Consider the following 53980-nt stretch of genomic DNA (forward strand, 5'->3'; position numbering starts at 1 on the left):
CCTACCGCGAGCTCTCCGCCATGCGGCTGACCTTCCTGGAGGAGTCCCGGCGCTGTCGCAACGACCGCGCCCGGCGCGAGCTGGGCTGGGCGCCGCGCCATCCCGACCTGGAGGCGGCGGTGCGGGTTCTCCTTGGGGAAGGAGGGCCGGGACCCTCGGGCTCCCGCGTCTGTTAGGGTAGGGCGCCTGTTCCGGCAACGGTGATTCCCAGGACCCATGAGCCAAGACCCTTCCCGTCAGACCCGTCCCGTCCGCAGCTACGTGCTGCGCAAGGGCCGCCTCACTAGGGGCCAGCAGCGCGCCCTGGAGGAGCTGCTGCCGCGCTACGGCATCCCCGATACCCCGCGGGAGCTGGATTGGTCCGCCCTCTTCGGGCGCGAGGCCCCGGTGGCGCTGGAGATCGGCATCGGCGGCGGGGAGGCCCTGCTGGGCATGGCGGAGCGCCACCCGGACTGGAACTGGGTGGGGCTCGATGTCTATCCGCCGGGGGTGGGCAAGCTGCTCCTGGGCCTGGAGGAATCGGGGCTGGACAACGTCCGGGCGGCCCAGGCCGACGCCGTGGACTTTCTCGCCGAGCGGGTGCCCCCCGCCAGCCTGTCCGCCTGCTACATCTTCTTCCCCGATCCCTGGCCCAAGGGGCGCCACAAGAAGCGCCGCCTGATCCAGGCCCCCTTCCTCGACCTGCTGGCGGAGCGCCTGGCCCCGGATGCGGACCTCTTCCTGGCCACCGACTGGGCCGACTACGCGGAGTGGATGGTGGAGGCCCTGGAGGCCCATCCACGCTTCACCAACGTCCACGGCCCCGGCGCCTTCGCCCCCCGCTGTCCCGACCGTCCGCCTACCAAATTCGAGGCGCGCGGGGAGCGTCGCGGCCATGAGGTCTACGACCTGCACTACCTGCGAACGGGCGGAGGGGCCTAGGCGCCGTTCGGGCGCCCCGTCTCCTTCCCTGGCGGCCACTCCCCACCGGGGAGCCCCGTGCCACCCAGCCGCCGCACCGGCTCCTCGTCCATGAAGTAGGCCTGCGCCCTTCCCAGGGGGATACCCTCAGGGCTGAAGGCGGGGACCTCCAGGCGCTGGTAGGTGTTGCACTCCGGTCGGCGGTCCGGGGCGTAGCCCTCGATGGCGTCTACTACCGGCAGGTATTCCGGGGGCAGGTGGAGGAGGCAGCCGTGGATCCAGCCCGGGCCCCGGACCGCGGCCGGGAAGCCCAGGGGCAAGTCGAAGAGCCGGCCCCGCACCCGGGCGGGCCGCCAATGCTCTACCCGGCCGCCCAAAGCGCGCTCCCAGTTGGCGTGGCCCGGCTTCAGGGTGCCGTACACGAAGATCCGCATCCGCGCTTCCTCCATCCCTCGGCCGACGCCCCTGGCGGATCAGTCGAGGAAGAGCTGCACCAGGTCGTTGAGGAAGGCCCGGCCGCGCGCCGTGGGGGCCAGGCGCTCCGGGTCCGGCTCCAGCAGGCCCAGCCGCTCCGCCTCGGCGCGGGGGCCGTCCAGGGTGGCCGCCGGCAGGCCGGTGCGCGCCTCGAAGAGGTGGGTGGATACGCCCACGGTCAGGCGCAGGACGTTCAGGGCGAACTCGCCGGGCAGGTCCACGGCCGCCAGGTCGTGGCGCTCGACGGCGGGATCCCCCTCGCCGGCGGCGCGCATGTAGGCCTCGGGACCGGCGTAGTTGCGGGTGCGCCCGATGCCGTCGTTGGTGGTGCGCTTGCCGTGGGCCCCGGCGCCCAGGCCCAGATAGTCGCCGAACTCCCAGTAGTTGCGGTTGTGGCGGCATTCGCGGCCGGGCAGGGCGTGGTTGGAGACCTCGTAGTGGCCGAAGCCCGCCGCCGCTAGGCGCTCCCGCAGGGCGGCCTCGGTGTCGGCCAAGAGGTCCCCGTCCGGCAGGACGGGGGGGCGGGCGGCGAACACGGTGTTGGGCTCGATTGTGAGCTGGTAGAGGGCCACGTGCTCCGGCTCCAGGACCAGCAGCCCCTCCAGGTCGGACACTGCTCCCTCGGGCACCTGCCCTGGCAGCCCGAACATAAGGTCCAGGTTGAGGTTGTCGAAGCCGGCCGCCCGAGCGGCGGCCACCGCCTCCCGCGCCTCCGCCGCCGAATGGACGCGGCCCAAACGGGCCAGGGAGTCGTTGTCCAGGGACTGCACCCCGATGCTCAGGCGGTTGACCCCCGCCTCCCGGTAGGCCGCGAAGCGCCCCGCCTCGCTCGCCCCCGGGTTGGCCTCGAGGGTTACCTCGCATTCGGCGGCCAAGCCTAGCTTCCGGTCCAGGTCCTCCAGCACGGCGGCGAAGAACCCCGCCCCGAACAGGGAGGGGGTGCCGCCGCCGAAGAACACGCTTCCGACCTCCCGCTCCTCTTCGCCGGTCCGGCGGGCCAGCTCCGCCCGGACCGCTGCCAGGTAGTCCGTCTCGGGGAGCGTCCCCTCCCGGGCATGGGAGTTGAAGTCGCAGTAGGGGCACTTCCGCAGGCAGTAGGGCACATGGACGTATACCGCCAGGGGGATTTCGCCCGGTGGGGGCGCGCTCAACCGCGGCCCTCCTCCTCCAGGCGCCGGCGCAGGGCCTGCATGGCCCGGCCGCGGTGGGAGAGGCGCGACTTCTCCGCCGGCTCCAGCTCCGCCGCCGTCACGCCCCGCTCGGGCACGAGGAAGACGGGGTCGTAGCCGAAGCCCCCCGCGCCGGCGGGCTCGCGGGCGATGCGGCCGGGCCAGCGGCCCTCGGCGATGATCGGACAGGGATCCTCGGCGCCGTGCAGGAGCACCAGGGCGCAGTGGAAGAAGGCCCCTCGCCGCTCCTCGGGGGTGTCGCCCAGGGCGTCCAGGAGCTTCTGGAGATTGTCGGCGTCCGTGGCGCCGGCGCCGGCGTAGCGGCTGGAATAGATGCCGGGGGCCCCGCCCAGGGTCTCCACCACCAGGCCCGAGTCGTCGGCCAGGGCGGGCAGGCCCGTGGCGCGCGCGGCGTGGCGGGCCTTGAGGAGGGCGTTCTCGACGAAGGTCAGGCCGGTTTCCTCCGCGCCCTCCACGCCGAAGTCGCCCTGGGCGCGGACCCGCCAGCCCAAAGGCTCCAGCAGCTCGTTGAGCTCGCGCAGCTTCCCGGCATTGCCGGTGGCCACCACCACTTCCTGCATGGGGATCCTCTCTCTCGGCCTTCGCTGGATGGTTCGCGGTGCTCCGCCCCTTGGACCGGAGCCGGCGGTCAGGATTCAGAGCCGTTCGGCTCCCCGGCGAGGCGTTTTCCGCTGGGCTCGTAGGTCCAGGCGGGCTGGAGCACGAACAGCCGGCCGCCGTCCTTCATGCGCCCCGCCAGCCATTCCCCCGGTACCCCTTGGCCGGTGAAGAGGTCCGCGCGCACGGGGCCCCGGATGGCGCCCCCGGTGTCCTGGGCGAAGGTCAGACGCCGGAAGAGGCGTTGGCCACCGCCGTGGTCGGGCTCCGGCAGCTTGGTGGTCATCCAGACCGGGTAGCCCAGGGGAATGTGGTCGGGATCCACGGCCAGGGAGCGGCGCGGCGTCAGGGGGGTGCCCAGGGAGCCCAGGGGGCCGTCCTGGTCCGGATCCCGCATCTCGAAGAACACATAGCTGGGGTTTTCGTTCAGCAGGGGGCGGATCTCGTCGGGATGCTCCCGCAGCCACTGGCGGATGGTGGGCAGGGAGACCTCCTCCCGGGGGAGCTCGCCGCGCTCGATCAGGATCCGGCCGATGGAGGTGTAGGGGTAGCCGTTCTGGTCGGCGTAGCCCACCTTGACCACCTCGCCGTCCGGCAGGCGCACCCGGCCGGAGCCCTGGATGTGGAGGAAGAACCGGTCGATGCGGCTGTCCACCCACAGCAGCTCGTTGCCCGCCAGGGGCTCGGCCGGGCTCTCGATCTGGGCCCGGTCGTAGTAGGGCACCACCTTGCGATCCCCGGTGAGCCGGCCGCGCACCCGTTTCCCGCTCAGGGTCCGGAATCGGGACTCCAGGGAGATGCGCAGGAGGTCGTCGGGCGGCCGGTAGATGGGATACTTGTAGCGGTCCGTGGGCTCCCGGCTGCCTTCCAGAAGGGGCACGTAGTAGCCGGTGAGCAGACCGCGGTTGTCCGGCTCGCCGTTCACCATCCGGCGGGGGAGGAAACGGGTCTGCATGAAGAAGCGGGCCTGGGCGTGGCTGGGCTCGGGGTGGACCTCCGCCTCGTTGCAGATGGCACGCCACTCGGGGGTGCTGCCGAGGCGCTGGCAGGTGCGCAGCAGGGCCTCCCAGGCCCCGCCCTGCGCGCCCCGCTCCCAGCCGGGCACCTCCGACCAGGAAACGGGCGGGCCCATGCCGGACTCCGGGGGCGGCTCCTCCCGGGGACCGAGCAGGGCACATCCCGTCAGGAGCAGGGACAGACCCGCCCCGACGAGGGAGCGGGCCACGATGCGGAGGCTGGAAACGGCGTTCAAGCTGCTGGCTCCTCTTCCGGCGTCCCGGGGGCTCCCTCCCGGGGCCGAGGGCCGGGAGAACGGTTGCGCAAGCGCCACGGCGGGCGCCCGTGCTGGCAATAGGGCGGTCCACTGCGGGTCCGGCCTTCGTCTGGGGCGTCGTAGCAGGTAGTATAGGGACCCCGGCCGCGGTGGCAACCGCCCCTCCGGATCTCGTTCAGAAGAGGTTTCCCGCATGATCCGCAGCATGACCGCCTTCGCCCGCAGTGAAGCGGACCTGGGGCCCCAGCAGGCCGTCTGGGAGCTGCGCACCGTAAACCACCGCTACCTGGAAGTGAATCCCCGTCTGCCGGAAGGCTACCGGGGCCTGGAGAGCCACCTCCGGGAGCGGGCGCGGGAGATGCTCCAGCGCGGCAAGCTGGACGCCACCCTGCGTCTCTCCGACAACGGCGGTGACGGCGGTAGCCTGCGCCTGGACCACGATCTGGTCCGTTCTTTGGTGGAGCTGGGCCGGGAATCGGCCCGGGAGCTGGGGACCACCGGCGAGCTGCCCACCGCCGAGCTGCTGAAGTGGCCGGGCGTGGTGGTTACCGCCACCCTGGACGCCGGCGAGGCGCAGCGCCGCCTCCAGGAGGCCTTCGACGCCGCCCTGCAGGAGCTGGTGGAGGCCCGGGGAAGGGAGGGCCAGGCCCTGGTGGCGGCCCTGGAGGAGCGCCTGGGCGGGGTGGAGGCCGGCCTAGCCCGGATCAAGGAGCGCCTTCCCGAGGTGCGGGAGGCCTTCCGCAACCGCCTCGAGGAGCGCCTGGGCGAGCTGCGCGAGCGTGTGGACCCCGACCGGCTGGAGCAGGAGGTGGTCCTGCTGGTGCAGCGCGCCGACGTGGACGAGGAGCTGGACCGGCTTGCCACCCACACCGCCGAGGTCCGCCGTGTGCTGCGGGAAGGGGGCGCGGTGGGCCGGCGCCTGGACTTCCTCATGCAGGAGATGAACCGGGAGGCCAACACCATCGGCTCCAAGTCGCCGGACACCGCCATCAGCCAGACGGTGGTGGACATCAAGGTGCTGGTGGAGCAGCTGCGCGAGCAGGCCCAGAACATCGAGTAAGTGCCAAGGGAGGCCGACATGCCCGAAGGACCCGCCGATCTCCCCCACCCGCCGGGGCTGCTGATCATCCTCTCCGCCCCCTCGGGCGCGGGGAAGACCTCCCTGTACCGGGCCCTGCTGGAGCGCCTGGACGGCGTGGAGGCCTCGGTGAGCCACACCACCCGGGCGCCGCGCCCGGGGGAGCGGGACGGGGTGGACTACCACTTCGTGGACGAAGCGGAGTTCGAGCGGCTGGTGGCGGAGGGGGCCTTCCTGGAGCACGCGCGGGTCTTCGACCGCTACTACGGCACCAGCCGGGCCGCCGTGGAGGCGGAACGGGCCGCGGGGCGGGACGTGGTCCTGGAGATCGACTGGCAGGGCGCGCGCCAGATCCGCGAGCGGGTGGCGGACTCCGTGAGCGTGTTCGTGCTGCCGCCCTCCCGGGAGGCGCTGCGCGAGCGCCTGGAGGGGCGCGGCCAGGACGACCCCGAGGTGATCGAGCGCCGCATGCGCGACGCCGAGGAGGAGATCAGCCACTACGCGGAGTACGACTACGTCATCGTCAACGACGATTTCGAGGAGGCCCTGGGGAGCCTGGTGGCGGTGGTGCGGGGCGAGCGCTGCCGGCTGGACCACCGCCGGGAGGCCCTGGCGGTGTTCGCCGACCGGCTGATGGGCAAAATTGACGAGGCCGGGGGTTGAGGGTAGGGTAATACGTTTCCCGTCAGATTCTTCCGAGGCTTCCGGGAGAGGGCAAGGAATCCATGGCGCGCATCACCGTTGAAGACTGTCTGGACCACATTCCCAACCGCAACCGCTTCCACCTGTCGCTGATCGCCGGCCGGCGCGCGCGGCAGCTGAGCCATGGCGCCACCCCGCTGGTGGACTCCCCCGAGGACGACACCACGGTGCTGGCCCTGCGGGAGATCGCCACCGGCCAGGTCACCATGGAGCTCCTGGACCGGGTGGATCAGGAGCTGGAGGGCGTCCACCTGCCCGACGGCGGCGAGGCCATGGGGGGCGAGTCCTCCGTGGCCGAGGCCGCCGAGGCCCTGGGTGCCGGCATGGCCACCGGCACCCGCCAGGAAGCCCCGGCCCCGGGCTCCGACGAGGCGGGCACCGAGGAAGCGGAAGCGGCCGGCGAAGGCGATGAGGTCCAGGAGGAGGCGGCCCCCGAGGAGCCCGGTCCGGCGGAGGAGGAGCCGGAGGGCGAGGAGGGCGCTGCCGGCGCCTCCTCCGACAAGGAGAGCCCCTAGATACCGCCCGCCCGGGGGAGCCCCGCCGGGGGCCTCCCCCTCCCGAACCGAGTGAAATCCGCCCGCCGTGCTGCGCATCAACGAGCTCATCGAGGCCGCCCAGGCCTACCTGCCCGCCGAAGACGTCGATCTCGTCCATCGCGCCTATCTGCTGGCCGCGGCCGTCCATGAGGGGCAGCAGCGGGCCTCCGGCGAGCCCTACATCACCCACCCCATCGAAGTGGGCCGCATCCTGGCGGGCTTCCACATGGACGGCGCCTGCCTGGCCGCCGCCGTGCTCCACGACGTCGTGGAGGACACCCCCGCCACCTTCGAGCAGGTCCAGCGCCAGTTCGGCGAGGAGGTGGCCATGCTGGTGGACGGCGTCACCAAGCTGGGCCAGGTGCACTTCGAGACCCACGAAGAGGCCCAGGCGGAGAACTTCCGCAAGATGCTCCTGGCCATGTCCCAGGACCTCCGGGTCATTATCATCAAGCTGGCCGACCGCCTGCACAACATGCGCACCCTCGACTACCTCGGGGAGAACAAGCGCCGCCGGGTGGGCCGGGAAACTCTGGAGATCTTCGCGCCCATCGCCAGCCGGCTGGGCCTGAACCGCATCAAGAACGAGCTCGAGGACCTCTCCTTCAAGCACCTGTACCCGGTGCGCTACCGGGTTTTGTGCGAGCAGGTGCGCAAGGAGCGCGGCAACCGCGCCCACATCACCGACCGCATCGAGGCTGCCATCGCCCGGGACCTGGAGGAGGCGGGCCTGGACGCCGACGTCATCGGCCGCGAGAAGCACCTCTACAGCATCTACCGCAAGATGCGCTCCAAGGGCCTGTCCTTCGAGGAGGTCCAGGACATCTACGCCTTCCGCATCCTGGTGGAGGACGTGCCCACCTGCTACCAGGTGATGGGGCGGGTGCATAACCTGTTCAAGCCCATTCCCGGGCGTTTCAAGGACTACATCGCCATTCCCAAGGCGAACGGCTACCAGTCCCTGCACACGGTGGTGGTGAACCCCTTCGGCGGAGTCATGGAGTTCCAGATCCGCACCCGGGAGATGCACGAGGTGGCCGAGGCGGGCGTGGCCGCCCACTGGAAGTACAAGGAGAAGGGCGTCACCTCCCCCGACCGACGCAAGCTGGAGCAGAGCTACGCCTGGCTCCAGCAGCTCCTCCAGATCCAGCAGGAGGCCGGCGACTCGGCGGAGTTCCTGGAGCACGTCAAGGTGGACCTGTTCCCCGACGAGGTCTACGTGTTCACCCACAAGGGCGAGATTCTGCGCCTGCCGCGGGGGGCCACGCCGGTGGACTTCGCCTACGCCGTGCACACCGAGATCGGCCACCAGTGCGTGGGCGCCCGGATCAACGGCCGCATCACCAGCCTGCGCACCCCGCTGCGCAACGGCGACCGCGTGGAGATCCTCACCGACCCGGACCACCAGCCCAACAGCTCCTGGCTCCACTTCGTGGTCACGGGCAAGGCGCGCTCCGCCATCCGCCATTTCCTCCAGACCCAGCAGCGCGAGAAGTCCGTGGCCCTGGGCCGCGGCATGCTGGAGCGCACCATGGAGGGGGTGGGGGTGCCCTTCGCCGAGGTCCCCGACAGCGCCCTGCGCGAGGCCGCCGAGCACTTCCACCTGCAGTCCCGCGAGGCCCTCTTCGAGGCCATCGGCCGGGGCACCGTGCTGGCCCCCGCCGTGGTCCAGCACCTGTTCCCGGGCTACCTGGACCGGGACCTGCGGGTGGCCGGCGCCCTGGGCGGGGAGGAGGCCGAGGCCTTGGACCGCGGCAACGGCAACGTGCTGGTGCGGGGTATGGAGGGGATCGTCGCCAACCTGGCCCGGTGCTGCTACCCTATACCGCGGGATGAGATCGTCGGTTTCATCTCCGTGGGTCGGGGCGTCATGGTGCACCGCAAGGACTGCCCCAACCTCCACGAGCTCGCCCACCATCCGGAGAAATGGGTGGACGTGGACTGGGCGCCGGAGACCAAGGGCGTGTTCCCGGTGGCCATCCAGGCCGTGGTGCAGAACACCAAGGGGGTGCTCGCCGGAATGGCCTCGGCCATCGCCGAGGACGGCGCCAATATCGACAACGTCCTGGTGGAGGATCGGGACGGGGTGTACAAGACCATCGCCCTGACCCTGGAAGTGGAGGGCCGCGACCACCTTGCCCGGATCATGCGGATCATGCGCGGATTGGGTGCGGTGGAGCGGATCGTGCGCAAGAAGGGCTGAGCTAGGGAAGAACGACCATGTATTTTCGGGAGAATTATCATACGGACGCCGCGCCCCAGGCCATCGGGCCCTACTCCCAGGCCGTGCGCGCGGGCGAGCTGGTGTTCATCTCCGGGCAGATCCCGCTGGACCCGGTGACCATGGAGCTGGTGGACGGCGACTTCCGCCGCCAGGTGGAGCAGGTGCTCACCAATATCGAGGCCGTGGCCAGTGCCGCTGGCGGCACCCTGTGCCAGGTGGTCAAGCTCACCGTCTACCTCACCGACCTCGCCAAGTTCGAGGTGGTCAACGAGGTGCTCGACGACTACTTCCTGGAGCCGTATCCCGCCCGCGCGGCCCTCGGGGTGGCCGCCCTGCCCAAGGGGGCGGAGGTGGAGATGGAGGCCATCATGCACGTGGAGCCCGGCGAGGCGGAATAGCCCACCCGGCCACGCAAAAAACGCCGACCCCCGCGGGGGTCGGCGTTTGCATGTGCGGTCCGCTCGGGATCGGGGGCTCAGGCCGGCTTCTGGACCTTGCCGCTCCGGATGCACTGGGCGCAGACGTTCAGGCGCTTGATCCCGCCTTCCGCCACGGCACGCACCTTGTGCAGGTTGGGCAGGTAGCGCCGCCGGGTCTTGTTGTGGGCATGGCTGACGTTATTGCCCGTGCCCGGCCCCTTCCCGCAGATCTCACAACGCTTCGCCATGGTGGCTCCCCACTTGCTTACGCCATAAAATAAAAAGTTTACCATATTTTTGCGTCTTCGCCACCGGGTGGGCCCGAATTGTCTACGCTCCTTGCGCACTCCGCCAGCCCGCGCCCCCGTCCCGCTCCCTGCGTCCGCGCGGTACCGGGGGGGCGCCGGCCGTGACCGGGCGCGGGGGCGGACGCCCGCTGACCGAGCTGTCGGGCCTCGGCCCGCGCATGGCCGAGCGTCTCGAGCGCCTCGGCGTCACCACCCAGGAAGCCCTGCTCTTCCACCTGCCGTACCGCTACCAGGACCGTACCCGCGTCATCGCCATCGGCGCCCTGGCCCCGGATCAGGAGGCGGGCTGCCAGGGGGTGGTGCGGGCCGCCGAGGTGGTCGGGCGGCGCCGGCCCATGTTCGTGGCGCGCATCGAGGACGGTACGGGCTTTCTGACCCTGCGCTTCTTCCAGGTGCGGGAGTACCTGAAGCGGAGCCTGCGCCCCGGCCGGGGGGTGTGGGCCTTCGGTACGGTGCGGGCGGGGCAGACGGGCCTGGAGATGGTGCACCCGGAGCTGGAGACCGACGCGGAGGAGCCGCCGGAGGCCCCCGCCCACCTCACGCCGGTGTACGCCGCCACCGAGGGGCTGACCCAGGGGCGGCTGCGGGCCTGGATCGGCCAGGCCCTCTCCCGGGCCGGGGCCCGGCTCCCCGAGCACCTGCCGGAGGAGGTGCGCAGGGAGCACGGCTGGCCGGCCCTGGCGGAGGCCCTGGAGACGGTCCACCGTCCCCCGGCGGACGCCGACGTGGAGGCCCTGACGGCGTTCCGGACCCCCGCCCAGCAGCGCCTGGCCTTCGAGGAGCTGCTCGCCCACCACCTCGCCCTGCGCAAGGTGGGCCAGGAGCGCCGCAGCGCCCGGGCGCCGGTCCTGGAGGGCACCGGGGAGCTCACCAACGCCCTGCTGGCCTCTTTGCCCTTCGCCCTCACCGGCGCCCAGGAGCGGGCCTGGGCGGAGGTGCGGGGGGACCTGCGGGGCCACCACCCCATGCAGCGCCTGATCCAGGGCGACGTGGGCTCCGGCAAGACCGTGGTGGCGGCGCTGGCCCTCCTGCAGGCGGTGGAGGCCGGCCATCAGGCCGCCCTCATGGCCCCCACCGAGATCCTGGCCGAGCAGCACGCCGCCACGCTGGCGGAATGGCTCCGGCCCCTGGGCCTGGAGGTGCACTGGCTGGCGGGCAGCCTCCCCGAGCGCGAGCGGCGCGCCCAGGCGGAGGCCATCGCCAACGGTGCGGCCCGGGTGGTGGTGGGCACCCACGCCCTGTTCCAAAAGGAGGTGCGCTTCGCCGAGCTGGGCCTCGTGGTCATCGACGAGCAGCACCGCTTCGGCGTCCACCAGCGCATGGCCCTCAAGGAGAAGGGCCCGGACCCGCACCTGCTGATCATGACCGCCACCCCCATCCCCCGCACCCTGGCCATGACCGCCTTCGCCGACCTGGAGGGCACGGTCATCGACGAGCTGCCGCCGGGACGGCAGCCCGTGGACACGGTGGGCATCTCCGACGCCCGCCGGGAGGAGGTGGAGGCCCGCATCCGCGATGCGGTGGCCGGCGGCCAGCAGGCCTACTGGGTGTGCCCCCTGGTGGACGAGAGCGAGATGCTGCAGCTGGAGGCCGCCACCGCCACCCACGAGCGCCTCCAGGCCGCCTTCCCGGAGCTGTCCGTGGGTCTGGTCCACGGCCGCATGACCCCGGAGGAGAAGGAGGCCGCCATGGGCGCCTTCAAGGAGGGGACCACCCACCTGCTGGTGGCGACCCCGGTGATCGAGGTGGGTGTGGACGTGCCCAACGCCACCCTCATGGTCATCGAGCACGCCGAGCGCATGGGCCTGGCCCAGCTCCACCAGCTGCGCGGCCGGGTGGGGCGGGGCAGCCGCAAGTCCGCCTGCGTGCTGCTCTACCACCCGCCCCTTGGCGAGAAGGCCAAGCGGCGCATCGCCGCCATGCGCGAGACCAACGACGGCTTCCGCATCGCCCAGGTGGATCTGGAACTGCGGGGGCCGGGGGAAGTCCTAGGGACAAGGCAGACGGGGCTGGAGCAGATGCGGATCGCCGATCTGGGCCGGGATCGGGACCTGATCGCCGCCCTGCCCGGGGCGGCGGACGCCCTGCTCCGGACGGACCCGGAGGCTGCCAATGCGCTGATCCGGCGGTGGGTGGGCGACCGGGCCGTGTATGGCGAGGTGGGGTAGGGCCCACCGGATCGCCGCCCCGCGGTTGACAGCGCCGCGAAATCGCCTAAATTCGCGGGCAGCCATTGACCCATCCAGGCCTCCGAGAGACGCAGAAGCACGACCATGGACCAGCAGCAACGCCGCTGGCTTCGCCCCTGGCGGGAAGTCAAAAGCGAAACCTATTATCCGAGCCCGGGCCTGATCCGGCTGCGGGGCCGCCACCAGCTGCGGACCCCCCGCCGACCCCTGGACGCGCGGGAGGCCGCCGCCCTGGTGCGCGAGGTCCAGGAGGTCCACGATCGCTTCCAGGACGAGCTGGACCGCTGCGTGGACCAGCTGCTCGAGCGCCTGTACGGTCCGGAGCCGCCCTCCGACGGCAACGGCTCCTCCTGACCCGCCCCTTTCCCGCCCGGACGGGCGGGGCGCCCGCACGGCCCCTTTATCCCTGGAAGTCCCCGATTTGGTATCCTGCCCGGCAGGTCGTCCCGCCCGGGACGATCCCGCGATAGGGAGTGATGCCCCATGCAGGTGCGCGTGCAGCAGGAAGCCTTCGACGTCGGCGCCGAGCTGGCCGCCCACCGCCCCAACGGCGCCGGTGCGGGGGCGGAGGTGCACTTCGTCGGCAACGTCCGGGACCTGAACGACGGCGAGGCGGTGGAGGTCATGGAGCTGGAGCACTATCCGGGCATGACCGAGCGCGAGCTGGAGCGGGTGGCCCGCGAGGCCGGGGAGCGGTGGGAGCTGCTGGAGACCCTGGTGATTCACCGCTTCGGGCGCCTCCACCCGGGGGAGCGCATCGTCCTCGTCTCCGTCTGGTCCGCCCACCGCGCGGACGCCTTCGACGCCTGCCGCTACATCATCGATACCCTGAAGACCGCGGTGCCGTTCTGGAAGAAGGAGGCCCTCCCCGAGGGCGGGCACCGGTGGGTGGCCCCCGGCGCCGGGGAGGGCGAGCCCGTCCGCTAGCGCGGACGCCCGGCTAGAACTGGTACAGCAGGCTGGTGGAGGTGAACACGTCGGTGCGTTCGGCCCCCTCGGGAGGCTGGCTGTCGTGCTCCACCGCCACGCTGGTCTTGAAGGCGAGACTCTCGTTCACCCGCAGGCTCAGGGATGTCTCGCTGGAGAGCAGGTACTCCTCGGCGTCCTCCACGGACTGGGTCCAGGTGATCTGCTCCCGGAAGGTGGAGCTCTCGGCGAAGGACCAGGCGAACTTGGTCCGTACGCGGGCATTGACGCTGTCCTCGTAGGTGTCGTCCACCAGCCAGTCCTGGCGCAGGGCGGGGCCGGCGTCCAGGCGCCATTCCAGGGTCTCGTGGTCCTGGAAGAAATGGCGGCCGAGGCCCAGGGTCTCGACGAGCTGGAGCTCATAGCCGGCGAAGCGGTCGTTGAGGGCGGACAGGGCGGCGAAGGCGTAGACGCTGCGGTTGAGGTCGTAGTCCAGCTGCGCGTCGCCCTGCAGGCGCTGGGTGGTGGACTCTCCCTCTTCCTCCGAGTAGCGTCCGCTGGTCTGGAGCAGGAGATGCGTGCGGCCCTCGTCGCGCTCCCCGGACACCGCTCCCCTGTAGGTGGTGCTCTCCGAATTGCCCGAGGCGGTGCTGATGCCCAGCTCGGCTTCGGAATCCCAGAGCCTGGGCTTCTCCTCGGCCGTTTCCTGGGCAGCCGCCGCATGGGGCCCGGCAGCAAGGGCCGCGGCCAGGGGCAGGAGGGAACGGCGTCCAAGGTGTGAATCTATGAACAAGCTTGTGTCTCCTGTCGCGGATGGTATGGGAGAATTGTCCGCTCCCCTCGGCTGCGGCGGGTGGGGGGTCACCGACTCCGCCCGCGGGGGGAGCGGCGGGGATCAGGTCTTCACCGTAACGGAGCCACCGGATTGAGTACATTTCAGCCGGACACGGTTGTCATCGGCGGGGGGGTCATCGGCCTGACCACGGCCCTGGCGCTGTCCGAGCGCGGACAGACGGTGACCGTGGTGGATCCGGGGCGGCGCGAGGGGATCAGCTCCTGGGCGGGGGGCGGGATCCTGTCGCCCCTGTACCCGTGGCGTCAGCACCCGGCCGTGAACGCGCTGGCCAAGCGCAGCCAGCAGGTCTACCCCGAGCTCTGCCGGCAGGTGCGGGACCGCACCGGCATCGATCCCGAGCTGCGCTCCCTGGGAATGCTCTATGCGGACTTCCCCAGCCACCCGCCTCTGGACCGCGAGAGCGCCCGCGACTGGGCGCGGGAGCAGGGCGTGGAGTTCCAGGAGCTGGGGGGCGACGAGCTGCCCGCCGCCGAGCCCGAGCTCAGCCCGGTGGCCGAGTACGGCCTGCGCCTGCCGGCCATCAGCTGGGTGCGCAATCCCCGCCTGATGCGGGGCTTGCGGAGCCTGGCGTTGGAGGACGGGGTGGAGATCCTGGACGGGGTCCTGGCCCTCCGGCTGCGGGAGCAGGACGGCGCCATCCAGGGGGTGGTGACCGACGCGGGCCCGGTGGACGCGGACCGCGTGGTGGTGGCGGCCGGGCCCTGGAGTACGCAGCTATTGGCCCAGGTGGGCTGGGAGCTGCCCGTTCGGCCCGTGAAGGGGACCATGCTCCTTCTGCAGGGCTGGCGGCCGGTGCTGGAGCAGGTGGTCATGACCGGGAGCCATTACCTCATCCCTCGGGCCGACAACCGGATCCTGGTGGGCTCCACCACCGAGGAGGCGGGCTTCGACCCCCGGACGGTGCTGGGCTCGGTGCGCGCCCTCTCTCAGGCGGCGGTGGAGATGGTCCCCGAGACCGCCAACCTGGAGCTGGAGACCTTCTGGTCCGGGCTGCGCCCGGGCAGCCCGGACGAACGGCCCTTCGTGGGCCCGGTGCCCGGCGTGAAGGGGCTCTACGTGAGCTCCGGGCACTACCGCAACGGGGTGGTGCACGCCCCGGCCTCCGCGGAGCTCCTGGCCGCCCAGATGACCGGCGCCGAGCCTCCGTTGGATCCGGAGCCCTTCGCCCCCGACCGTCCCCTCCCCGCAGGGGAGGGGTAGGGGCCGGCCGGGAAATCCCGATCGGGACGGTGGGGTTTTCGTCCCCAGGCAAGGATAGTACGTTTCCCGTAGAACCTCCGAAGGCGGCGCCCCGCCGGGGGCGGGGCGGCGGCGACGGGGTGCATCCCCCGGGTTGATCCGGGTCAAATCTTCCCGCGGGGAACAGGGTTAGGGTCCGTATATGGTCAAAGCGGGAAGCATTCTGTATAGTTGCAAGCGTTCAAATGGTCAGGTAAAGGCCCCATGAGCTTCCAGAGCAAGAACGAGATCGCCCGGGCCCTCCGGGAGCACCGGATCCAGCCGACGAGCCAGCGGGTGGAGATCGCCCATGTGCTCTTCGAGCGGGGCCTGGAGGCGGGAGCCGACCACCATATGAGCGCCGACGAGGTGCTGGAGCGGGTGAACGCCGACTACCACCGGGTCTCCAAGGCCACGGTCTACAACACCTTGCGCCTGTTCGAAGAGACCGGCCTGATCCGGGCCGTGGTGGTTTCCTCCAGCAAGGTGTTCTTCGACGCCAACACCGAGCCGCACCACCACCTCTACGACGAATCCACCGGCACCCTGCAGGATATCCCCGCCGAGGACATCGACACCGAGCAGCTCTTCCACAAGCTGCCCGAGGGAGTATCCGGGAACGACCTCGACATCGTGGTGCGGGTCCGCGGCCAGGCCTCCAGCGCCGGCTGAAACCGCTTCCCCCTTCTCGCCGGGCGGGCGCCCCAGCGGAGCGCCCGCCCGCGTGCCGTCCGCCCCCGCCGGTTGCCGCCCTCCCGGGGGCGGGATAGAATGTCCGCCGCATTGACGCCGCCGTAGCTCAGCTGGCAGAGCAATCGATTCGTAATCGATAGGTCGGGTGTTCGAATCACCCCGGCGGCACCATGAAAAGCAAAGGCTTACGCCGCCAGGCGTAAGCCTTTTTTTTGCCCGAATACCCCCCTTCGGCCCCTTCCCGCCTGCCGCCTTACCACCCCCAGGCAATCCGGTATCGCGCTGCAGTTGTCCATGATAGGCCTGGAATCCTGGGCATGGTACGGACGAAAAGGCAGGCCGGGGCCCGCGGCCCTGACGGGGGAACAAGATGAGCCAGGTAAATGTTGCCTTAACCGTGGTTGGGGGCCTGGTGCTAATTCTGGGGCTACTGAGCCGGCCGGTGGCACGTTCCTGGCTGTCAGCTCCCTTGCTGACGTTCATGGCTGGGGTGGCCCTGGGTCCGCTGGGTCTCGGCTGGCTGCATCCGGAAAGCTGGGGCCGGCCGGAATACCTACTGGAGGAGGCCGCCCGCCTGACCCTGGGCATCAGCCTGATGGGCATCGCCCTGCGCTTGCCGGCGCGCTACCCCCTGGTGAACTGGCGTCCCCTCCTGATCCTGCTATTGGTGGCCATGCCGGCAATGTTCCTTATAAGCGCCGGGCTGGCGGGCTGGCTGCTGGGCCTGCCCCTGTTGGTGGCCCTGCTGGTGGGGAGCAGTGTTTGTCCCACCGATCCGGTGGTCGCCTCCTCCATCGTTACCTCCAGCGTCGCCAAGGAGGAGCTTCCCGGGACCTTCCGGCATATGCTATCCACCGAGTCGGGGGCTAATGACGGCCTGGCCTACCTCCTGGTGCTGCTGCCGATACTGCTCGTGACCAAAAGCGGGCCCATGGCCTGGGAGGAGTGGCTCACCACGGTGCTCCTTTGGGAGGTTGGCGGCGCCATTGTCTGGGGGAGCTTGGTCGGGCTTGGGGGAGGGTGGGCCTTGAGCAAGGGGGAGGAAATGGGGCTGATCGAGCAGCCTTCCTTCCTTTCCCTGTCCCTTGCCTTGACCCTTCTGACGCTTGGCGCAGGCAAGCTGTTCGGGACCGATAGCATCCTGGCCGTCTTTGTCGCGGGGGTGGCTTTTGATCAGTTGGTGGGCGGGGAGGAACGCATGGAAGAGGACAATGTTCAGGAAGCGGTCAATGCGTTCTTCACCCTGCCGGTATTCCTGTTTTTCGGTCTCATGATTCCCTGGCATGCCTGGGTGGACCTGGGACTCCGCGGGGTGCTCCTGGCGTTGGCCATATTGGCCCTACGGCGCCTGCCGGTGATCCTGGCCCTGCGACCCTTCCTGGAGCCCTGGCGGGAGTGGCGGGTAACCCTGCTAGCCGGCTGGTTCGGGCCCATCGGCATATCCGCCCTGTACTACGCCATGCTGATTGCCCGCGAAACGGCCAACAAGGCGGCCTGGGAGGTGGGCAGCCTAGTGGTTGCTGCGTCCCTGGTGGCGCATGGCATGACCGCAGCGCCCCTAGCCAGGGCCTATGGCCGGTCACGGGCCTAAGGAGCCGCCCAGGACGGAGGCTTGCCCGGTAGGGGCGATCCTCCCTGGGGAAGGATGGAATGTCGCCGCCCCGTCGCCAAGGCGGAGGAGCGGCCCTTAACGGGCGGAAAAGCCACCGACACACCGGAAGGAAGCCGGGAAAGGGGAAAATGCGAAGGCTTACGGAGGTCCCCATAGGTTCGAGCCGGGCCATCGGTGTTTGTTAGTATGGGAACCCCTTATCGCCCCGGACCCTGAACCGATCGCGTGGCCGGCCCCGTCTTATTACCTATCCCGAATCGAATATTTGTACAGAGGAGCAGTCATGAGCCAGGAGGATTACACTCCCGCCGTCGAGACGGCGCGGGCGTACTACAACAGCGAGGACGCCGACACCTTCTACTTCACCATCTGGGGCGGCGAGGACCTCCACATCGGCATGTACGAGTCCGCTGACGAGCCCATCTTCGACGCCAGCGTCCGCACCGTGCACCGCATGGCCGACAAGGTGGACCAGACCATCGGCGCCGGCACCCGGGTCTGCGACATCGGCGGCGGCTACGGCGGCACTGCCCGCCACCTGGTGAAGCGCTTCGACTGCCACGTGGACGTCCTCAACCTCTCCGAGGTGGAGAACGAGCGCGACCGGCAGATGAACAAGGAGCAGGGCCTCGATCACAAGATCGACGTCTACGACGGCAGCTTCGACAGCACCCCCTTCGAGGCGGAGAGCTTCGACCTGGTGTGGTGCCAGGATTCCATCCTCCACGCCGACGACCGGGCGGCGGTGCTGAAAGAGGTGGACCGGATCCTCAAACCGGGCGGAGAGTTCATCTTCACCGACCCCATGCAGACCGACAACGCGCCGGAGGGCGTGCTCGATCCCATCCTGGCGCGCATCCACCTGCCCAGCCTCGGCTCCGTCTCCTTCTACCAGGATACCGCCCGGAAGCTGGGCTGGGAGGATCTGGGCTTCGAGGACCACACCGATCAGCTGCCCCGCCACTACGGGCGGGTGCTGGAGGAGCTGGAGCGCCGCGAGGGCGAGCTCAAGGGCAAGGTCAGCGAGGAGTACATCGCCAACATGAAGAAGGGGCTGCGCCACTGGGTAGACGGCGGCAACAGCGGCTACCTCCAGTGGGGCATCCTCCACTTCCGCAAGCCGCAAAGCTGAGCCCAGCCCGTCCCGCCACCGGGCGGGGCCCAAAAGGAGAGCCCGCCGGGCGTGCCCGGCGGGCTCTCCTGCGTTGAACGGGTCGGCCCGGCGGCAGGCGGGGTCAGTGGATGCGCACCAGGCCCTCCTCCACCTTGTCGCGGGTCTCTTCGCCGACGAGCATCTCCACCAGCTTGAGGCCGAAGTCCATGGAGGTGCCGGGGCCGCGGGAGGTGATCACCGAGCCGTCCACCACCACCGGATCCTCCACGTAGTCCACATCACCGATGTTCACCTGGTTCATGAACTTGGGATTGCTGGTGGCCTGGCGGCCCTCCAGGTGGCCGTGCGCGGCCAGGATGGACGGCGCGGCGCAGATGGCCGAGGTGAATTTGCCCCCGCTCTGATAGCGCTCGATCAGCTTTTGGACCCGCTCGTCCCGCTTCAGATGGTCCACGCCGGGCATGCCCCCGGGCAGGGTGATCATGTCGAAGTCCCGGTCCATGACCTCGTCCAGGGGGGCGTCGGGCACCACCCGGGTTTCCCGCGAGCCGGTGACCGGCTCCGTGCCGCTCAGGCCCGCCAGGACCACCTCGATGCCCCCGCGGCGCAGCACATCAACGATGGTAACCGCCTCCAGCTCCTCAAAACCCTCCGCCAGAGGCATCAGGACGCTCGCCATCGGTTCTCTCTCCTATCGCTTCCACCGACTCCGGCCGGGCCGGCCGGAGTGCGGCCCTTTTCATCAATGGGATATCCCCGGGATGCTGCCATTGTTGCCTCAGGCCGACAACAAAGCCAAGCGGGCCCGTTCGAGGGCCGGGGCGGCTCAATACTGCAGGTAGGCGTGGCCCTCCTCCTGCAGCCGGACGATCTCCGCCTCGGCCATGGGCACCAGGGTGACGAAACCGTGGATGTCCTCGGGACCGTAGTCCATGGCGGCGGCGGCTTCCTTGCACATGCGGAACTCGATCACGTCGCCCATGGTGAGGTTCTGGGCACGGGTCATTAGGTCCTCGTACTCGTCGTAGTTCTCGATGGCGAAGAAGGGGATCTCCTCGCCGTGGAGCACGAGCACGATGGAGGTATCGAAGGGGTTGGCGCCGTTGAGCTCGCTGATGTAGCTGGCGCGGTCGAGCACGGAGTTCATGCGCTCCACGCTGTCCACGGTGACGTCCATGACCACCTTCTGGCCGCTGTACTCCACGTCTTCGGTCTCGGCGTGGCCCCAGGGGGCGTTGGCCTCCTCCTGCGCCTGGGCGGGGCCCGCCGCCAGGAAGGGGAGCAGGAGGGCGAATGCGAGGATGCGATGCATGCTGGTTCCTCCCAGTTGGGGAATGGGGATGAATGTCTGTAACCCTTGGAAACGTACCCTCTTTGTTCTGTCCTGAAAATCGGTTCCTTTCGACGGCTGGAATCCAGGGCACGGGATCGGGTCTAAATCCTAAGGATAAAGTCGGAAATCTCCCGTGGGCGTCCGCGTGCGGAGGCCTATCCATACATTTACGGCAGAGGAGGCGAGCCATGTCCCTAGCGACCGGTTCCATCCAGAAGAACGGCAAGGTCCTGGTGGACCACGTGCGGGTATGGGTGAACGCCGAGGAGGACGGCTCCGGACACCGCACCTACTGGGGCTACCTCAACCCCGAATGGGAGACCCCCATCGGCCGCCTGGATCCGGACGGCGAGCCGGATCCCCGTTACGAGCTGGACCTGGAGGGCGGGGAGCACATCCCGATCCGGTTGGAGGACCACCGCGACGAGGCCTTCATCCAGGTGAACCAGAACGGCTACCGGACCCTCCATTTCCGGAGCGTGCAGTAAGGGGAGGGACTGATACACTGGCCCCATGACGGAGCCCGGTCCGCCCGCCCTTCCCGACTGCGTCCCCGCTCGCGGGAGCCGCCCGTGACCCGCCAGGCCCGGCTGCCGGGGACCCTCCCCGGAATCGGCTGGCGGGAATGGGTGGCCCTGCCCGAGCTCGGTGTCGACGCCATCAAGGCCAAGGTGGACACCGGGGCCCGCAGCTCCGCCCTGCACGCCTTCTTCGTGGAGCCCTATACCCTCCGCGGGGTGCGGATGGTACGGTTCGGGCTCCACCCCGGGCAGGAGGAGCACGCCGAGGTGATCGCCCGCGCCCCCGCGGTGGACCGCCGATGGGTGCGGGATTCCGGCGGGCACGGCGAGCGGCGCTATGTGATCGAGACCCTCGTGGTGCTGGGGACCACTGCCTGGCGGGTGGAGATGACCATCACCAACCGGGACACCATGCGGTTCCGCATGCTGCTCGGGCGGACGGCCCTGCGCGGGCGCTACACCGTGGACCCCGACCGCTCCTTCCTGAGCGGCCGTCCGGACCCGGCCGCCGCCCACCACGAGGGGTAGGGATGAAGCTGGCCGTCCTGTCGCGCAACCGCCGGCTCTATTCCACCCGCCGCCTGGCCGAAGCGGCGGTGCAGCGGGGACACGAAGTCCACATCATCGACCCCCTGCGCTGCACCATCGACATCGCCTCCCAGCGCCCCAGCATCCAGTTCAAGAAGCAGAGCCTCACCGGCTTCGACGCCGTGGTGCCGCGCATCGGCGCCTCCATCACCTTCTACGGCCTGGCGGTGGTGCGCCAGTTCGAGATGATGGGGGTCTACCCCCTCAACGAATCGGTGGCCATCGGCCGCTCCCGCGACAAGCTGCGCTCGCTGCAGCTCCTCGCCCGAGCCGGTGTGGGGCTGCCGCTCACCGGCTTCGCCCACTCGGTGGACGACACCGAGGCCTTGGTGGAAATGGTGGGCGGCCCGCCGCTGGTGGTGAAGCTCCTGGAGGGCACCCAGGGCCGGGGGGTGGTGCTGGCCGAGACCCAGAAGGCGGCGGAGAGCGTCATCGACGCCTTCCGCGAGCTGGACGCCAACTTCCTGGTGCAGGAGTTCATCGGCGAGGCCGCCGGGGCGGACATGCGCTGTTTCGTCATCGGCGACAAGGTGGTGGCCTCCATGAAGCGCCAGGCCAAGGAGGGGGAATTCCGCTCCAACCTGCACCGGGGCGGCGCCGCCACCCTCACCCGGCTCACCCCCGAGGAGCGCTCCACCGCCCTGCGCGCGGCCAAGACCATGGGCCTGAACGTGGCCGGCGTGGACATCCTGCGCTCCAACCACGGCCCGGTGGTCATGGAGGTGAACTCCTCCCCGGGGCTGGAGGGCATCGAGGCCGCCACCGGCAAGGACGTGGCCGCCATGCTGGTGCAGTTCATGGAGAAGAACGCCAAGCCCAACCACACCCGCACCCGGGGCAAGGGCTAGCGTCCCCATGCCCCAGCCCTTCACCATCCACGGCCAGGCCATCCGCCCCGGCACCCGGACCACGGTGGACCTGCCGGTGGCCCAGCTGCACACCCACACCCCCGTGAACATGCCGGTGCAGGTGGTGCGCGGCCGCGGCGACGGCCCCCGCGTGTTCGTCAGCGCCGCCATCCACGGCGACGAGCTCAACGGCGTGGAGATCATCCGGCGGGTGCTGCGCCACAAGGCCCTCAAGCGGCTGCGCGGCACCCTCGTGGCGGTGCCCATCGTCAACGTCCACGGCGTGCTCCACCACTCCCGCTACCTGCCCGACCGCCGCGACCTCAACCGCTCCTTTCCCGGCTCGGAGCGGGGCTCCCTGGCGGCCCGGCTGGCCCACCTGTTCATGACCGAGGTGGTGGGCAACTGCGACTACGGCATCGACCTGCACACCGGCGCCATCCACCGCGGCAACCTGCCGCAGATCCGCGCCGACCTGGACGACCCCGAGGCGGACCGCCTGGCCAAGCTGTTCGGCGTCCCGGTGCTGCTCAACTCCGCCCTGCGCGACGGCTCCCTGCGCCAGGCCGCCGGCGACCGCGGGGTGCCGGTGCTCCTCTACGAGGCCGGGGAGGCGCTGCGCTTCGACGAGTTCTCCATCCGCGTGGGGGTGCGCGGCGTGCTCAACGTGCTGCGGGCCCTGGGCATGCTGCGCCCCAGCCGGCGCAAGCGGCCCCTGCCCGAGCCCTACGTGGCCCGCTCCAGCAACTGGGTGCGGGCGCCGCAGAGCGGCTTCCTGCGTACCACCGTCGAGCTGGGCGCCCTGGTGAAGAAGGGCGACCGCCTGGGCGTGGTCTCCGATCCCTTCGGCGAGCAGGAGGAGACGGTGAAGGCCCTGGGGGAGGGCATCGTGGTTGGCCGCACCAACCTGCCCCTGGTAAACGAGGGGGACGGCCTGTTCCATATCGCCCGCTTCAAGGCCGCCGACGAGGTGGCCGCCGAGCTGGAGGCCTTCCAGTCCGAGGAGGAGGCCTTCTCCACCAACGAGCGGGGCGAGGAGGCGGACTAGGGGCTGCACCCTGGGGCCGGGACCGGACGGGCCGCCCGCGGGTGCAGCAATCCATTCCCGAAAGGAGGTATGCATGCGAGCGTCCGGCCGCGGACCGTCCTTTTCCCCTCGTAGGCTGTCCATGACTCCCCGGGACTGATCCCGTGGCGGGCGGCCCGTCGCAACGGCTGCTGGGGCTCCTGAACCGCTGGGTGGGGGTCCGGGAAGGGGAGGTGTGGGCCCTGGTCTGGGCCTTCCTGTACTTCTTCAGCCTCCTGGCGGCCTACTACGTGGTCCGGCCGCTGCGCGACGAGATGGGCATCGAGGGCGGGGTGGAGAACCTGCCCTGGATGTTCACCGCCACCTTCCTCGCCATGCTGGCCGCCGTCCCCCTCTACGGCGCCGCCTCGGCGCGCTTTCCCCGCCGACGGCTGGTGCCGGGGGTCTACCTGTTCTTCCTGGCCAACCTGCTGGCCTTCTACGCCGCCTTCCGCATGGCCGCGGACCCCGCCTGGGTGGCGCGGGTGTTCTTCGTCTGGGTGAGCGTGTTCAACCTGTTCGTGGTGTCGGTGTTCTGGACCTTCATGGCCGACCTGTTCACCAATGAGCAGGGGCGCCGGCTGTTCGGGGCGGTGGCCGCCGGGGGCAGCGCCGGGGCGGTGGCCGGTCCGGCGCTCGCCACCGGGCTCGTGCAGGTCCTCGGCACCCACGAGCTAATCCTCGTCTCCGCCGCCCTGCTCGCCTTCACCCTGGTGTGCATCGCCCGGCTCCTGACCCAGGCCCCCCGGCTGCGGGCGGAAGGGGAGGCGGAGGAGGAGGCCGGGGAGGACGCCGGGCCGGAGGAGACGGAGGGCGGCCTGGGGGGCGGCGCCTGGGCCGGGGTGCGGCTGCTGGCGCGCAGCCCCTACCTGCTCGGGGTGGCCGGCTACATCCTGCTGTACACCGCCACCTCCACCTTCCTCTACTTTCTGCAGGCCCACATCGTCGAGGACCATCTCGCCGATGCCGATGCCCGAACGGCGCTGTTCGCCGCCATGGACCTGGCGGTCAACATCCTCACGGTGGGCACCCAGCTCTTCGTCACCGGCCGGATCCTGTCCCGGCTGGGGGTGGGCGTGGGTCTGGCCCTGCTGCCGGGGCTCGTGGCCGCCGGCTTCGCCGTCCTGGCCTTCGCGCCCCTGCTGGGGGTGCTGGTGGTCTTCCAGGTGCTGCGCCGGGCGGCCAACTACGCCGTGGCGCGGCCCGCCCGCGAGGTGCTGTTCACGGTGGTGGGCCGGGAGGCGCGCTACAAGGCCAAGAACGTCATTGATACCGTGGTCTACAGGGGTGGCGATGCCGTCACCGGCTGGGCCTTCGCCGGGCTCACGGGCCTCGGCCTGGGCCTGGCGGGGGTGGCGGCGGTGGCCGTGCCCCTGGCGCTGGCCTGGCTGGGCCTCGGCCTGGCCTTGGGGCGGCGCCAGGAGGCCCGCGCAGCGAATCCCATCCGGTGACGGAGCAAGGAGGGCAGGGATGACCAGCACCATAGCCGGCGTGAGCCGGCGCGCGGTCCTGAAGATGATGGCCGCCGCGGGCGGACTGGCCGTCACCGGGGTGCCCCCGGTGGCGGCCCGGGAGGACATGCGGAGCCGAGCGATCCCCTCCAGCGGGGAGGAGGTCCCCGTGGTGGGCCTGGGCACGGCGCGCACCTTCAACCTGGACCCCGGCGAGGAGCGCGCGCCCCTGCGCGGGGTGCTGCGGGAATTCTTCGCCGCCGGCGGGCGGGTCATCGACACCTCGCCCATGTACGGTACCGCCGAGACGGTGATCGGCGACCTGCTGGGGGACATGGACCACCCGCAGGTCTTCTACGCCACCAAGGTCTGGACCCGGGGGCAGGAGGCGGGCATCCAGCAGATGGAGGCCTCCGCCGAGCGCATGGGCACCGACGTCATCGATCTGATCCAGGTGCACAATCTGGTGGACTGGCGGACCCAGCTGGAGACCCTGCGGCGCTGGAAGGAGGAGGGGCGCATCCGCTACCTGGGCATCACCCACCACCAGGTCTCCGCCTTCGACGACCTGGAGCGCATCATGCGCGACGAGGACCTGGACTGGGTGCAGCTGCCCCTGTCCCTGGCCACCCCCGAGGCCGCCGACCGCCTGCTGCCCCTGGCCGCCGACCGCGGCGTCGCCGTGCTGGTCAACCGGCCCTTCGAGAACGGCGGGCTGTTCCGCGCCGTCCGTGGCCGGGAGCTGCCGGAGTGGGCGGACGAATTCGGCGCCGGGAGCTGGGCCCAGCTGTTCCTGAAGTACGTCCTGGCCCACTCGGAGGTGACCTGCGTCATCCCCGCCACCAGCGACCCGGAGCACGCCGCCGACAACATGCGCGCCGGCATGGGCCCGCTCCCCGACGCCGGGCAGCGCAAGCGCATGCGGGAGCTGTGGGAGTCCCTGGCCTAGCCCGGGGGGTCAGGGGCCGACCAGGGCCTCGGGGGTATCCTCCGGCCCGGCGGCGGTCACCTCCAGGTCGCGCAGCAGGCCGTCGTTCAGGGCGTAGATCCAGCCGTGGACCTGCAGGGGCTGGCCGCGCCCCCAGGCCTCGCGCACCACCTGGGAGCGGCAGACGTTGGCCACCTGGTGGACAACGTTGAGCTCGCAGAGCCGGCTCACCCGCTCCTCCTCGTCGAGGCCGTCCAGCTCCTCCCGATGCCGGTCCGCCACGTCCCGGATCATCTCCAGCCAGCCGGTGATGAAGCCGGAGCCCCCGCCCTTCAGGGCCGCCCGGATGCCGCCGCAGCCGTAGTGGCCGGTAACGATCACATGGTGCACCTTCAGCACCTCCACGGCGTATTGGAGCACGGAGAGGTAGTTGAAGTCGTTGTGGGGGGCGAGGTTGGCGATATTGCGGTGGACGAACACCTCGCCGGGGGGGAGATTGACGATCTGGTTGGCCGGCACCCGGCTGTCGGCGCAGCCGATCCACAGGTAGTCCGGTGCCTGCTGGTGGGCGAGCTGGGGGAAGAACTCGGGGTGCTCCTCCTGGATCCCCTCCGCCCAGCGGCGGTTGTTGTCGAGCAAGCTGCGGATGTCACCCATCGAAAACGCTCCCGTGGAGGGTTTCAGGCCCGCCCGGTTCCCCAGGGTGGGCGGTAGGGGGCGGCCGGTCCATGACCTGCCTCAAGGCCTTCGCCGCATCCCGTCCCCCGGGCCGGGGGAAGGCGGTTGGTCGGGCCGGACCAAGGCTACCACCGGTGGGGCCCACAGGGGAGGGTGGAGCGCCGCGCGCCCCGTTACCTAGCGCCTTCACCGCGGGTATAATTCCCCGCAAACTGGCGGGGCCGCCGGGGGCGGCCCATCCAACCGGGAGTGAGCGATGCAACCGCTGGTAGGCCTGATCATGGGCTCGGCCTCCGACTGGGAGACCCTGCAGCATGCCGCGGAGACGCTGGAGCGTCTCGGCGTGCCCCACGAGGTGCGCGTGGTCTCCGCCCACCGAACTCCGGACCTGCTGTTCGAGTACGCCGGGGAGGCGGAGGAGCGCGGCCTGGAGGTGCTCATCGCCGGCGCCGGCGGAGCCGCCCACCTGCCCGGCATGGCCGCCGCCAAGACCGCCCTCCCCGTGCTCGGCGTGCCGGTCCAGTCCAAGGCCCTGAACGGCGTGGACTCCCTGCTCTCCATCGTGCAGATGCCCGCCGGGGTGCCCACCGGCACCCTGGCCATCGGCCGGTCCGGGGCCGTCAACGCGGCCCTCCTGGCGGCGAGCATCCTCGGCAACAAGCACCCCGGGATCCGCCAGGCCCTGCACGACTACCGGCGGGAGCAGGCCGAGGAAGTCCTGGCGCGGCCCGATCCGCGCGAGGAGGGCTGAGGTGCGCATCGGCATCCTGGGCGGCGGGCAGCTCGGCCGCATGCTGGCCCTGGCCGGGCACCCCCTGGACCTGGAGACCACCGTCCTCGACCCGGGGGAGGCGCCCTGCGGGGCGGCGGTGGCCGGCCACATCCGGGGGGACTTCGACGATTCCGGGGCCCTGGGACGGCTGGCGGACTGGGCCGATGTGGTCACCTACGAGTTCGAGCAGGTGCCGGAGGCCGCCCCCGCGGAGCTGGCGGGTCGGGTGCCCGTCCATCCCGCCCCGCAGGCCCTGGCCACGGGCCGCGACCGCCTCAACGAGAAGACCCTGTTCCGGGAGCTGGGCATCCCCACCGCCCGCTTCGCCGCCGTGGATTCCCGGGCGGACCTGGAGGCGGCCGTGGCCGACCTCGGCCTGCCCGCGGTGCTCAAGACCCGCACCCTGGGCTACGACGGCAAGGGTCAGGCGGTGCTGCGCGAGCCCGGCGACGTGGAGGCCGCCTGGGACGGGATCGGTGGGGTGCCGCTGATCCTGGAGGAGGTGGTGGCCTTCCAGCGTGAGGTGTCCCTGATCGCCGTCCGCGGGGGCGACGGCGGGCAGCGTTTCTACCCCCTTTCCGAGAACCACCACGAGCAGGGCATCCTGCGCGCGTCCCGGCCCCGGCCGGGCGACCCCCGCGAGGCGGAGGCCATGGACTACGCCGCCCGCCTGCTGGAGCGCCTGGACTACGTGGGCACCGTGGCCCTGGAGCTGTTCGACGACGGGGACCGGCTGCTCGCCAACGAGATGGCCCCCCGCGTCCACAACTCCGGCCACTGGACCATCGAGGGCGCCGAGACCAGCCAGTTCGAGAACCACCTGCGCGCCGTCTGCGGCCTGCCCCTGGGCGCCACCGACCCGGTGGGGCACAGCGCCATGCTCAACCTGATCGGCGCCCTGCCCGAGCGCGCCGACGTCCTTGCCGTCCCCGGCGCCCACCTCCACTTCTACGGCAAGGACTCCCGGCCCGGCCGCAAGGTGGGGCACATCACCGTGCGTGCCGACTCCGCGGCGGAGCTGGAAGAGCGGCTGGAGCGGGTGCGGCGCCTGCTCCCGGCCGGTTAAGCCGGCGACGGGGCAGGCAATCCCCCCTCGGCTCTCACCGGGGGATCTCCGGCAGCCTGGAGCGCCTTGGGAAGCGGGCCGGGGATCTGGACGGCCTCACACCCAGACTCCTGAAGACGGCGGTGGTTACTGCCGCCAATTACGGCCCGTGCCGCCCCCTGGCCTCTTCAAGCGGCTGCACTCCCGTGTCCAGCCGTCCCCCCAGCCCTTCATGGTGGAGGAGGGCATCCGCTCCCTCCTCCCGAGCCGGTCCCGGGGGTGCACCCCTCATCATCCATAGACGAAGCTCAATGGTCAGCTTCAAAAAACTCGAATTTTCCAAATTCGGCTTGGCCGGCAGTCTTTCCCTACCAGAGAGGGTAAGGTGGGACTTCAGTACCCTTGACCGCCAGTAGTGGGGAGACCAATGGACAGCATTCTCAGTACTGACTTCCGTCCGATGCAAAGGAGGGGGGCGGCCACGGTACTGGAGCGGATCGGGAACACGCCCTTGGCCCATCTTGAGGAGGTGTGGTGCAAGCTGGAGTTCCTGAATCCGTCCGGCTCGATCAAAGCGCGCATCGCGAAGCACATTATCGAGCGGGCCGAGGAGGCGGGTCACCTGCGCCCGGGCGATACCATCGTGGAGGCCTCCAGCGGCAATACCGGCAACGCTTTGGCCATGGTGGCGGCCGTGAAGGGATACCGCATGCTGGTGGTTCAGCCCGCGGGGATCAGCTCGGAGCGCCTGGCCCTTTCCCGGGCACTCGGGGCGGAGGTGATGGAAGTGGGGGACTTCCATGTCAACGAGGCCCTGGCCCGTGCGCAGGAGCTGGGCGAGATCGAGGGCTACTTCTGTCCCCGCCAGTTCGCCTCCGCATGGAACGTGGAGGAGAACCGGACGTGGCTGGGCCCGGAGATCCTGCACCAGCTCCCCGAGGGCGCCGTGCCCGATGCCGTGGTGGCCGGGATCGGTACCGGCGGCACCCTGGTGGGTCTGGGGCAGGCCTTTCGGGCCGTCAATCCGGATTGCCTGGTGGTGGGGGTGGAGCCGACGGAGTCCCGCACCATCGCCACCGGAACGGTGGGCCGCCACCAGATCGAGGGGATCTCCGACGGCTTTGTGCCACAGATCCTCCAGGACCATCGGGACGAGGTGGATTGCCTGGAGGCCGTTTCCAGTGCCGAGGCGGTGAGCGAGATGCGGCGGATTGCCCAGCAGCACGGCTGCTTCGTGGGGCCCAGCTCGGGGGCCCACTTGCTTGCGGCCAAGAAGCTCCAACGGGATCGGCCCGAGCTGAATACCGTGGTCACCCTGTTCTGCGACGGTGGGGAGAAATACTTCTCGGAGCATTTCCATCCGGGGGCGGTCCAGGGCGGGGAGTCGAGGGGATAAACCGCGGTTGAATCCATCAATCCCCCGCAACCACGAGGCGCTCGATGACATCGTCTGGAACGGTTATAGCGGCTTGGCCAACATGGCCGCTGAGGAGGTCGCCTGAGCGGCAAGGCCCACCACCCGGAAAGCCTCCCTGGGACACCAGGGGGGCGCTATCCATTCCTCGGAGAACCCATGGCGGAGGACGGATCGGCCGAACCGGCCTGCCCTGTTTCTACTGGTCTCCCTGGTGGGGCTGACCGGCCTGCTCGCCTTCGGCTGCCGGTTCGGCGGCCTCCAGGGCTGGCCCGGCGCGGCGAGGCACGCATGAACCGTTCCCGTCTCCTGGTGAGCGCCCTGTCCCTGGGGCTCGGCCCCGCCTGGCCGGTTGGGTGAGGGTCGGCCATGGGCTTCCGGGAGATCGTCAATGCCCTGGTTCAGATCCTGGAAGGGGCGGGGATCGCGGTCATCCTGGGCGGGTTCATCGTGGCCACCGCCGTCTATCTGGTCCGTCTGCGCCACCGGTCCTCCCATCAGGCCTACCAGGACTACCGCCAGCGCAGCGTGCGCGGCCTGATCCTGGGGCTGGAGTTCCTGGTGGCCGCCGACATCATCAAGACCGTAGCCATCGACTACACCCTGAACAGCGTCCTCATGCTCGCTTTGATCATCCTGATCCGGACTTTCCTCGTCCTGGCCCTGCACCTGGAGATCGAGGGGAGGCTGCCCTGGGCGAGCCGGGAACAGGGCGAGGCCGGCGCCCGGGGATTCCATGACCGCGAGTAGGTCCCGTCCCGTTTCCGGTGCCGCCGCGAAGGGACGAAATGGCCCTCCCGCGAGCGGGCCATCCTCGCGGTTGACCCTTCACCGGAGCCCCCTTAGGCTATCGGGAATCCCCGGGTCCTAGGCCGGGGATGCCAACCGATCCGCTCCAGGTTCCCCAGGGCCTTTGGCCCGGGGTGAAACGGGAAGTCCGGACGGCCCTCTGAGCCGAACCGGCGCTGCCCCCGCAACGGTAAGCGAGTGTTGGGCGGTCATTTGCCACTGTGCCTGCGGGCGCGGGAAGGCGAATCGCCCGGCGGCCTTCCGCCAGCTCGTCAGCCCGGAGACCGGCCTGGAGCACCGATCCGACGGCGTCGCGGGGCGCGACGTGCGGAGGCCGGCCCAACGCGCCGCTGCCCTTCCACCGGCTTCCCCCGCGCTGCCCGGAATTGCACGACCCTGAAACCGGTGCAGCGGAGGCTTCATGTCCCCTCAGTGTGCGGCTCACCGCGCCGCCCTCAAGTCGTTCCTCGGCCTGGCCCTGGGGCTTATCGCCCTGCTAACGGCCGGCCCAGGACAAGCCGCCAAATTGGTGGGCGTGGTCTCGGAGCGCTCGGCGGAGGTGGCCGCCGCCGGGGCCCACCGCCATCTGGAGGAGCACCCCGACCACGAGGTGGTGCTGAGAACCCCGGCCCAGCTCTCGGAGCTCTCCGACGCCGAGGTCGCCGAACTGTGGTCCGGGGCCGATGCCGTGTTCATGGCGGGGGTGTTTGACGAGGCCGCCGCGCGCCTGGAGCGGCTTCTGCGTCAATCCCCGCCGCCGGATGAGGCGCCGGTACTGATCGTCAGCAGCACCCGCTCCCTGGTGCGTGCCTCGCGGCTCGACGGGGAGCACCCCCTGGCCGAACTGTCCGGAGAGGGGCTGGAGGTGATCAGCGCCGACCCCGAGGCGGACGACGACCCCCTGGAGTTCACCCAAGACCTGGCTGCCAAGCATCCGGAGCAGGCCGGTTGGCTGCGGGGCCGGGCCTACTGGCGGGGACGCGGGGCGGACAACACCGCCGAGATGATGGCCTGGCTACTCTCCGAAGGCGGGGTGGATGTGGAGGCAGCGCCGCCGGCCCCGGCGGAGCCCCTGCGCTACTACCGGGACGGCCAGGTGGTGGCCGCCGACGAGCTGGACCTGCCCGAGGGCGAGCCGGCGGTGGCCGTGCTGGCCTACGACGACGGCGATCAGGCGGGCAGCCGTGCGCTGCTGGATAGCCTGTGCGGGGCCGTGGAAGAGCGGGGTCCGGCCTGCTTCGCCGTTCTGGCGCGCTGGGGTGAGGCCAGCAAGCAGGCCGTGGAGCGTCTGGAGGAGGTCAGCGCCCCTGCGGAGCTGGGGGCGGTCATCAGCCTGCAGGACTTCGTGGTGGGTGGGAGCGATGGCCGCGAGGCGGTTACCGAGACCCTTAACGGGCTGGACGTTCCCGTGCTCAAGGGCATCCGCCTCACCGACCGCACCCGCCAGGAGTGGCGGATCTCCGCGGACGGTCTGCCCCAGGACTCCATCCACTACCGCGTGGGCATGCCGGAGCTGCAGGGCGTCGGCCAGCCGTTGGTCCTCGCCGCGGCCCGGCCCGCCCACACCGATTCGCGTACCGGCCTGCGCTTCGCCACCACCCGTCCCGTGGACCGGGAGGTGGCCGCCATGGCGGAGCGGGCGACCCGCTGGGTCCACCTGCGGCGCACCGATAACGCCGACAAGCGCATTGGCGTCCTCTACTACAACCACCCGCCGGGCCGCCACAACATCGGCGCCGACAATCTGGACGTGCCGCGCTCCCTGCTGCGCATCCTGCGCAACCTCAAAAAGGCCGGCTATACCACCGGCCCGCTTCCCGAATCACATGAGGACCTGCTGGAGCGGATGCAGGAGCGCGGCGTGAACCTGCCCGAGGATCGCGAGGAGCTGGCGCGTCTGCACGGTGAGGTGCCCTCCCTCTCCGCCGCGGACTATGAGGAATGGTTCGCCGGACTTCCCGACGCCATTCGCGCCGAGATGCGCGATGGCCCCCTGGGGTATTTGCACGAGACACTGCGTGCCGCCGAGCGGGAGGGGCGCTTGGAGCTGGGCCGGGATCTCCTGGAGCGCATGCACGGTGATCTTCGCCATTTGCTGGAAGGGACGGACCACCGGGCCGCCGGGCGGGCCCGCGACCTGCTGGACCAGCTGCGCGCGGAGTATGAGGCGCTGCTGGATGAGCGGGAGGAGGCGAGCTGGGAGCGAGCGCAAGAGCTGGTGGCCGGACTGCGGGACACCGGTATCGAGGGCCTGCACGGCTGGGGCGAGGCCCCGGGCCGGGTCATGGTCCACGACAACGATATGCTCATTCCGGGGCTGCGCTTCGGCAACGTCTGGATCGGCCCCCAGCCACCCCGCGGCTGGGAGGTGAACGAGGAGCTGCTGCACGCCAACCTGGCCGTGCCGCCGCCGCACCAGTACCTGGGCTACTACCACTGGCTCAAGGAGGACTTCGGGGCCGATGCCCTGGTGCACCTGGGTCGGCACTCCACGTACGAGTTCCTGCCACGGCGTCGGGCCGGGCTCACCGAAACCGATTACTCGCGGCTCATCGCCGGGGATATCCCGGGTGTCTATCCCTACATCGTGGACGGGGTAGGGGAGGGCCTGCAGGCCAAGCGCCGTGGCCTGGCGGTGATGGTGGACCACCTGACGCCGCCGCTGTCCACCACGCCCCTGTACGACCAGCTCCTGGAGCTGCGGGGGCTGGTGGAAAGCTTCGAGTCGGCGGAAGGCCAGGGCAATACCCCGGCTCGCGAGCGAGCGCTGGATGGCATCCGTGACAAGATCGCCGAGCTGGATATGGTCTCGGAGCTGGAGTCGGAGCTGCGCGCCGAGCGGGACAACCCCGACCTGACCCTGGACGAGGTGGGTGGGGACCTCCTGGTGCACGAGGTGGGCCATCACCTCACGGAGATGCAGGAGGAATTCATGCCCCGGGGCCTCCACATCTTCGGTGCCGAGTGGAAGGCTGAGGAGCGCCGGATGATGCTGGAGTCCATGGCCGGGTCCGGGGAGATCAAGGACCAGTGGCGGGAGGGCCTGAAATCCTCCCCCGGACGGGAGGTGGACGGGCTTCTGGCCGGGCTGGACGGCCGCTTCATCGCTCCGGGCAAGGGCAACGACCCGGTCCGTACCCCCGAGGTGCTGCCCACCGGCCGCAACTTCTACGGTTTGAACGGCGACCTGCTGCCCAGCCGCGTGGGCTGGGAGATGGGCGAGCGCATGGCGGCCGATGCTCGCGAAGAAGGGAGGGACGAAGGACCGAGTGGTAGCGAGGCAGTGGTCCTGTGGGCCTCGGACACGGTGCGCGACGAGGGCGCCATGGTGGCCTTCGGCTTGGACATGCTGGGCATCAAGCCGGTGTGGAACAGCCGCGGCATCGTCGAGGACATCGAGCGCCAGCCCCTGGAGGAGGGCCGCTACCGCCGCGATGTGGTGTTCACCACCTCCGGGCTGTTCCGCGACCTGTACGGCAACCTCAACGCCTGGCTGGACAAGGCTGTGCGTCTGGCGCTTGACGGTGCCAGCCAGACCATCCGCGAAAAGCACCCGGAGCTTACCCCGGCCCTGGAAGCGGCCCTGAAGCCGCTGGGCGAGCTTCGCAGCGCCGGAACGGAGTCCCTGGAGCGCAACCAGGTGGCCGCCCACTGGGTGGCGGACGCACGGCGGGCGGTGAAGGAGGGCGCCGAGCCGGACGAAGCCGGCAATCAATCCATCCTGCGGGTCTACGGGGACGCCCCGGGCAGCTATGGCGCCGGGGTCAACCGCATGGCCGAGCGCTCCGGGTCCTGGGAGGAGCGCGATGAGGTGGCCGATGCCTACCTGCGCCGCATGGGCCACGCCTACGGCGCCGGTTCCGCCGGCGAGGCCGCCCACGGGGACTTCCGCCGCAACCTGGACCGGGTGGAGCGCACCTACCTTGGCCGGGCCTCCAATCTCTACGGCCTGCTGGACAACAACGACGCCTTCGACTACCTGGGTGGGCTGTCCATGGCGGTGGAGCAGGTTACCGGGGAGGCACCGGCCAGCCGCATCATCGACCATTCAAACCCGGAAAAGCCGAGCATGCAGAACCTTGAGGCCGCCCTCCTGGGGGAGCTCCGCGGCCGTTTCCTCAATCCGGCCTGGCTCAAGGCCCAGATGCAGCATGGCTACAGCGGCGCCCGCACCATGGGCTCCAAGTTCATGGAGCACCTGTGGGGCTGGCAGGTTACCAGCCCGGAGGTCGTCGACGACTGGGTCTGGGAGGAGGTGAAGTCGGTCTACTTCGACGACAAGCACGACCTCGACCTGGACGGGTTCCTGGCCGAGGGCAATCGCGCCCAGGTGCGCACCAACATGCTCGCCATCATGAACGTGGCCATCGCCAAGGGCTTCTGGGAGGCCCCGCAGGAAACCCGGCGGGAGCTGGCGGAGGAGCTGGCCCGGGCGGTGGTGGAGCACGGCCTGCCCGGCTCCGGCCACACCCGGCCCAAGCACCCCGTCTTCGAGCACGTGAAGGGGCAGATCGACGAGGAGCTTGCCCAGGACCTGGAGAGCAAGCTCCAGGCCGCCGGCGGCAAGCAGCCCCAGGGGGAGGAGGCGGCGGTGCGCTCGGTGACCGAGGTGGAACAGTCCCCGGAAGCCCTGTCGGAGGATGCAGAAGAGGCCGTCCCGGAGGCGACCGAAGAGGGTGCCGAGCCCGAGCAGGCCAGCCAGCCGGAGCAGGCCGGGGAGGAGCAGGCCGCCCAGGAAACCAGCCGACAGGCCCGCGACGGCGAAAGCCGATCCCAGGACCGGGAGATGCCCTGGTTCCTGTGGGCCGCGGGGGCCCTAGCCCTGATCCTGCTCATCGGCGGCTTCACCAACGGATTACGCAGCGGAGGAAGGCATGTTTGACGGGGTGCTGGTGCAGTGGATCCATGCCGGCGTGAGCTGGCTGCTGGAGCCGGTGCTCGCGGCCCTGGCGGTGCTGGTGGCCCTGGCCGTATGGGAGATGGGGCAGGCCCTGGGCGAGGGCTTCGGCGGCCTGGCCCGCCTGCGCCGCACCGGGGACCGGGAGCGGGCGGGCCGGGTGGGCCGGCGCCGAATCGAGCGGGCCGATCTCATCGCCCGCGTGGGCCCCATGCTCGGCCTCATGGGTACCCTCATCCCGCTGGGCCCGGGCCTGGCCGCCCTGGGACGCGGCGAGCTGGAGACCCTGGCCCGGGCGGTGACGGTGGCCTTCGATACCACCGTCATGGGCCTGCTGGTGGGCATCGTCGGCTTCATCCTCGGCCGGGTGCGCCGCCGCTGGTACGATTCCCTGCTCGACGCCCTGGAGGCCGGCGATGTCCGGGCGTGACTGGTCGCGGGGGCGCTTCGACGAGGCCGACGCCGAGCCCATGGGGCCCATGGCCAACCTGGTGGACATCATGCTGGTGTTCGCCGTGGGCCTGATCGCCGCCCTGGCCGCCAGCCAGGGCGGCAAGGATGCGCCCCTGAAGGAGCTGTCGCAGCAGGAGGTCACCCAGGGCCGCGAGCTGCCCGAGGTCCCCGAGGGCGTGGGCGGCTCCGGCTCCGGCTACGAGCCCATGGGCGAGGTCTACCGCGACCCGGAGAGCGGCAAGCTGATTATGGTCCAGGGCAGCGGGAGCGAGGAATGACCGCCTTCTCCCGGCCCGAGATCGACGCCGTCTACCGGGCCATCGAGCAGCGCCGGGACATGCGTCACTTCCGTCCGGACCCGGTGGACCCCGCGGTGCTCCGGCGGCTGCTGACCGCCGCGCACCGGGCGCCCAGCGTGGGCTTCATGCAGCCCTGGCGGTTCATCCGGGTTGCCGATCCGGAACTGCGCGAGGCCATCGCCGGGCTGGTGGAAGAGGAGCGCCAGCGCACCGCCGAGGCCATGGACGGGCGCAAGCAGGAGTTCCTGCGCCTGAAAGTGGAGGGGGTGCGCGAGGCGGGCGAGCTGCTGGTGGCGGCCCTGGCCGACGGCCGCGAGCGGTTCGTGTTCGGCCGTCGTACCCTCCCCGAAATGGACCTGGCCTCGGTGGCCTGTGCCATCCAGAACCTGTGGCTGGCGGCCCGCGCCGAGGGGCTGGGCATGGGCTGGGTGTCCTTCTTCGACCCGGAGGCCCTGGCCCGTCTCCTGGCCCTGCCCGAGGGCGGCCACCCCGTTGCGGTGCTGTGCCTGGGCCATGTGGAGGCCTTCTACGACGAGCCCATGCTGCAGCAGGAGGGCTGGGCCGGGCGCGAGCTCCTGGAGGAGCTGGTCTACGCCGATAGCTGGGGCAATTCGGGCGGCCTACCGGATTCCACGAACGAGATTGAGCAAGGAAACCATAAATGAGCGAAGGCCAGAGCGACGCCCGCTACCGCGAGCGCATGCAGAAGAAAAAAGAGATCATGGACGCCCGCATCGGCCAGGCCAGCGACGAGCGCGGCGTGATCATCGTCAATACCGGCACCGGCAAGGGCAAGAGCAGCGCCGGCTTCGGCATGGTGGCCCGGGCCCTGGGGCACGGCCAGCGGGTGGGGGTGGTGCAGTTCATCAAGGGCAAGTTCGCCACCGGCGAGGAGGCCTTCTTCCGCCAGTTCGACGGCGTGACCTACCACGTCATGGGAGAGGGCTACACCTGGGAGACCCAGGACCGGGAGCGGGACACGGAGATGGCCGAGGCCGCCTGGGAGAAGGCGCGGGCGCTTCTGCGGGACGAGTCCGTCAGCCTGGTGGTCCTCGACGAGCTGAATATCGCCCTCAAGAAGGAATACCTCGACCTGCCCACGGTGATCGAGGATCTGGCCGGGCGCCCGCCCATGCAGCACGTGGTGATCACCGGCCGCGGCGCGCCCCAAGACCTCATGGAGGTGGCCGACACGGTCACCGACATGCGCAAGGAAAAGCACGCCTTCGAGGCCGGGGTGAAGGCGCAGAAGGGGGTGGAGCTGTGAGCGCCACCTGCCCGGCGGTGCTCATCGGCGCGCCCGCCTCCGGGCAGGGCAAGACCACGGTCACCGCCGCCCTGGCGCGCTACCACCGCGACCAGGGCCGCACAGTGCGCGTGTTCAAGATGGGGCCCGATTTCCTCGACCCCATGATCCTGGAGCAGGCCTGTGGCCATCCGGTGGATCCGCTCCACCTGTGGATGGTGGGCGAGGACGACTGCCGGGCCATGCTGCACGCCGCCGCGCAGACGGCCGACCTGATCCTGGTGGAGGGCTCCATGGGGCTCTTCGACGGCGACCCCTCGGGCGCCGATCTGGCCGTGCGCTTCGGCCTGCCGGTGCTGGGCCTCATCGACGCCAGCGGCATGGCGCAGACCTTCGGGGCGGTGGTGAACGGCCTGGCCACCTGGCGTCCGGACCTGTCCTTCGCCGGCGTCATCGCCAACCGGGTGGGCAGCCCCGGGCACGGGCGCATGCTGGGCGAGGCCCTGCCCGATGGCATCCGCTACTTCGGCGCGGTGCCGCGCAATGAGGCGGTGGGCATTCCCGACCGCCACCTGGGCCTGGTGCAGGCCGAGGAGATCGACGATCTGGAGCAGCGCCTGGCCGCCGCCGCGAGCGCCGTGGCCGAGGCCGAGGTCACCGGGCTGCCCGACCCGGTGGACTTCGCGGCCGGCTCCCTGCCGGAGCCGGGGCCCGAGCTGGCCGGGGTGCGCGTGGCCGTCGCCCGGGACGCCGCCTTCGCCTTCATCTACCCGGCCAACCTGCGGCTGCTGGAGGCCATGGGCGCCGAGCTGACCTTCTTCTCGCCGCTGGCCGGCGAGGGCCTGCCGGCGGCGGACGCCGTCTGGCTGCCCGGGGGCTACCCGGAGCTGTACCTGGATCCCCTCGCCGCCAACGAGGCCCTGAAGGCCGACCTGCACGCCCACCACCAGGCAGGGCGGCCCATCCTGGCCGAGTGCGGCGGCTTCCTCTACCTGCTGGACACCCTGGCCGACGCCGCGGGCAACCGCGCCCCCATGGCCGGGCTGCTTCCGGGCGAGGCGCGGCTGGCGGAGCGGGTGCAGGGCATCGGCCTGCAGGCCGCGCCATTGCCCGAGGGAGAGATCCGCGGCCACACCTTCCACCACAGCCGCGCCGAGGTGGACCTGGAGCCGGTGGCGCACTGCATCCGGGCCCGGAATCGGGGCAGCACCGCGGAGGCCATCTATCGCCAGGGCCGGCTCACCGCCACCTACCTGCATGCCTGGTTCCCCTCCAATCCCGGCGCCGTGGCGGCGCTGTTCAGGCCATGAGCGGGCAGGATCCCCCCCTGAGCGAGCTCCTCTCCCGGGCGGTGCCCGGGGGCGGGGAAGACCCGGCCAGCCGGGTGGATCTGGTGGGAGCCGGGCCCGGCGATCCGGGCCTGCTCACCCTGCATGCGGTGGCCGCGCTGCAACGGGCGGAGGTGGTGCTCCACGACCGCCTGATCCCGCAGGAGGTGCTGGACCTGGCCAACCCGGACGCCGAGCGCGTCTACGTGGGCAAGGCGCGGGCGCGCCACCACTACAAGCAGGAGGAGCTCAACGCCCTGATGGTGGCCCGGGCGCGGGAGGGCCGCTACGTGGTGCGGCTCAAGGGCGGCGACCCCTTCGTCTTCGGGCGCGGCGGCGAGGAGGCGGAGGCCCTGGCCGCAGAAGGCATCCCGGTGCGGATCATCCCCGGCATCACCGCCGCGGGGGGCTGCGCCGCCTACGCCGGCATCCCGCTCACCCACCGCGACCACGCCTACCGCTGCCAGTTCGTCACCGCCCACCGCCGCAACGGCGGCACGGAGCTGGACTGGGCCGCCCTGGTGCAGCCGCAGCAGACCGTGGTGGTCTACATGGGGCTGCACGGCCTCGACAAGGTGTGCACCGAGATGGTGGAGGCCGGGGCACCGGCGACCATGCCCGCCGCCCTGGTGGAGCGGGGCACCCTGGCCGCGCAGCGGGTGGTGACCGGCACCCTCGGCGACCTCCCCGGCCGGGTGGCGGGCCTGGAGATCCAGTCGCCGGCCCTGCTCATCGTGGGCGAGGTGGTGCGGCTGCGGGAAGCCACCGAGGCCGGAGGAACAATGGATGCCGGGGCCTGAGAGAACCGTGCAGCCGGGCGGCATGCGCCCGGAAACCCCGGAAGGGGGCGGTGGCCTGCGCACCGGGCTCACCACGGGGGTCTGCGCCACCGCGGCGGCGGTGGCGGCCGCCCGCCTGGCCCTCGGGGGAGAGCCCGCGGACCCGGTCCCGGTGACCCTGCCCCGGGGCGAGCGGGTGACCCTGCCGCTCCGGGATTTTCAGGCGGTGCCGGGGGGCGCGGAGGCCGGTGTCATCAAGGACGGCGGCGACGATCCCGACGCCACCCACGGGGCACGGGTCTGGGTGCGGATCGAGCCGACTGCCGAAACGGGGGTGGCCTTCCGGGCGGGAGCCGGGGTGGGCACCGTCACCCGCTCCGGCCTGCCGGTGCCGCCGGGGGAGCCGGCCATCAACCCGGTGCCGCGGCGGATGATCACCGACCATTTGCAGGAGGTGGCCGCCGAGCTGGGCCACCCCGGAGGCTTCACCGTCACCGTGGGCGTGGACGGCGGCGAGCGCATCGCCCAGCGCACCATGAACCCGCGCCTGGGCATCGAAGGCGGCATCTCCATCCTGGGCACCACGGGGATCGTGCGGCCCTTTTCCTGCTCCGCCTACATCGCCTCCATCCATCAGGCCATCGACGTGGCCCGCGCCAACGGGCTGGACCGGGTGGCCTGCTGCACCGGGGGGACCAGCGAGGCCGCGGCGCAGGCCCGCTACGGCCTCGACGACATGGCGCTCATCGAGATGGGCGACCTGTTCGGCGCCGCCCTCAAGTACCTGCGCCAGCATCCCATTCCCGCCGTGGTCCTGATGGCGGGCTTCGGCAAGCTCAGCAAGTTCGCCGACGGCCACCTCGACACGCACAGCCGCAAGTGCGCCATCGACCTGGCCGGCCTGGCTGCCGAGGCGGAGCGGCTCGGCGCGGGGGCGGAGCTGGTGGCGCGGGTGGCCGGCGCCAATACCGCCATGGAGGCCCTGGCGGCCTGCCAGGAGGCCGGGGTCCCCCTGGCCGACCGGGTCTGCGCCCGCGCCTGGACCCAGGCCCGGCGCCTGCTGCCCGCCGCCATCGAGCTGGAGGTCTGCGCCGTGGACCGCCAGGGCCGGGTGGTGGGGCAGGCGGCCGGGGAGCCGGAGGCGCGGCCATGAGCGGGGCCGCCATTGCCCTGGAGGGCGTCGCCAAGAGCTATCCCGGCGGCCGGGTGGGCCTGGCCGGGGTGGACCTGACGGTGCCCGACGGCAGCTTCTTCGGCCTGCTCGGGCCCAACGGCGCCGGCAAGACCACCCTCATCGGCCTGCTCACCTCCCTGGTGCGGCCGGACAGCGGCCGGGTGCGGGTATTCGGCCACGACCTGGACGGCGAGGCGGTGGCGGCCAAGGAGTGCATGGGCGTGGTGCCGCAGGAGGTGAACTTCAACAGCTTCGAGCCGGTGGGGGAGATCGTGGAGACCCAGGCGGCCTACTACGGCCTGCCGCCGCGCCGGGCCCGGGAGCGGACCGGCGAGGTGCTGGCGCAGGTGGGCCTGGCCGAGCGCCGCGGGCAGACCGCCTGGGGGCTGTCGGGCGGGCTCAAGCGCCGCCTGATGATCGCCCGGGCCCTGGTGCACGAGCCCCGCCTGCTGATCCTCGACGAGCCCACCGCGGGCGTGGACCTGGAGGCCCGCCACGCCACCTGGGACCTGCTGCGCAGCCTGAACGCGGACGGCGTCACCATCCTGCTGACCACCCATTACCTGGAGGAGGCCGAGGCCCTGTGCGGGGAGCTGGCCATCCTCGACCAGGGCCGCATCCTGGCGCGGGGCGGGACCACGGACATGCTGCACGGCCTCGCCCACCAGACCCTGGTGCTGGAGCTGGCCGCGCCCGTGGAGGAGGTGCCCTGCCTGGACCCGGCCACGGTGCGCTGCCCGGATGCCTGGACCCTGGAGGTGGACCTCGCCGCCGACGAGGACATCACCGCGCTGTTCGGGCGGGTGGCCGCCGCCGGCCTGCAGGTGGCGGGGCTGCGCAACAAGCAGAACCGGCTGGAGTCGCTGTTCCTGGAGCTGGTGGGCAAGGGGGAGGCCCGGCCATGAGGACGCAGCGCTACTGGTACGCCTACCGCGGGATGGTGGTGAAGCAGACCCGCCGCTTCCTGCGCGCCTGGGTGCAGAACCTGCTGCCGTCGGTGGTCACCGCCGCGCTGTTCCTGACCATCTTCGGCCACCTGGTGGGGCGCGAGCTGAGCGGCATGGGCGGGGTGCCCTATGCGGACTTCCTCCTGCCCGGGCTGATCATCCTGGCGGTGGTCACCAATGCCTACAGCAACGTCACCCTGGCCTTCTACGGGGCGCGGCTCCAGCGCCACATCGAGGAGCTGCTGGTGGCGCCCCTGCCGGCCTGGCTGATCGTGGCGGGGTTCGCCACGGGCGGGGTGCTGCGCGGCCTGCTGGCGGGGGGGCTGGTGCTGCTGGTGGCGCTGCCCTTCACCTCGCTGCAGGTCCACTACCCGCTGGCCACACTGGGGATCGCCGTAACGAGCGCCCTGCTGTTCGCCCTGGCGGGGCTCATCAACGGCCTGTTCGCCCGCAGCTTCGACCACACCTCGGTGATCTCCACCTTCGTGCTGACCCCGCTCATCTATCTCGGCGGGCTGTTCTACCCGGTGGAGCGCCTCGATGAGCCGTGGCAGACGGTGGCGGCGGCGAACCCCATGCACTACATGATCGCCGGCTTCCGCCACGGGCTGCTGGGCACGGGCGGCTTCGACGGCACCGCCACCTTCGGCATCCTGGCGGCGGCCACTGCCGCGGTGGGCGGCCTGGCCTGGGGGCTGGTGGCGCGGGGCGTCCGCATCCGGGCGTAGGTTCAGGGTTAGTTTGCCGTTCTGGAAGCCGTATCATGAGCGGTATAACGCAAAGACTGGCTGGAGGGGCCCCTCGATGAGCATCGCGGACCGCATTTATGAGGAAGTACGGCGGCTCCCGGAGCCGCTTACCAAAGAGGTTCTTGATTTTATTGGCTACCTGGAGGCCAAGCATGGCTTGAATGAGCCGGGCCTTGAGGAGCTGAAAAAGTCCCAGGAACCAGCAATGCAGCATACCTGGGCCAATCCCGAAGACGAGGTTTGGGATGAGTGGTGAGCCTGGGGAGCTGGTTGCCATCCCTTTCCCTTACTCGGACCTGCATACCTCCAAGCGGCGGCCGGTGGTGATAATTACGCCACCCGACCGCCACGGAGACTTTTTCGGCCTTGCTGTAACCTCTGTGCCGACGCCTGAATATGGGCTAGCGATCACCTCGGATGACCTTTCTCAAGGCGAGCTCCCCAAGCTCAGTTGGGTCCGCTATGACAAGGTTTTCACATTGAGTGAAAGCACCATCGTCAAGCGGTACGGGCAGCTTAGGCCGGAGGTTTTGGGGAAAGCCCTTCAAGGTCTTTGCCAATACACCGGGTGCTAGATCCCCATGACACAAGGACGAGAGCACGGTCCCCGCGTGCGCGAGGCCTGCCCCGGGGTGGTCGCCCCCATGGCGACCGGCGACGGCCTGCTGCTGCGGCTGCGCCATCCCATCGGCGGCCTCGACCCCGAGCAGGCCCGCACCATCGCCCGGGTGGCCCGGCGGTACGGCTCCGGCGCTCTGGAGCTGACCAACCGGGCCAACCTCCAGCTGCGCGGTTTCACGGCGGAGACCCTGCCGGCCGCCCAGGAGGAGCTGGCGCGGACCGGCCTGACGGACGCGGATCCCGACCGGGAGGCGGTGCGCAATGTGGTGGCCTCTCCCGTAGCCGATGTGGACCCCGAGGCCGTGGCCGATGTCCGCCCCCTCGCCCGGGCGCTGGCGGAGGCCATCACCGCCAGCCCCGCCCTGCGCGAGCTGCCGCCCAAGGTGGGGGTGGTGGTGGACGGCGGCGGCCGGGCGCCCCTGGGTGACCTGCCCGCCGATGTGCGCCTGGAGGCGGTCGCCACGGCGGCCGGACTGCGCTACCGCCTGGCGGTGGGCGGCACCGCCCGCTCCGCCGCCGTGCTGGGCCGGGTCACCGTGGAGGGGGCCGTGCCGGCCGCGGTGGCGGTGCTGGAGCGTTTCCGCGCCCTCCGCCAGACCGCGGCCGAGCCGCCCCGGCGGTTGGCGGAGGCGGTGGACCGCTTCGGCACGGAGCCTTTCGAGGGAATGGCGGGGCTGGAGCCGGTATCCGGGGCGGAGCCGGTGGCCCGGCGCCCGGCCGCGGCCCCGGGCGATTTCCTCGGCCGCGCCCCCCAGGGCGCCTGGGTGGGCGCGGCCTTCCCCTTCGGCGCATTGAGCGCCGACCAGCTGGAAGGCCTGGCCGGGCTGGTGGAGGCCGGCTCCGGGGGCACGCTGCGCGTTACCCCCTGGCGGACGGTGCTGGTCATCGGGGCCGGTCCGGACGCCCTGCCAGCGCTGGAGGCCCTGGGCGCCATCAGCGACCCCGCCGATCCCCGGCTGAGGGTGAGCGCCTGCATCGGCGCCCCCGGCTGCGATGCGGCCGCCGCGGCTACGCGGACGGATGCGCCCACCCTGGCCGATGCGGCGGCCGATCTGCTGGAGCGGGGGGGGCGGCTCCACGTGAGCGGCTGTGAAAAGGGCTGCGGGGAGCCCGCCGCGGCCGCGGCGGTCCTGACCGCGGCCGCGGACGGCTACACCCTGAACGTGGCGGATGGCTCGGCGGAGCCGCTGCAAACGGGGCTGGCGCCGGAGGCGGCCTGGCGCTGGCTGGCCGCCCTCGGCCGGGTGGTGGCGAGCGAACAACGACAAGGAGAGCGTGTGGAGACAACCATGGAACGGTTGGGCAAGAGCACCTTGGCCGCCCGGGTCCGGTGGGAGGTGGGGCATGGCGGATAGCAGCCCCGCGGACTACATCCGCGACGGCCGGGCCATCTACGAGGAGTCCTTCGCCATCATCCGGGCGGAGGCGGACCTGGCCCGGTTCCCCGAGGACCTGGTGCCCGCGGTGGTGCGCATGATCCATGCCTGCGGCATGACCGATCTGCCCGGGGACATCGGCTTCTCCGCCGGGGTCGCGGCGTCGGCCCGGGCGGCGCTGGCCGCGGGCGCCCCCATCCTCTGCGACAGCGAGATGGTGGCTCACGGCATCACCCGCGCCCGCCTGCCGGCGGACAACTCGGTGGTCTGCACCCTGCGCGACGAGCGCGTTCCGGACCTGGCCGCCGAGCTGGGCAACACCCGCTCGGCCGCGGCGCTGGAGCTGTGGCGCCCGCAGCTGGAGGGCGCCGTGGTGGCCATCGGCAACGCCCCCACGGCGCTGTTCCGGCTGCTGGAGATCCTGGGCGAGGAATCGGCCCGCCCGGCCGCCGTGCTCGGCATCCCCGTGGGCTTCGTGGGAGCCGTGGAGAGCAAGGAGGCCCTGGCGGAAAGCCCGCTGGGGCTGGAGTACCTGACCGTGCGTGGGCGGCGCGGCGGCAGCGCCATCACCGCCGCCGCCGTCAACGCGCTCGCGAGTGACCGTATATGAGCAACGACCCAAGCGCTCGGCCGGGCACCCTGTACGGCATCGGCACCGGCCCCGGCGACCCGGAGCTGATTACCCTCAAGGCCGCCCGCCTCATCGGCGAATGCCCGGTGGTGGCCCACTTCTGCCGCCGCGGCGGCGCCGGCCAGGCGCGCCGGATCGCCGAGGCCCACCTGAAGGCCGACCAGGAGGAGCTGCCCCTGGTCTATCCGGTCACCACCGAGCTGCCCCACGGCTCCCCGGAGTACCGCGAGCGCATCGAGGCCTTCTTCGACGAGTCGGCGGAGCGGCTGGCCGAGCACCTGGCGGCCGGGCGCGACGTGGCCGTGCTCAACGAGGGCGACCCCTTCTTCTACGGTTCCTTCATGCACGCCTATCTGCGGTTGAAGGACCGCTTCCCCACCGAGGTGGTCCCCGGCGTGCCATCGCCCCTGGCCGCGGCGGCTCAGCTGCCCAAGCCGCTGACCATGCGCGATGACGTGCTGACGGTGATTCCCGGAACCCTGCCCGAGGCGGAGCTGCGCGCCGCCCTGAGCGGGGCGGATGCGGTGGTGATCATGAAGGTGGGGAGCCACCGCGACCGCATCGTCGCCCTCCTGGAGGAGCTGGGCCGCAGCGCGGAGGCCTGGTACGTGGCCCGGGCGAGCATGGCCGACGAGGCGGTCATGCCCCTGACCGAGGCCCCGGCGGAGGCGCCGTATTTCTCCCTGATCGTGCTGCCGGGCCGCGGGGTGCGCGCCGATGAGCGGTGAGGGCTGGGTGGCGGTGGTGGGCACCGGTCCCGCCGGGCCGGAATGGCTGACCCCGGAGACCGCCGGAATCCTGGAGCAGGCCACGGACCTGGTGGGCTACGGCCCCTATCTGGACCGGGTCGCCGCGGGCCACCAGCGCCGCCACGCCTCCGACAACCGGGAGGAGCTGGCCCGGGCCGGCCACGCCCTGGATCTGGCCGCCGAGGGGGCGAAGGTGGCGGTGGTCTCCGGCGGGGATCCCGGGGTCTTCGCCATGGGGGCGGCGGTGCTGGAGGCCGTGGACCGGGACACGGCGGGCCGCTGGCAGGATGTGGCCGTCACCGTGCACCCCGGGGTGTCGGCCATGCAGGCCGCCGCCGCCCGCCTGGGCGCACCGCTGGGGGCCGACTTTTGCGCCATCTCTCTGTCCGACAACCTCAAGCCCCTGGCGGTGGTGGAGCGCCGGGTGCGCCTGGCCGCCGAGGCGGGGCTGGTCATGGCCCTGTACAACCCCGCCTCCCGCGCCCGGCCCTGGCAGCTGGGCCGGGTCTTGGAGGTGCTCAGGGAGGTCCACCCGCCGGATACCCCGGTGATCTTCGCCACCGCCGCCGGCCGCGGCGACCAGGAGCGCCTCACCGTCACCACCCTGGGCGAGGCCGATCCGGCCCGCGCCGACATGCGCACCCTGGTGCTGGTGGGGATCCCCGCCACCCGGGTCCTGCAGGGGCCCGACGGCACGCTCCGGGTCTACACCCCGCGGTACTACGAGGAGGCGGAATGACCGCCGGCGGCGAGGTCTTCCAGCCACCGCAGGGCCGCGGCCGGGTCGTGGTGCAGCGGCACGCCCGCGGGGCGCTCCGGGCGCTCCACCATGACCACCGGGATGCCGCGCTCGCGGGCGGCGTCGAGCTTGCCGCGGGTGGCGTCGCCGCCGCTGTTCTTGGTCACCAGAACCTCGATGCCGTGCTCGGCCATGAGCGCCGCCTCGGCGTCCCGGTGGAAGGGGCCCCGGTCCTGGATGTAGACCGCGTCGGGCAGGGCGGGGGGCGGCTCCGGCGGGTCGATGGTGCGGATCACGTAGTGCTTGTCCGGGACCGCCTCGTAGGGGGCCAGCTCCTGGCGCCCGGTGGTCACCAGCACCCGCCGGCCCAGGGGGCGCAGCGCCTCCGCCGCGGCCCCCAGGTCGGCCACCGGGATCCAGTGGTCCCCGGCGGTGGGCTCCCAGGGCGGGCGCTCCAGCGCCGCCAGGGGCACGCCGGCCTGGCGCGCCGCGGCGGCCGCGTTGGCGGAGATGCGGGCGGCGAAGGGGTGGGTGGCGTCCACCATCGCTTCGAACCGGTTGGCCCGCAGGTAGTCCGCCAGCCCCGCTATCCCGCCGAAGCCGCCGCTGCGCTGGGGCAGATTGGAACGGGCCGGACGCGCCGTGCGCCCGGCCAGGGAAACGGTGCCGTCGAGCCGCGGATGGCCCTCCAGAAGCCGGGCCAGGGCCGTGGCCTCCGCGGTGCCCGCAAGGATCAATACCCGCATGGAAACGCTCCCGGATGGAGAGGGGGAGGGGACGATGCCACAGCCCGGTAATGATGGAAGCCCCGTCCGGGATGGGCAACCGTGGCTGACCCTGGTGGGTCTCGGGGAGGACGGCGCGGCGGGGCTGACCCCTGCCGCCCGGGCCGCCGTGGAGCGGGCGGAGACCGTGTTCGGCGGGGAGAGGCACCTGGACCTGGTGCCGGAGGTCCCCGGGCAGGAGCGCATCGCCTGGCCCTCGCCCCTCACCGACGCCCTGCCGTGGATCGAGGCGCGGCGCGGCCGGCCGGTGTGCGTCCTGGCCAGCGGCGATCCCTTCTGGCACGGCATCGGCGCCACCCTGGCCCGGCGCCTGCCGCCGGAGGAGATGGTGGCCCATCCGGCGCCCTCGGCTTTCAGCCTGGCCGCGGCGCGCCTGGGCTGGCCGCTGCAGGAGACCCGCTGCCTGTCCCTGCATGGCCGGGCCCTGGAGCGCGTGCACCCCCGGCTGCACGACGGGGCCCGCCTGCTGCTCCTCAGCTGGGACGGCACCACCCCCGCGGCCCTGGCCCGGCGGCTGGTGGAGCGCGGCTTCGGCGCCTCCACCCTGACCGTGCTGGAGCGCATGGGCGGGCCGGAGGAGCGGCGCCGGGAGGCCCGGGCCACCGACTGGGGGGAAGCGGCGGTGGCGGACCTGAACACCATCGCCCTGACCTGTCGGGCGGATCCCGAGGCCCGGCCGGTGGCCCGCGCGCCGGGCCGGCCGGAGGAGGCCTTCGCGCACGACGGCCAGATCACCAAACGGGAGGTGCGCGCCGTCACCCTGGCCCACCTGGCGCCGGGCGCCGGCGAGCTGCTGTGGGACATCGGTGCCGGCTCCGGCGCCATCGGCGTGGAGTGGATGCTGGCGGACCCGGCCAACCGCGCCGTGGCGGTGGAGCCGCGCCCGGAGCGGATCGCGAATATCGCCGCCAACGCCCGGGCGCTGGGGGTGCCGGACCTGCAAACCGTCGAGGGCAAGGCCCCCGAGGCCCTGGAGGGATTGCCGGGTCCCGACGCGGTCTTCATTGGCGGCGGCCTGACCACCCCCGGGCTCCTGGACCGCTGCCGGGAGGCCCTGCCCGCCGGCGGGCGCCTGGTGGCCAACAGCGTCACCGTGGAGGGGGACGCGGTGCTGGCGGAGGCGCGTCAGCGCCTGGGGGGGCAGCTCACCCGGCTGGCGGTGGACCGCGCCGAGCCCCTGGGCGGCTTCAGCGGCTGGAGCCCCCTGCGCCCGGTGACCATCTGGTCGCTGGTGGTGCGGTGATCGCGCTCGGTGTGGGGTTCAGCGCCCGGTGTACCGCGGCGGAGCTGGAGGCGCTCGCCGCCGGCGTCCTGGAAGCCGCTCCCGGCGACCCCGGTCCCCACCGCATCGCCACCCTGGAGCGCAAGCGTGCAAGCGGCCTCCTGGAGGCGGTGGCGGAGCGCCTGGACCTGACGCCGCTGTACCTGAGCCCCGAGGACCTGGCCCCGTTCCAGGAGGGGCTGGCCCATTCGGTGCGGGCCGGGGCCGCCGTGGGCCTGACCTCGGTGGCCGAGGCCGCGGCGCTGGCTGCCGCCGGGACGGACGCGCGCCTGGTGGTAGCCAAGACGGCCAGCCCCCGGGCCACCTGCGCAGCGGCCATAGGGCAGGGGACCGGATAAAGCCGCAGTTCGGCAGGACCGGTGCCCCCGGGTTTTGTAGGAGCCTGCTTCAGCAGGCGAGCCGTGGAACCGGCCCACCGCCCATCAACGATTCGCTTGCTAAAGCAAGCTCCTACGTGCGCTGTCACGGGTTCATGCTGCCCATTCCAACCTTGCTATCGGAGAGCGGTGACCCTTTCAGGAGGAAGCATGACCGTCCATTTCATCGGCGCCGGCCCCGGCGCCCCCGACCTGCTCACCCTGCGCGGCCGCGACCGCATCGCCGCCTGCCCGGTGTGCCTCTACGCCGGCTCCCTGGTCCCCGAGGAGGTTATCGCCCATGCCCCGGAGGGTGCCCGCGTGGTCAACACCGCCCCCATGACCCTCGACGAGATCATGGCGGAGATCGAGCAGGCCCAAGCGGCCGGCCAGGATGTGGCGCGGCTGCATTCCGGGGACCTCTCCGTCTACAGCGCCCTGAGCGAGCAGGTGCGGCGGCTGGAGGAAATGGGCATCGACTACACCATCACCCCCGGCGTCCCGGCCTTCTCCGCAGCGGCCGCCACCCTGGGGCGCGAGCTCACCGTGCCCGAGGTGGCGCAATCGGTGGTGCTGACCCGGACCCAGGGACGCGCCTCCTCCATGCCGTGCGGGGAGACCCTGGAGGCCTTTGCCGCCACCGGCGCCACGCTGGCCGTCCACCTGTCCCTGCACAACATCGAGGACGTGGCGGCCCGCCTGACCCCCTACTACGGCGCCGAGTGTCCCGCTGCCGTGGTGCTGCGGGCGAGCTGGCCCGACGAGACCGTTCTCACCGGCCGCCTGGACACCATCGCCGACCAGGCCGCGGAGCTGCCGCTGCGGCGAACCGCGCTGATCCTGGTGGGACCCGCCCTGGACCCCGGGGATTTCCGGAACAGCGCCCTCTATGACCCGAAGCACGTGCGTCGTTTCCGGGGCCAGAGGGGGGAGGGTGAAGAGCAGGGGGGCTAAGTTTCCGGAACCACCGCCTTCGGGCTCCGGGCAAGCTTGCGGTCGAAGGTGTAGAGGGTTTCGCATCCAGCCTCCTGGCTGGTAAACAGGATGCAGTAATCGGCGAAGTCGGCCGGCCCGGAGCGGTATGCCGCCAGGGCGCGCCAGGCCACTTCCTCCCTCTCCACCGTAAGCTCCGCCACGGTGAGAATGCGCTCCAGGACGCTGGCGATCTGTTCTTTGTCGTAGCCATAGGCCCCACGCAGAACCCAAACCAGCTCGCAGAGCACTACCTGAGCCACGAAGCCTGGCCGCTCGGGAGAGCATTCCTGCTCGAGGATGCGGGCCGCTGCTGCCGCCTGCTCCGGGTGATCTTCCGTCAGATAGCGGGCCAGGAGGTTGGTGTCGAGGGCAATCATCCGCCTGCACTGCCCTTCTCGATGGCCCGATCCATGTCCTCCAGGCTCACCGGCCGGGACGGCTTCGGCAGGCTTCCCCGAAGATCCCTGATGGAGAGGTGCTTGGGAATCAGCCGAACGGAGCCGTCCTCCTCCACCAGGAAGGTGACCCGGTCGCCGGTCTGGAGATGGAGCTGGTCCCGGAGATCCTTGGGCAGGGTGATCTGGCCCTTGCTGCTGATGGTCGCTTCCATGGCCTTACCTTGGGGAAAATTCCTTACTTTTCGGTAAGGAAAGCTTAGGAGCCGGTTGCGTCCAGGTCAATGCCCCGAGATTCCGGCTGCTGGCCGAAATCCGGTGCCCGATTTTGACGTCCCCGGGTGGCCCATGTAGGTTATTGGGCATCTTTTTGCCGGGGTGGCCCGGCAATGACAATCCAGAAAACCCGCCTCAGGTGTTCCGCGGCCCCGGCAGGGCCGCGGAATGAAACGGGAAGTCCGGTATGGCCCGCCTTGGGAGACCAGGGGAGCCAAAGCCGGCGCTGCCCCCGCAACGGTAGGCGAGTGACGGGACGGCCTTCATGCCACTGCGCAAAAGCGCGGGAAGGCGGCTGTCCCGGCGGTGTCCGAAGGGATCCGCCAGCTCGCCAGCCCGGAGACCGGCCTGGGGTTTCGGCTGCGGCGCTGCGGAGGGCGGTGCCGGGCGCGGACCTCCGCCTTCCCGTCCCGCCTGTGAAGTCCTCCGAGGTGCCCGGCCCGTGCGGGTGTGCACGTCTCAGGAGGACAACTTGCTTCATTCCCGTTTTCCGTACGCCGGAACCGTGCTGCTCGGCGCGGCCCTGCCCCTCGTTCCCGCCACCGCCGCGACCCCGCCCCAGCTGGAAGAGACCTTGGTGACCGCGAGCCGGACCCCCCAGGAACCCACCCGGACCCTGGCGGCCACCACGGTGATCGACCGGGACGACATCGCCAACAGCAACGCCCACGGTGTCCAGGACCTTCTGGAGCAGCGGGTCCCGGGCCTGCAGATGAGCAACAGCGGCGGGGCGGGAAAGGACTCCAGCGTCTTCCTGCGCGGCACCAACAGCGACCACGTGCTGGTGCTGGTGAACGGCATCAAGCAGAATTCGGCCACCACCGGCAAGGCGGCCTTCCAGCACCTGCCGGTGGAGCAGATCGAGCGCATCGAGGTGGTGCGCGGGCCCCGCTCCAGCCTGTATGGTGCCGAGGCCGTGGGCGGGGTGATCCAGATCTTCACCCGTCAGGGCGAGGAGGGGTTCCACCCCCATGCGGAAATCGGCTACGGCAGCCACGAGCACCGCGAGGCTAGCGCCGGGGTGCGGGGCGGCAGCGCCGACACCCGCTACAGCCTGGGCCTGGACCATGTGGCCACCGAGGGCATCGACGCCCTGGACGGAGGCAACCCCGACCATGACGGCTACGAGCGCACCGCCGCGTCGGCAAGCCTGGAGCAGGAGCTTTGGGCAGGGGGCGAGGTGGGGCTGGACTTCATGCGCGCCGAGGGAGTCACGGAATACGATAGCCCATCGGAGCCCGATGCCGATCAGGAGGACGAGATCGTCCAGCAGTCCGCCGCCGCGACCTTCCGCCAGTCCGTGGGGGCCGTCTGGGACACCCGGCTGCGGGTCGGGGAGAGCCGGGACGAGAGCGAGATCCTCAAGGACGGCGAACGGACCGACTTCCACGGGACCCGGCGGCAGGAGGCCTCGTGGAGCAACAGCCTCTATGTCACCGATTTCCAGGAGCTGGTGCTGGGAGCCGATTTCCGGGAGGACCGATTGGATTACGATTTGGAGTCCGGTGGCGAGTACGCCGAGGACAGCCGGTACAATCGGGCGGCGTTCGGCCAGTGGCTCGCCGACTGGCGCCCGGTGGAGGTCGGCCTCGGCCTTCGGCACGACGACAATGAGGCCTACGGCGCGCACACCACCGGCAACGCGAACCTGGGCTTCCGGCTTGCCGAGCGCTTGAAGCTGGTGGCCTCTTACGGCACGGCCTTCAAGGCTCCTACCTTTAATGACCTTTATTGGCCGGACGGCCGCTTTGGGTTTTTCGGTAACCCCGATCTGAAACCGGAGGAATCCCGCACCGCGGAGCTGGGCCTGGAGGGTCGGGCCGGCTGGGGGAGCTGGGAGCTGCGGGCCTTCGAGACCCGGGTGGAGGAGCTGATCGTCAACGTGGACACCAATAATGACGGCTGGGTGGATACCCCGGAGAATCTCGCCGAGGCCCGCATCCGCGGCGCCGAGCTCTCCGCGGACCTGCACAAGGGCGGCTGGCGCGTGCGTCCCTCGGTGACCTATCTGGAGCCCGAGGACGAGGAAACCGGCAACCAGCTGCCCCGTCGGGCCAAGGCCAGCGGCACCCTGGACGTTCAGAAGACCTGGACGGACCGGTGGGCCTTCGGCGGCACCGTGGAGGCCAAGGGCAAGCGCTACGACGGGGTGGAAAACACCGACGAGCAGGAGATGCCCGGCTACGCCCTCCTGCACCTGCGGGGCTCCCGCGCCCTGGGGGATGCCTGGCGCTTGGAGGTGGAGGCCAACAATGTCCTGGATAAGGACTACGAAAGGGTGCAGGGCTACAACACCCATGGCCGGGAATTCTTCGTGAGCCTGAGCTATGGGGCGCACTAGGCCCGCTTTCCAAGGGGGCGTCCGCAGGGCGCCCGTTCCCCTGTTCCTTCGGACCGTGGCGGCCCTGGCCGCCGCGGTCTTGCTGGGGATGCCGGCCGGCGTGGCGGGGGCCGCCGACCGGCCCACCGTGGTTTCCATCAACGCCTGCACCGACCAGCTGGTGCTGGGGCTCGCGGATCCGGAGCAGATCGCCTCTGTCTCCAACCGTGCGCGCAGTCCGGCCTTCTCCTATATGTCCGAGGAGGCCGCGGCATATTCGGTGAACCACGGCCACGCCGAGGAAGTGCTGGCCCAGGATCCGGACTTGGTGGTCTCCGGGCCCTACACCAAGCGGGAGACGCGGGAACGGCTGGATGATTTGGGGTACCGCGTGGTCACCCTGGACAGCCCCAAGGACTTCCCCGCCATCCGCGACAACATTCGGAGGATGGCCGAGCTCTTGGGCCACCCGGAGCGGGGGGAGCGGCTCGTGGCCGGAATGGACCGCACGCTGGAGGCGGTGTCCGAGCGCCTGCCGCCTCCGGAGGAGCGGCTGCGGACCCTGGCCGTGCGGCCCAACGGTGTGACCGTGGGTGAGGGCGCCCTGCTGGACACCCTTATTCAGGCGGCCGGGCTGCGCAATGTGGGGCGTGAGGTGGGGGCGGGCTCTTACAAGGAGTTCCCGCTGGAGCACCTGGTCAGCACCCGTCCGGACTTCCTGATCCTGGCAGGCTTCGCCGATGCGGAGCCCTCCCTGGCGCAGGGGGTGATGCAACACCCGGTTTTCGCTTCATTGGAGACGCGCCGGCCCCGCATGTGGCTCCCGGGCCGACTCTGGAACTGCGGTGGCTGGTTCAACGCCAAGGCAGTGGCCCGTCTGGCCGAGCATGCCTACGGGATCCAGGTCTCCGACCCCGGGAAGCTGGGACTTTGAGGAGAAAGGACAGGCATGGGTACCGATAGCGGGATGCGAGCCTCCGGGGGCGTACCCCCCGGCGGGATCCATGGGGGGACGGGACGCTGGCTGCTGACGCTGCTGGGGGCGGCGGTGCTCGCTCTGAGCGTGGCCAGCCTGGGGCTGGGCCCCGTGGCCCTTGCCCCCGGTCAGGTCTGGCAGGCCCTGTGGGCCCCGGATTCCACCGCCGAGGCCCTCATCGTCCAGGAGCTGCGCCTGCCCCGCACCCTGCTCGGCGTGGCCGTGGGGGCGAGCCTGGGCATCGCCGGGGCCGGGCTGCAGGGCCTGCTGCGCAACCCCCTGGCGGAGCCCGGGGTACTGGGCATCTCCAACACCGCCGCCCTGGGGGCCGTGGTCACCCTCTACACCGGCGTGGCCGCTGCCGTGCCCCTGGCCCTGCCGGCCGCCGCCATGGCCGGTGCCCTGCTGTCGCTGGTGCTGCTCTATGGCCTGGCCGGCCGGGAGGCCAACGTCCAGACCCTGATCCTGGCCGGGGTGGCCATCTCCAGCCTGGCCGGTGCGCTCATCTCCGTGGCCCTGAATCTGGCGCCCAGCCCCCACGCCACCACGGAGATCCTGTTCTGGCTGCTCGGCTCCCTGGCCGACCGCGGCATGGACCACGTGGCCTGGGGCCTGCCGTTCATGGCCGCGGGGGTGGCGCTGCTGCTTTCCGCCGGCCGTGCCCTGGACGCCCTGAGCATGGGCGAGGAGACCGCCCGAAGCCTGGGCTTCAACCTGAACGCCTTGCGGTTCCGCATCATCACCGGGGCCACCCTGGCGGTGGGCGCCGGGGTGGCGGTCTCAGGCAGCATCGGCTTCGTCGGCCTGGTGGTGCCGCACCTGCTGCGGCCGCTGGTGGGCTATCAGCCCGCCCGCCTGCTCCCCGCCAGCGCCCTGGGGGGCGCCATCCTGCTGCTGCTCGCCGA

The 53980-nt window shown here is 71.1% G+C and carries 57 protein-coding genes, 1 tRNA gene and 2 riboswitches (1 of these 60 cut by a window edge); of the genes, 46 read left to right on the plus strand and 12 right to left on the minus strand.

Going from position 1 to position 53980, the window contains the following annotated elements; translation table 11 throughout:
- Nucleotides 1-216: 216 nt before the first annotated feature.
- Nucleotides 217-921: a tRNA (guanosine(46)-N7)-methyltransferase TrmB gene (trmB, locus tag ACLFRB_RS04280; RefSeq protein ID WP_411067769.1), complete on the plus strand. Its 705-nt coding sequence runs from the start codon at nucleotides 217-219 to the stop codon at nucleotides 919-921.
- On the opposite strand, the gene ACLFRB_RS04285 is transcribed toward trmB, so the two are convergent.
- The 4 genes from ACLFRB_RS04285 to ACLFRB_RS04300 all read right to left on the minus strand — a co-directional run bounded on the left by ACLFRB_RS04285 (nucleotide 918) and on the right by ACLFRB_RS04300 (nucleotide 4413).
- Nucleotides 918-1334 carry a gamma-glutamylcyclotransferase gene (locus ACLFRB_RS04285; protein WP_411067770.1) on the minus strand — a complete coding sequence of 139 codons (417 nt, stop codon included), beginning with the start codon at nucleotides 1332-1334 and terminating at the stop codon, nucleotides 918-920. The genes trmB and ACLFRB_RS04285 overlap by 4 nt on opposite strands.
- A 39-nt stretch (nucleotides 1335-1373) precedes the next feature.
- The gene (hemW, locus tag ACLFRB_RS04290; RefSeq protein WP_411067771.1) at nucleotides 1374-2525 is read right to left on the minus strand and encodes a radical SAM family heme chaperone HemW; all 1152 of its coding nucleotides are present in this window, start codon (nucleotides 2523-2525) and stop codon (nucleotides 1374-1376) included.
- Entirely contained in the window at nucleotides 2522-3124 is a 603-nt protein-coding gene (rdgB, locus tag ACLFRB_RS04295) for an RdgB/HAM1 family non-canonical purine NTP pyrophosphatase (protein ID WP_411067772.1), read from the minus strand. Before rdgB ends, hemW begins: the two co-directional genes overlap by 4 nt.
- Nucleotides 3125-3192: 68 nt before the next feature.
- Nucleotides 3193-4413, minus strand: a complete 1221-nt coding sequence (locus tag ACLFRB_RS04300) for a murein transglycosylase A (protein WP_411067773.1) — start codon at nucleotides 4411-4413, stop codon at nucleotides 3193-3195.
- A gap of 214 nt (nucleotides 4414-4627) precedes the next feature.
- On the opposite strand from ACLFRB_RS04300, the gene ACLFRB_RS04305 reads away from it, so the two are divergent.
- The 5 genes from ACLFRB_RS04305 to ACLFRB_RS04325 all read left to right on the plus strand — a co-directional run bounded on the left by ACLFRB_RS04305 (nucleotide 4628) and on the right by ACLFRB_RS04325 (nucleotide 9372).
- Nucleotides 4628-5494 (plus strand): YicC/YloC family endoribonuclease, encoded by an 867-nt coding sequence (locus tag ACLFRB_RS04305; RefSeq protein ID WP_411067774.1) that lies wholly within the window; start codon nucleotides 4628-4630, stop codon nucleotides 5492-5494.
- Between the two features lie 18 nt (nucleotides 5495-5512).
- Nucleotides 5513-6175 carry a guanylate kinase gene (gene gmk, locus ACLFRB_RS04310; protein WP_411067775.1) on the plus strand — a complete coding sequence of 221 codons (663 nt, stop codon included), beginning with the start codon at nucleotides 5513-5515 and terminating at the stop codon, nucleotides 6173-6175.
- A 62-nt stretch (nucleotides 6176-6237) separates the two neighbouring features.
- A complete protein-coding gene (gene rpoZ, locus ACLFRB_RS04315) occupies nucleotides 6238-6729 on the plus strand; it encodes a DNA-directed RNA polymerase subunit omega (protein ID WP_411067776.1) in 492 nt (163 codons plus the stop codon).
- A 67-nt stretch (nucleotides 6730-6796) separates the two neighbouring features.
- Nucleotides 6797-8953: a RelA/SpoT family protein gene (locus ACLFRB_RS04320; protein WP_411067777.1), complete on the plus strand. Its 2157-nt coding sequence runs from the start codon at nucleotides 6797-6799 to the stop codon at nucleotides 8951-8953.
- Between the two features lie 17 nt (nucleotides 8954-8970).
- Entirely contained in the window at nucleotides 8971-9372 is a 402-nt protein-coding gene (locus ACLFRB_RS04325) for a RidA family protein (RefSeq protein ID WP_411067778.1), read from the plus strand.
- A gap of 77 nt (nucleotides 9373-9449) precedes the next feature.
- Here ACLFRB_RS04325 and rpmB read toward each other — a convergent pair whose 3' ends face one another.
- Nucleotides 9450-9641: a 50S ribosomal protein L28 gene (gene rpmB / locus ACLFRB_RS04330; RefSeq protein WP_054966927.1), complete on the minus strand. Its 192-nt coding sequence runs from the start codon at nucleotides 9639-9641 to the stop codon at nucleotides 9450-9452.
- A 161-nt stretch (nucleotides 9642-9802) separates the two neighbouring features.
- Between rpmB and recG the strand changes: the two genes are divergently transcribed.
- From recG to ACLFRB_RS04345, 3 genes are all read left to right on the plus strand, one after another.
- Nucleotides 9803-11869 (plus strand): ATP-dependent DNA helicase RecG, encoded by a 2067-nt coding sequence (gene recG / locus ACLFRB_RS04335; protein ID WP_411067779.1) that lies wholly within the window; start codon nucleotides 9803-9805, stop codon nucleotides 11867-11869.
- Nucleotides 11870-11974: 105 nt separating this feature from the next.
- Nucleotides 11975-12244, plus strand: a complete 270-nt coding sequence (locus tag ACLFRB_RS04340) for a hypothetical protein (RefSeq protein WP_411067780.1) — start codon at nucleotides 11975-11977, stop codon at nucleotides 12242-12244.
- A gap of 129 nt (nucleotides 12245-12373) precedes the next feature.
- On the plus strand, nucleotides 12374-12817 hold the full coding sequence (locus ACLFRB_RS04345) for a molybdenum cofactor biosynthesis protein MoaE (protein ID WP_411067781.1): 444 nt from the start codon (nucleotides 12374-12376) through the stop codon (nucleotides 12815-12817).
- Nucleotides 12818-12830: 13 nt separating this feature from the next.
- On the opposite strand, the gene ACLFRB_RS04350 is transcribed toward ACLFRB_RS04345, so the two are convergent.
- A complete protein-coding gene (locus ACLFRB_RS04350) occupies nucleotides 12831-13589 on the minus strand; it encodes a YdiY family protein (RefSeq protein WP_411067782.1) in 759 nt (252 codons plus the stop codon).
- 132 nt (nucleotides 13590-13721) lie between these two features.
- On the opposite strand from ACLFRB_RS04350, the gene thiO reads away from it, so the two are divergent.
- The 5 genes from thiO to ACLFRB_RS04375 all read left to right on the plus strand — a co-directional run bounded on the left by thiO (nucleotide 13722) and on the right by ACLFRB_RS04375 (nucleotide 18307).
- Nucleotides 13722-14852 (plus strand): glycine oxidase ThiO, encoded by a 1131-nt coding sequence (gene thiO / locus ACLFRB_RS04355; RefSeq protein ID WP_411067783.1) that lies wholly within the window; start codon nucleotides 13722-13724, stop codon nucleotides 14850-14852.
- A gap of 243 nt (nucleotides 14853-15095) precedes the next feature.
- The gene (locus ACLFRB_RS04360; RefSeq protein ID WP_411067784.1) at nucleotides 15096-15542 is read left to right on the plus strand and encodes a Fur family transcriptional regulator; all 447 of its coding nucleotides are present in this window, start codon (nucleotides 15096-15098) and stop codon (nucleotides 15540-15542) included.
- Between the two features lie 116 nt (nucleotides 15543-15658).
- Nucleotides 15659-15734 (plus strand) — tRNA-Thr (locus tag ACLFRB_RS04365).
- A 199-nt stretch (nucleotides 15735-15933) separates the two neighbouring features.
- A complete protein-coding gene (locus ACLFRB_RS04370; RefSeq protein ID WP_411067785.1) occupies nucleotides 15934-17154 on the plus strand; it encodes a cation:proton antiporter in 1221 nt (406 codons plus the stop codon).
- 304 nt (nucleotides 17155-17458) lie between these two features.
- On the plus strand, nucleotides 17459-18307 hold the full coding sequence (locus ACLFRB_RS04375; RefSeq protein ID WP_411067786.1) for an SAM-dependent methyltransferase: 849 nt from the start codon (nucleotides 17459-17461) through the stop codon (nucleotides 18305-18307).
- Between the two features lie 103 nt (nucleotides 18308-18410).
- Here the strand turns inward: ACLFRB_RS04375 and ACLFRB_RS04380 are convergent, their stop codons facing one another.
- Together ACLFRB_RS04380 and ACLFRB_RS04385 are read right to left on the minus strand one after the other, a co-directional pair.
- Nucleotides 18411-18968, minus strand: a complete 558-nt coding sequence (locus ACLFRB_RS04380; RefSeq protein WP_411067787.1) for a DJ-1 family glyoxalase III — start codon at nucleotides 18966-18968, stop codon at nucleotides 18411-18413.
- 147 nt (nucleotides 18969-19115) lie between these two features.
- Entirely contained in the window at nucleotides 19116-19601 is a 486-nt protein-coding gene (locus ACLFRB_RS04385; RefSeq protein WP_411067788.1) for a hypothetical protein, read from the minus strand.
- A gap of 209 nt (nucleotides 19602-19810) precedes the next feature.
- On the opposite strand from ACLFRB_RS04385, the gene ACLFRB_RS04390 reads away from it, so the two are divergent.
- The 6 genes from ACLFRB_RS04390 (at nucleotide 19811) to ACLFRB_RS04415 (ending at nucleotide 25045) form a co-directional block, all read left to right on the plus strand.
- Nucleotides 19811-20110, plus strand: coding sequence for a hypothetical protein (locus ACLFRB_RS04390; protein ID WP_411067789.1), 300 nt, complete (start codon nucleotides 19811-19813; stop codon nucleotides 20108-20110).
- Nucleotides 20111-20194: 84 nt separating this feature from the next.
- Nucleotides 20195-20671 (plus strand): ATP-dependent zinc protease, encoded by a 477-nt coding sequence (locus tag ACLFRB_RS04395; RefSeq protein WP_411067790.1) that lies wholly within the window; start codon nucleotides 20195-20197, stop codon nucleotides 20669-20671.
- 2 nt (nucleotides 20672-20673) lie between these two features.
- Nucleotides 20674-21579: a 30S ribosomal protein S6--L-glutamate ligase gene (gene rimK / locus ACLFRB_RS04400; RefSeq protein WP_411067791.1), complete on the plus strand. Its 906-nt coding sequence runs from the start codon at nucleotides 20674-20676 to the stop codon at nucleotides 21577-21579.
- 7 nt (nucleotides 21580-21586) lie between these two features.
- Nucleotides 21587-22627: a succinylglutamate desuccinylase/aspartoacylase family protein gene (locus ACLFRB_RS04405; RefSeq protein ID WP_411067792.1), complete on the plus strand. Its 1041-nt coding sequence runs from the start codon at nucleotides 21587-21589 to the stop codon at nucleotides 22625-22627.
- A 143-nt stretch (nucleotides 22628-22770) separates the two neighbouring features.
- Nucleotides 22771-24096, plus strand: coding sequence for an NTP/NDP exchange transporter (locus tag ACLFRB_RS04410; protein WP_411067793.1), 1326 nt, complete (start codon nucleotides 22771-22773; stop codon nucleotides 24094-24096).
- Nucleotides 24097-24115: 19 nt separating this feature from the next.
- Nucleotides 24116-25045: an aldo/keto reductase gene (locus ACLFRB_RS04415; RefSeq protein ID WP_411067794.1), complete on the plus strand. Its 930-nt coding sequence runs from the start codon at nucleotides 24116-24118 to the stop codon at nucleotides 25043-25045.
- A gap of 9 nt (nucleotides 25046-25054) precedes the next feature.
- Here the strand turns inward: ACLFRB_RS04415 and can are convergent, their stop codons facing one another.
- Complete coding sequence (can, locus tag ACLFRB_RS04420) at nucleotides 25055-25681, minus strand: carbonate dehydratase (RefSeq protein ID WP_411067795.1); 627 nt, start codon at nucleotides 25679-25681, stop codon at nucleotides 25055-25057.
- 277 nt (nucleotides 25682-25958) lie between these two features.
- Between can and purE the strand changes: the two genes are divergently transcribed.
- The 20 genes from purE (at nucleotide 25959) to cobJ (ending at nucleotide 45710) form a co-directional block, all read left to right on the plus strand.
- Entirely contained in the window at nucleotides 25959-26453 is a 495-nt protein-coding gene (gene purE, locus ACLFRB_RS04425; RefSeq protein WP_411067796.1) for a 5-(carboxyamino)imidazole ribonucleotide mutase, read from the plus strand.
- 1 nt (nucleotide 26454) lies between these two features.
- On the plus strand, nucleotides 26455-27540 hold the full coding sequence (locus tag ACLFRB_RS04430; RefSeq protein WP_411067797.1) for a 5-(carboxyamino)imidazole ribonucleotide synthase: 1086 nt from the start codon (nucleotides 26455-26457) through the stop codon (nucleotides 27538-27540).
- A 439-nt stretch (nucleotides 27541-27979) separates the two neighbouring features.
- Nucleotides 27980-28915: a PLP-dependent cysteine synthase family protein gene (locus tag ACLFRB_RS04435; protein WP_411067826.1), complete on the plus strand. Its 936-nt coding sequence runs from the start codon at nucleotides 27980-27982 to the stop codon at nucleotides 28913-28915.
- 387 nt (nucleotides 28916-29302) lie between these two features.
- Nucleotides 29303-29683, plus strand: a complete 381-nt coding sequence (locus ACLFRB_RS04440; RefSeq protein ID WP_411067798.1) for a DUF1622 domain-containing protein — start codon at nucleotides 29303-29305, stop codon at nucleotides 29681-29683.
- 130 nt (nucleotides 29684-29813) lie between these two features.
- A riboswitch (cobalamin riboswitch) is annotated at nucleotides 29814-30030 on the plus strand.
- Nucleotides 30031-30143: 113 nt separating this feature from the next.
- Nucleotides 30144-34604, plus strand: coding sequence for a cobaltochelatase subunit CobN (locus tag ACLFRB_RS04445; protein WP_411067799.1), 4461 nt, complete (start codon nucleotides 30144-30146; stop codon nucleotides 34602-34604).
- On the plus strand, nucleotides 34597-35049 hold the full coding sequence (locus ACLFRB_RS04450; protein ID WP_411067800.1) for a MotA/TolQ/ExbB proton channel family protein: 453 nt from the start codon (nucleotides 34597-34599) through the stop codon (nucleotides 35047-35049). The genes ACLFRB_RS04445 and ACLFRB_RS04450 overlap by 8 nt, the downstream gene beginning before the upstream one ends.
- Entirely contained in the window at nucleotides 35036-35350 is a 315-nt protein-coding gene (locus ACLFRB_RS04455) for a DUF2149 domain-containing protein (protein ID WP_411067801.1), read from the plus strand. Before ACLFRB_RS04450 ends, ACLFRB_RS04455 begins: the two co-directional genes overlap by 14 nt.
- Nucleotides 35347-36036, plus strand: coding sequence for a 5,6-dimethylbenzimidazole synthase (gene bluB / locus ACLFRB_RS04460; RefSeq protein WP_411067802.1), 690 nt, complete (start codon nucleotides 35347-35349; stop codon nucleotides 36034-36036). The genes ACLFRB_RS04455 and bluB overlap by 4 nt, the downstream gene beginning before the upstream one ends.
- Nucleotides 36033-36638 (plus strand): cob(I)yrinic acid a,c-diamide adenosyltransferase, encoded by a 606-nt coding sequence (gene cobO / locus ACLFRB_RS04465; protein ID WP_411067803.1) that lies wholly within the window; start codon nucleotides 36033-36035, stop codon nucleotides 36636-36638. Before bluB ends, cobO begins: the two co-directional genes overlap by 4 nt.
- A complete protein-coding gene (locus tag ACLFRB_RS04470; protein ID WP_411067804.1) occupies nucleotides 36635-37927 on the plus strand; it encodes a cobyrinate a,c-diamide synthase in 1293 nt (430 codons plus the stop codon). The genes cobO and ACLFRB_RS04470 overlap by 4 nt, the downstream gene beginning before the upstream one ends.
- Nucleotides 37924-38745, plus strand: coding sequence for a uroporphyrinogen-III C-methyltransferase (gene cobA, locus ACLFRB_RS04475; RefSeq protein ID WP_411067805.1), 822 nt, complete (start codon nucleotides 37924-37926; stop codon nucleotides 38743-38745). Before ACLFRB_RS04470 ends, cobA begins: the two co-directional genes overlap by 4 nt.
- Nucleotides 38746-38767: 22 nt before the next feature.
- Nucleotides 38768-39877, plus strand: a complete 1110-nt coding sequence (locus ACLFRB_RS04480; RefSeq protein WP_411067827.1) for a cobalt-precorrin-5B (C(1))-methyltransferase — start codon at nucleotides 38768-38770, stop codon at nucleotides 39875-39877.
- Entirely contained in the window at nucleotides 39874-40803 is a 930-nt protein-coding gene (locus tag ACLFRB_RS04485) for an ABC transporter ATP-binding protein (RefSeq protein WP_411067806.1), read from the plus strand. Before ACLFRB_RS04480 ends, ACLFRB_RS04485 begins: the two co-directional genes overlap by 4 nt.
- Nucleotides 40800-41573, plus strand: a complete 774-nt coding sequence (locus ACLFRB_RS04490; protein WP_411067807.1) for an ABC transporter permease — start codon at nucleotides 40800-40802, stop codon at nucleotides 41571-41573. The genes ACLFRB_RS04485 and ACLFRB_RS04490 overlap by 4 nt, the downstream gene beginning before the upstream one ends.
- Before the next feature lie 76 nt (nucleotides 41574-41649).
- Nucleotides 41650-41850: a DUF2281 domain-containing protein gene (locus ACLFRB_RS04495; RefSeq protein WP_411067808.1), complete on the plus strand. Its 201-nt coding sequence runs from the start codon at nucleotides 41650-41652 to the stop codon at nucleotides 41848-41850.
- Nucleotides 41840-42169, plus strand: coding sequence for a type II toxin-antitoxin system PemK/MazF family toxin (locus ACLFRB_RS04500; RefSeq protein ID WP_411067809.1), 330 nt, complete (start codon nucleotides 41840-41842; stop codon nucleotides 42167-42169). Before ACLFRB_RS04495 ends, ACLFRB_RS04500 begins: the two co-directional genes overlap by 11 nt.
- 6 nt (nucleotides 42170-42175) lie before the next feature.
- Nucleotides 42176-43570: a precorrin-3B synthase gene (cobG, locus tag ACLFRB_RS04505; RefSeq protein ID WP_411067810.1), complete on the plus strand. Its 1395-nt coding sequence runs from the start codon at nucleotides 42176-42178 to the stop codon at nucleotides 43568-43570.
- On the plus strand, nucleotides 43560-44201 hold the full coding sequence (locus ACLFRB_RS04510) for a precorrin-8X methylmutase (protein WP_411067811.1): 642 nt from the start codon (nucleotides 43560-43562) through the stop codon (nucleotides 44199-44201). The genes cobG and ACLFRB_RS04510 overlap by 11 nt, the downstream gene beginning before the upstream one ends.
- Nucleotides 44198-44950, plus strand: coding sequence for a precorrin-2 C(20)-methyltransferase (locus tag ACLFRB_RS04515; RefSeq protein WP_411067812.1), 753 nt, complete (start codon nucleotides 44198-44200; stop codon nucleotides 44948-44950). The genes ACLFRB_RS04510 and ACLFRB_RS04515 overlap by 4 nt, the downstream gene beginning before the upstream one ends.
- The gene (gene cobJ, locus ACLFRB_RS04520) at nucleotides 44940-45710 is read left to right on the plus strand and encodes a precorrin-3B C(17)-methyltransferase (protein WP_411067813.1); all 771 of its coding nucleotides are present in this window, start codon (nucleotides 44940-44942) and stop codon (nucleotides 45708-45710) included. Before ACLFRB_RS04515 ends, cobJ begins: the two co-directional genes overlap by 11 nt.
- Here the strand turns inward: cobJ and ACLFRB_RS04525 are convergent.
- Nucleotides 45692-46456 (minus strand): cobalt-precorrin-6A reductase, encoded by a 765-nt coding sequence (locus tag ACLFRB_RS04525; RefSeq protein WP_411067814.1) that lies wholly within the window; start codon nucleotides 46454-46456, stop codon nucleotides 45692-45694. The genes cobJ and ACLFRB_RS04525 overlap by 19 nt on opposite strands.
- A 34-nt stretch (nucleotides 46457-46490) precedes the next feature.
- Here ACLFRB_RS04525 and cbiE point away from each other — a divergent pair, with 34 nt between their 5' ends.
- The 3 genes from cbiE to cobM all read left to right on the plus strand — a co-directional run bounded on the left by cbiE (nucleotide 46491) and on the right by cobM (nucleotide 49087).
- Nucleotides 46491-47738: a precorrin-6y C5,15-methyltransferase (decarboxylating) subunit CbiE gene (gene cbiE / locus ACLFRB_RS04530; RefSeq protein WP_411067815.1), complete on the plus strand. Its 1248-nt coding sequence runs from the start codon at nucleotides 46491-46493 to the stop codon at nucleotides 47736-47738.
- Nucleotides 47735-48115, plus strand: a complete 381-nt coding sequence (locus ACLFRB_RS04535) for a cobalamin biosynthesis protein (RefSeq protein ID WP_411067816.1) — start codon at nucleotides 47735-47737, stop codon at nucleotides 48113-48115. The genes cbiE and ACLFRB_RS04535 overlap by 4 nt, the downstream gene beginning before the upstream one ends.
- 189 nt (nucleotides 48116-48304) lie before the next feature.
- Nucleotides 48305-49087 carry a precorrin-4 C(11)-methyltransferase gene (cobM, locus tag ACLFRB_RS04540; RefSeq protein WP_411067817.1) on the plus strand — a complete coding sequence of 261 codons (783 nt, stop codon included), beginning with the start codon at nucleotides 48305-48307 and terminating at the stop codon, nucleotides 49085-49087.
- Here cobM and ACLFRB_RS04545 read toward each other — a convergent pair.
- Together ACLFRB_RS04545 and ACLFRB_RS04550 are read right to left on the minus strand one after the other, a co-directional pair.
- Nucleotides 49084-49485, minus strand: coding sequence for a PIN domain-containing protein (locus tag ACLFRB_RS04545; RefSeq protein ID WP_411067818.1), 402 nt, complete (start codon nucleotides 49483-49485; stop codon nucleotides 49084-49086). The two genes, cobM and ACLFRB_RS04545, sit on opposite strands and share 4 nt — an antisense overlap.
- Nucleotides 49482-49718: an AbrB/MazE/SpoVT family DNA-binding domain-containing protein gene (locus ACLFRB_RS04550; RefSeq protein WP_411067819.1), complete on the minus strand. Its 237-nt coding sequence runs from the start codon at nucleotides 49716-49718 to the stop codon at nucleotides 49482-49484. The genes ACLFRB_RS04545 and ACLFRB_RS04550 overlap by 4 nt, the downstream gene beginning before the upstream one ends.
- 181 nt (nucleotides 49719-49899) lie before the next feature.
- Nucleotides 49900-50146: riboswitch (cobalamin riboswitch) on the plus strand.
- Between the two features lie 105 nt (nucleotides 50147-50251).
- On the opposite strand from ACLFRB_RS04550, the gene ACLFRB_RS04555 reads away from it, so the two are divergent.
- From ACLFRB_RS04555 to ACLFRB_RS04565, 3 genes are all read left to right on the plus strand, one after another.
- A complete protein-coding gene (locus ACLFRB_RS04555; RefSeq protein ID WP_411067820.1) occupies nucleotides 50252-52120 on the plus strand; it encodes a TonB-dependent receptor domain-containing protein in 1869 nt (622 codons plus the stop codon).
- A 100-nt stretch (nucleotides 52121-52220) separates the two neighbouring features.
- The gene (locus ACLFRB_RS04560) at nucleotides 52221-53033 is read left to right on the plus strand and encodes an ABC transporter substrate-binding protein (protein WP_411067821.1); all 813 of its coding nucleotides are present in this window, start codon (nucleotides 52221-52223) and stop codon (nucleotides 53031-53033) included.
- Between the two features lie 33 nt (nucleotides 53034-53066).
- Nucleotides 53067-53980, plus strand: the 5' portion of a protein-coding gene (locus ACLFRB_RS04565) for a FecCD family ABC transporter permease (RefSeq protein WP_411067828.1). It continues 115 nt past the right edge of the window; only the first 914 of its 1029 coding nucleotides appear in the window; it begins with the start codon at nucleotides 53067-53069; its stop codon lies beyond the right edge, outside the window.

Origin of the sequence: Thiohalorhabdus sp. (assembly GCF_046545655.1) — a bacterium.
Lineage (GTDB): Bacteria > Pseudomonadota > Gammaproteobacteria > Thiohalorhabdales > Thiohalorhabdaceae > Thiohalorhabdus.

Excerpts from the sequence above, each read along its gene's own strand:
- rpoZ (WP_411067776.1), top strand. The coding sequence starts at position 6,238 with ATGGCGCGCATCACCGTTGAAGACTGTCTGGACCACATTCCCAACCGC.
- ACLFRB_RS04490 (WP_411067807.1), top strand. The coding sequence starts at position 40,800 with ATGAGGACGCAGCGCTACTGGTACGCCTACCGCGGGATGGTGGTGAAG.
- ACLFRB_RS04390 (WP_411067789.1), top strand. The coding sequence starts at position 19,811 with ATGTCCCTAGCGACCGGTTCCATCCAGAAGAACGGCAAGGTCCTGGTG.
- ACLFRB_RS04380 (WP_411067787.1), bottom strand. The coding sequence starts at position 18,968 with ATGGCGAGCGTCCTGATGCCTCTGGCGGAGGGTTTTGAGGAGCTGGAG.
- trmB (WP_411067769.1), top strand. The coding sequence starts at position 217 with ATGAGCCAAGACCCTTCCCGTCAGACCCGTCCCGTCCGCAGCTACGTG.
- ACLFRB_RS04485 (WP_411067806.1), top strand. The coding sequence starts at position 39,874 with ATGAGCGGGGCCGCCATTGCCCTGGAGGGCGTCGCCAAGAGCTATCCC.
- cbiE (WP_411067815.1), top strand. The coding sequence starts at position 46,491 with ATGCCACAGCCCGGTAATGATGGAAGCCCCGTCCGGGATGGGCAACCG.
- ACLFRB_RS04445 (WP_411067799.1), top strand. The coding sequence starts at position 30,144 with ATGTCCCCTCAGTGTGCGGCTCACCGCGCCGCCCTCAAGTCGTTCCTC.
- rimK (WP_411067791.1), top strand. The coding sequence starts at position 20,674 with ATGAAGCTGGCCGTCCTGTCGCGCAACCGCCGGCTCTATTCCACCCGC.
- ACLFRB_RS04340 (WP_411067780.1), top strand. The coding sequence starts at position 11,975 with ATGGACCAGCAGCAACGCCGCTGGCTTCGCCCCTGGCGGGAAGTCAAA.
- rpmB (WP_054966927.1), bottom strand. The coding sequence starts at position 9,641 with ATGGCGAAGCGTTGTGAGATCTGCGGGAAGGGGCCGGGCACGGGCAAT.
- ACLFRB_RS04375 (WP_411067786.1), top strand. The coding sequence starts at position 17,459 with ATGAGCCAGGAGGATTACACTCCCGCCGTCGAGACGGCGCGGGCGTAC.
- ACLFRB_RS04455 (WP_411067801.1), top strand. The coding sequence starts at position 35,036 with ATGTCCGGGCGTGACTGGTCGCGGGGGCGCTTCGACGAGGCCGACGCC.
- ACLFRB_RS04550 (WP_411067819.1), bottom strand. The coding sequence starts at position 49,718 with ATGGAAGCGACCATCAGCAGCAAGGGCCAGATCACCCTGCCCAAGGAT.
- ACLFRB_RS04435 (WP_411067826.1), top strand. The coding sequence starts at position 27,980 with ATGCAAAGGAGGGGGGCGGCCACGGTACTGGAGCGGATCGGGAACACG.
- ACLFRB_RS04495 (WP_411067808.1), top strand. The coding sequence starts at position 41,650 with ATGAGCATCGCGGACCGCATTTATGAGGAAGTACGGCGGCTCCCGGAG.
- gmk (WP_411067775.1), top strand. The coding sequence starts at position 5,513 with ATGCCCGAAGGACCCGCCGATCTCCCCCACCCGCCGGGGCTGCTGATC.
- ACLFRB_RS04345 (WP_411067781.1), top strand. The coding sequence starts at position 12,374 with ATGCAGGTGCGCGTGCAGCAGGAAGCCTTCGACGTCGGCGCCGAGCTG.
- cobA (WP_411067805.1), top strand. The coding sequence starts at position 37,924 with ATGAGCGGGCAGGATCCCCCCCTGAGCGAGCTCCTCTCCCGGGCGGTG.
- ACLFRB_RS04440 (WP_411067798.1), top strand. The coding sequence starts at position 29,303 with ATGGGCTTCCGGGAGATCGTCAATGCCCTGGTTCAGATCCTGGAAGGG.
- ACLFRB_RS04370 (WP_411067785.1), top strand. The coding sequence starts at position 15,934 with ATGAGCCAGGTAAATGTTGCCTTAACCGTGGTTGGGGGCCTGGTGCTA.
- ACLFRB_RS04525 (WP_411067814.1), bottom strand. The coding sequence starts at position 46,456 with ATGCGGGTATTGATCCTTGCGGGCACCGCGGAGGCCACGGCCCTGGCC.
- ACLFRB_RS04325 (WP_411067778.1), top strand. The coding sequence starts at position 8,971 with ATGTATTTTCGGGAGAATTATCATACGGACGCCGCGCCCCAGGCCATC.
- purE (WP_411067796.1), top strand. The coding sequence starts at position 25,959 with ATGCAACCGCTGGTAGGCCTGATCATGGGCTCGGCCTCCGACTGGGAG.
- ACLFRB_RS04515 (WP_411067812.1), top strand. The coding sequence starts at position 44,198 with ATGAGCAACGACCCAAGCGCTCGGCCGGGCACCCTGTACGGCATCGGC.
- cobJ (WP_411067813.1), top strand. The coding sequence starts at position 44,940 with ATGAGCGGTGAGGGCTGGGTGGCGGTGGTGGGCACCGGTCCCGCCGGG.
- rdgB (WP_411067772.1), bottom strand. The coding sequence starts at position 3,124 with ATGCAGGAAGTGGTGGTGGCCACCGGCAATGCCGGGAAGCTGCGCGAG.
- can (WP_411067795.1), bottom strand. The coding sequence starts at position 25,681 with ATGGGTGACATCCGCAGCTTGCTCGACAACAACCGCCGCTGGGCGGAG.
- ACLFRB_RS04510 (WP_411067811.1), top strand. The coding sequence starts at position 43,560 with ATGGCGGATAGCAGCCCCGCGGACTACATCCGCGACGGCCGGGCCATC.
- ACLFRB_RS04405 (WP_411067792.1), top strand. The coding sequence starts at position 21,587 with ATGCCCCAGCCCTTCACCATCCACGGCCAGGCCATCCGCCCCGGCACC.
- ACLFRB_RS04480 (WP_411067827.1), top strand. The coding sequence starts at position 38,768 with ATGCGCCCGGAAACCCCGGAAGGGGGCGGTGGCCTGCGCACCGGGCTC.
- ACLFRB_RS04385 (WP_411067788.1), bottom strand. The coding sequence starts at position 19,601 with ATGCATCGCATCCTCGCATTCGCCCTCCTGCTCCCCTTCCTGGCGGCG.
- ACLFRB_RS04450 (WP_411067800.1), top strand. The coding sequence starts at position 34,597 with ATGTTTGACGGGGTGCTGGTGCAGTGGATCCATGCCGGCGTGAGCTGG.
- ACLFRB_RS04500 (WP_411067809.1), top strand. The coding sequence starts at position 41,840 with ATGAGTGGTGAGCCTGGGGAGCTGGTTGCCATCCCTTTCCCTTACTCG.
- ACLFRB_RS04415 (WP_411067794.1), top strand. The coding sequence starts at position 24,116 with ATGACCAGCACCATAGCCGGCGTGAGCCGGCGCGCGGTCCTGAAGATG.
- ACLFRB_RS04360 (WP_411067784.1), top strand. The coding sequence starts at position 15,096 with ATGAGCTTCCAGAGCAAGAACGAGATCGCCCGGGCCCTCCGGGAGCAC.
- ACLFRB_RS04305 (WP_411067774.1), top strand. The coding sequence starts at position 4,628 with ATGATCCGCAGCATGACCGCCTTCGCCCGCAGTGAAGCGGACCTGGGG.
- ACLFRB_RS04285 (WP_411067770.1), bottom strand. The coding sequence starts at position 1,334 with ATGCGGATCTTCGTGTACGGCACCCTGAAGCCGGGCCACGCCAACTGG.
- bluB (WP_411067802.1), top strand. The coding sequence starts at position 35,347 with ATGACCGCCTTCTCCCGGCCCGAGATCGACGCCGTCTACCGGGCCATC.
- cobG (WP_411067810.1), top strand. The coding sequence starts at position 42,176 with ATGACACAAGGACGAGAGCACGGTCCCCGCGTGCGCGAGGCCTGCCCC.
- ACLFRB_RS04545 (WP_411067818.1), bottom strand. The coding sequence starts at position 49,485 with ATGATTGCCCTCGACACCAACCTCCTGGCCCGCTATCTGACGGAAGAT.
- cobM (WP_411067817.1), top strand. The coding sequence starts at position 48,305 with ATGACCGTCCATTTCATCGGCGCCGGCCCCGGCGCCCCCGACCTGCTC.
- cobO (WP_411067803.1), top strand. The coding sequence starts at position 36,033 with ATGAGCGAAGGCCAGAGCGACGCCCGCTACCGCGAGCGCATGCAGAAG.